Below are 57427 nucleotides of genomic sequence, written 5' to 3' on the forward strand. Positions count from 1 at the left end.
GCGCGAGCAGGCGGCCAAGAAGAACCTCAAGTATTGACGCCCGACATGGGGTGAAAAAGCGAGCGGCCGCCCGTTAAGGACGGCCGCTCGTTATTGGGTGGCACAGCCTTTCCAGGCTGTGACTCCGGGCTGTGACTCCAGGCTGTGACGGCACAGGCTCGAAAGCCTGTGCCACTTAATTCATCAGAACACTCTGCGGACCAGCAGCCCGGCAACGCCAGCCGCCGCCAGCAGCGCCACGGCCAGGGCGGGAGTCTTCCAATTCGCCGAGGCCGCCGTGACCGGCTCGATCTTGAAGCTGTCGATGCGGGTCATGTCGGCGCCCCAACCCTTATTGGGGTCGATGTTCATCAGGACGAGCTGGCCCTTCTTGAGGGCGACCTTCTCGAACTTGAACTCGCGCGACTCGGGCCCGACGGTGTCGCCGATCGGCTCGGTCTTGCCGACGACCTTGACCGGCTTGATCTGCGCTGCGTCATTTTCGGCGACGCTGATCACGACCGTAATCCCGTCGATCATGGCGTTAGCCATCTTGGTGACCTGCATGTCCGTCACCTTGCCGCTGATGGTGTACAGCCCGTCGGCGGGCACCTTGTACGTCACGCCCACGCCGGCGGCATTGGTCTTTTCGGTGTACGGATGAGCGATGATCTGCTTGGCCTTGGTGTCGCCCCAGACGCCTTCAAAGCGGCCATCCCAGTCGCTGTGATAGATCCAGCCTTCGGTGGCGTCTTTGTTGGGCAGGTAGGCCCCGATGGGTCCGCGAACTTTGCCCTGGTGGCCTCTGCGGGCCTTGGGATCGCGAATCCCGTTGGCTCGCTGGTCGGCGCTGAGGTTCGCCGTCGCCAGATCCAGGCGGCGGTACTCCTTGGCCTGGACCAATTCGAACCAGAAGCCCCACGTGTCATCCACGGTGTTGCCCTTGCCGTCGGGACCGTCGCCCTTGACGTCGCGCACGGCGTCAACCGTCAGTTCCGCCGCCGGCGCCACCGAAACCGCCAGAAACGCCCACACCATCACCACCGCACATCCGATCATCACTGTCCGCATTTCGTTCTCCTTCGTCGTTATTCGCGGCATCTGCCGCAGTACCTGTAACCCTTCTCTTGTGGCGATGGGTGCAGAAAGCCGCCGCCCTGAAGCAGTAATTATAGATCGCCCCGGCGAGACTTGCGCCACCGTCTGGCCGCGGTGCCGACGACCACCAGAGCCGCCGTTGGCATGTAAAGATACAACGCCTCGCTGACCACCACGGCCTTGCCCCAGTCTGTCATTTGTCCGCCGTCAAAGAACTCGCGCAGGCCCCCAGGGGAAATGACAATCGGTTGCCAACTCATCCAATAGCGCGTGGAATCTAACGGACTCAGCAGCGCCACCCCGTGCCCCGCCGGACCGCCGTACCCGTGCGTCATCGCATCCAGCACGCCGTGCGAGCAGGCCAGAAATGCGAACAAGCCCCAGATGGCCCACCATCTGCCCCGCCGCGCCGAAAGCTCGCGAAAGCCGAGCGGCATCATCGTCGTCGCCACCACCAACGCAAAGAAGAAGGAGTGGAAGAAGCCACGGTGCCCGAAGAAACTCTCGTACGGAATCTTCCAGGCCACCCCGATCACATCCAGGTCCGCCAGCCCCGAACAGATGATTGCCCCGGCGAGCACCTGCTTCGATCTGCAGCCGAACAGCCCCTGCGCAACACCCAGACCCACCAGGCTATGTCCAATGAGCGACGGCATGGCCGCCAGTATACCGATCGCGGCTCTTGCATTTCCAGGTTCAGTGGAGTATTCCATGCACGTCAGCGCACGCCCCGGTGCATTAACCAAGGATGTCATGATGGAACCCAAGGGAATCGAACGCCTCACCGTCCGTATCTTCAGCGACAGCAAATCGGCCAGCAAGGCCGTCGCCGCACGCGTCGCGCGGGTCATCTCCAGCCGCAACGCCCGCGGGCAGACGACCGTGCTGGGCCTGGCCACCGGGCATACGCCCGTCAACGTCTATCGCGAGTTGATCCGCCTGCACCGGCAAGAGGGCCTGGATTTCTCCAGCGTCGTCACGTTCAACCTCGACGAATACTGGCCCATCCCGCACGACGCCCTGCAGAGCTACCACCGCTGGATGCACGAGAACCTGCTCGACCACGTCAACATCAAGCCCGAGAACATCCACATCCCCTCGGGCGAAGTGGCCGAGGACCAACTCGACGATTTCTGCCACCAGTACGAACAGGCCATCATCGCCGCCGGTGGAATCGACTTCCAGATCCTCGGCATCGGACGCAGCGGGCACATCGGCTTCAATGAGCCCGGCAGCCACAGCGACAGCCGCACCCGACGAATCCACCTCGACGCCATCACCCGCAAAGACGCCGCCGGCGATTTCTTCGGCGAAGAACACGTGCCCCAGTTCGCCATCACCATGGGCGTCGGAAGCATTCTCGAAGCCCGCGAGATCGCCATGCTGGCCTTTGGCGAACACAAGGCCCCGATGATCCGCCGCGCGATCGAGGAAGAGGTCTCCATCGACGTGGCCGCCAGCTTCCTGCAGGAGCACCCCGCCTCCGTGGTCTACATCGACCAGGCGGCGGCCGCCGATTTGACCCGCGTCGCCACGCCCTGGAAGCTGGGCCACTGCGAGTGGAACAGCCAGCTCACCCACCGCGCGGTGGTCTGGTTGGCGCAGAAACTCGACAAGCCGATCCTGCGCCTGGTGGAAGAGGACTACGCCGAGAACGGATTGGCCGAGCTCGTCCGCAGCGGCGGCGGCGCGTACAAGATCAACCTCGAGGTCTTCCGCCACCTGATGGCCACTATCACCGGCTGGCCCGGCGGCAAGAATCGCAAGCGCCGCGTGCTGATCCTCAGCCCCCACCCCGACGACGACGTGATCTCCATGGGCGGTACGATGGCCCGGTTCGTCGAGCAGGGCCACGAGGTTCACACCGCGTACATGGTCAGCGGATATCTGAGCGTGTTCGATCACGACGTGGCGCGCTACGCGGAGTTCGTGGCCGGCTTCAACAGGATCTTCGGCCTCACGCCCGAGCAGACCGGCGTCATCGAGGAGCACATCGAGCAGTTCCTGCGCCGCAAGAAACCCGGGCAGGTCGACAGCCCCGAGATCCAGCAGATCAAGGGGCTCATCCGCCAGGGCGAAGCCATCGACGCCGCACGCTTCTGCGGACTCGTCGATGACAACATCCATTTCCTCAACATGCCCTTCTACAATACCGGACGCGTGCAGAAGCTCGAGGTCGCGCCCGAGGACATCGCGGCCGTCGAGACCGTGCTCGAACAGGTCCGCCCCGACATGGTTTTCGCGGCAGGGGACTTGTCCGACCCGCACGGAACGCACCGCCTGTGCCTCGACGCGGCGATGGAGGCGCTGGCCCGCCACAAGGCCGCCGGCAAGGGCGACCCGGAGATCTGGCTTTATCGCGGTGCGTGGCAGGAGTGGGCGATCGACCAGATCGACATGGCCGTGCCGCTGTCGCCCGACGAGCTGCGCCATAAGCGATTCACGATCTTCCGCCACCAGAGCCAGAAAGACCGCGCGATGTTCCCGGGCCCCTACGACAGCCGCGAGTTCTGGCAGCGCGCCGAAGAGCGCAACATGACCACGGCCAAGACGTACGACGCCCTGGGCCTGCCCGAGTACCACGCCATCGAAGCCTTCGCCCGCCACCCCGCCCGACAACCCGCCCAGCGCTGCGTGGAAGAGTAGCAAGTTCGGAGTTCGAAGTTCGGAGTTCGGAGTTCGCAGTTCGAAGTGGGGCGTGCAGGCCTGCCTGCCGGCGTGCAGGTTCTCGCCGAAGGCAAGGTTCTGCACGCGGGGCGCAGGTGGCAACGGGTGCTGTAACCCTAAATTTCATCCCTTGGGGAGTTTTGGCCCCGGAGGGGCCTCCGTGCTTAGCCCAGGGCGCAGGGCGAGCGAAGCACGCCCAAGCCCTGGGAAGGATGCGCAAATTCAACGAGCCCCGGAGGGGCGGCCGTGACGATAGCGGACAATTACGCCCGCCAACCCGCCCATCGCTGCGTGGAGGAGTAGCCCCGCGGCCGGGGCTGGAGCCTCTTCGAGGCTCATTGTCAGCATCTTCGTCGTGGCTCTTCTCAGTGATCTTTGTGTGCTTTGTGGCAAGGTCTTGCTGTTCCCCCATTCGTGTCATTGTCCATGCCCAAGTCCATGATGGGGCCTTTTCTGTCCGTTCCGACGGATATCTTACACGCGCGGTGGGCATGGCCAGATACTATTCCCACCCGCAAGGCCCGTCAACACGGCCGCCGGTTTGGTTTCTTGTTGCTCATTTCCTTCTGATCTTGAGAGCGACTTCAATCTTCTTTAACGGCTCCGACTTTTCCGCCAAAGAAACGTTCAGCCAGCGAATGAAATGGAGTCTCATCCGCAGACTGGCGGTCAAACACAGCCAGAGGTTCCTTGGAGAGGATCACCAAGACTCGTGCTGCAAGTTCGGCCAGAAGAGCATTAGGTTGCCCAGATTCGGAGGACGCGCCGATCTCGTACATTTGTTTTTTGTATCCTTCAAATGCATATGAGGCGGCTTCTTTGAAGGCATAAACCTCCTGAAGCCTTATCGTATGGCCGTAATTTCTGGCACAAAACCATGCAAGCCAGACCCATGGAGCGGCAAATGGCAGTTTCCGGAGGAATCCCACCCAGATGTGGGCTTCTGTATCGACCGGGAAATAGATAAACGCGAAAATAATTGATCCAGCAAGAAGAATAATACTTGCCCAGAAACCAATCAGCCACCCCCGTATAGAGTGATTCAGTTTAGCCCCTCTCTGGGCGAATGCCGTCGCAAGTCCTGCCGAGGTGGCTTGAGGAAGCAGATGATCAATACGTTTCTGATCGACCTCAGCCTGTTTTACTAGTTGGTCAAGCTTGGTCTGGGTTTCACCAAGGTGGCTCTGTAGTGCAGCAACATCATCAGCAAACGCACGAACCACTCTTGAGTTAGCGGCTGCGGACTCGGATTCTCCTGATACGGCCTTTGCTATTTCTTCTATTTCATCACTTTGTTTCTCTATTTGCTCTGAGGTCGACTCAATCTTCTTCTTCAGTACTTCGACTGCTTCCGACACCGCCTCGGTCTTTTCCAATATCTGTTCAGCACCGCTCAGCCGGGCAGTGTTTTCCTCCAAGAGGTCGTTACTTCTTTGAACCATGGAAATTGCTTCCGCTAGATCTCCGCTCAAACCCAAAGCTACTTCCTTGCCATTCTTCGCGCCCACCAACGTCAAAGGGTAGAGCGACAGGAACGCTTGATTAAGGTTGTTTATGAAGGTTGGCAGTACATCGTATCGACCAGCCACGATATTGCGAAGATTAGATAGGAGGTTTGCCATAGAACTGGCCAACAAAGCTCGTGCAATCTTTACTCTTACCGACGTCGTTTTCGATTCGGTGATTCTATTGCCCCAAATGACAACCGAAGTCACGGCATCATCGACATCGTCGAAAGCAAGATCTCTCAAATGTGAAGAAAAAAGAGACGGGTTACTCTTGCATTGCGAAGATACCTTGTCCCAAAGCGTGCTCAGCTCGGCGAATTGTGGGAGCATAGTTGACACCCTTTCTATCAGATGTACTCCTGAGTACATACCATATAGTTGGCGTCTCGTGTGTTCAAAGGAAAACCTGAAATCAGTTGCCTTGGCTGGTCCTGCCCGTGCGTCTTATTGGCCACGGTGGGTCTCGCCAAGAACTCGCAGAAGAGTCTTTCGAGACCCGATTTGGCATTCCCAAATCCGGATCACCTTCCAAGCCTTCATTCTTAAGACACGTGTCACTCGACGATCTCGACGAGCATTCTCGGAAACCTTTGCCTCCCAAAAAGCCTTATTGCTTTTTGGGGCTCGTCGACATTTAGGGCATCCATGCCAGAAACAACCATCGACAAAAATGGCAACCTTTATCTTTGGCCAACAGAAATCAGGTGTGCCCAGGATCGGGTAATGACGGCGCCAGCCAACGAGTTTGTGCTGTCTGAGCAGCGAGACAAGCTTCATTTCAGTTGAAAGGTTGCCTCTTGAACGCACCGCCCGCATCATGCGGGACCGCGTCGCCTTGTCGTACTTGTCGGGCACGCTGCCATGATACCGGGTTGCGATGCCGGGAGCAAATCGCTACACTCCCGCCTTGGGCAAGGTCGCCGCGCGATTTTTTCAAGAAATGACTTGAGGCCGCCCCAAAGCATGTTAGCATTGTGTTTGGATGCAGGCAAAGGAGTCGGGCCGATGAAATCGATTGAGCTGTTTGCCGGAGCGGGCGGGTTGGCCATCGGTTCCGCGAAAGCGGGGTTCAAGCATGAAGCCGTTCTAGACTGGGATCACGATGCTTGCGAGACGCTCAGAAGGAACGTAAAGAACAGGATACGATACGCCCGCGACTGGGAAGTCATCGAGGGAGATGTCAAAGAATATGACTTCAGGCAACACAAGCAATCCGTCGAGTTTATCTTTGGCGGTCCTCCATGCCAGCCTTTCTCACTGGGCGGAAAGCACCGCGGCAGCGAAGACTCGCGCAATATGTTCCCCGAGGCGGTTCGTGCGGTACGAGAGATTTGCCCACGAGCGTTCGTGTTCGAAAATGTAAAAGGCTTCCTGCGTCGAGGATTCAGCAACTATTTTCATTACATCCTCAACCAACTGCGGTTTCCAACGGTAGCTAGGCGCGGCGATGAGGAGTGGACAGATCATCAGGCCCGTCTGGAAAGCATATATGCGGCGAACAACTTCCGCGACCTCCACTACAAGGTCATGCCCAAGCTGCTGAACGCTGCTGACTATGGGGTTCCTCAACGCCGCGAACGGGTTTTTATTGTGGGGGTACGTTCCGATGTCCATGCCGAGTTCTCATTCCCGGACCCGACGCACGAGGAAGACGCGTTGCTGTATGACAAATGGGTCACCGGGGACTACTGGGAACGCCACGCCGTTCCCATACGGCAACGAGAGTTGTTCCCGCGACGGCTCCAGCAGAAGATCGAGATGCTCAGGGGTCTTTGGTCACCAATGATGCTGAAGCCTTGGCGAACGGTTCGTGACGCTATCGCTGATTTACCCGCACTCGCAGTGGGTGAAGAGTCCAAGGCAATTCCGAATCACTACCTGAACCCCGGAGCGAAAATGTATGATGGGCATAATGGTAGCCCACTTGATGAGCCGGCCAAGACGCTGAAGGCGGGCGACCACGGGGTTCCTGGTGGAGAAAATACTCTCAGGCTTCCCGATAATTCGATCAGATACTTCTCAGTTCGTGAGTGTGCGCGACTGCAGACTTTCCCCGACAACTGGATATTCCAAGGCTCGTGGACTGAATGCATGAGGCAGCTTGGCAATGCCGTGCCAGTGGTGCTAGGGCAGATTGTCGCCAAAAGACTGGCACAGGTCGTTTTGGCGGCAGCCATCAAGCAAGACCAGGCTATCTAGAGTCTGGCGGCCACGGGGGGATGAGTTTTCAAGTGCTGCAGGATCCTCGATTTGATCTGCTCAGCAGAAGCCGCATTCGGAACAGTGCTTTTCGTCCAGGCCCATTTTCGCCCGGGATGCAAGGTGTCCCATGGCGATCTCGTGTTCTTTCTGGTTTCAGAACTGTCCCCGTGTTTTCCGAACCCAAAACAGATACCTACTTCGTTGTTCCAGATGGGCTGAAAGTTCTCGATGAGGTAAGTCTCCGCCGTGTTCTGCCAAGCGCTCTTGACGACGAGGTATCGGCAATCGAAATCTTCCACTCGCAGATTGCTCGCGGCAGCGATACTTCTCTGATGGTCCCGGAGTCGATTAGACAATCGTTCACCTTGGTCGACTACGGAGTCCGCTCCGTGTTCAGCAGGGTCAGCCTTGCCGACATAGATAGGCGTCTCTGTTCCAGAAAGAGCCGTATAAACATCAAACTCGCCGTTGTAGTAAATTGCGTATACACCAGACCCATAGAAACGTGTGAGCTTGCTTAAAGGAAGCCGGGGTTGAGCCAATAACGTGGTGGCTATAAGCTTGCCCATCATTTGCGGGTCTGACGGGTCCAGGACAGAATCTGGCAAGCGGACCGGATCCATCGCGACAGCCAGCTTCTGCAGCCTTCCCACCAGAACTGTGATCGTCTCCCGAAGCTCCGTTCGCGTCGGCCCCAGCACTGTCGGATTATCAGGCAAGCTTTCGGGGATGGCGTTTAGGAGTTCCTTCATCAAACGAAGAACTTCCTTCGGGCGGAACGCGTGTACTCCAGATTTCTTCTCGGGTCGAGTTGCCATGCGGAGGATTCTATATAAGTGACGGCCGCAGTGCTAGCATCTTCTCATAGACGGAGAAGGCACTTAGGCGATTGTTGGCCCGCTGCGCGCTGCTTCTCGTGCCCGAAGCCTCGGCGAAGTGGCACAGCCTTTCCAGGCTGTGAATCACAGGCTGGAAAGCCTGTGCCACCGGATATTCGGATGGGCACTAACAAGACTTTTGTTCGCGGCGGAACTTGCATGTGCGGTTGTTCGGGGGCTCATTCATCCGTCCACTCGGCAGCCCGCGCTTCATCTGGTCGGGGAAGAAGCCGCGCGGGGCGAGCCCCGCCGCTAATGACAGAGCGCAACGGGAATCTGGCTATTCTGGGACGATTATTATTGTTGCCGTAATGCGAAGCCCTTATCACACTGACCATCGGCAATAGTAATTGCTTACCTTCCCCGCAAGTAGCTGTGAAAAGTACAACAAAGTGCAAGGAAGTGGAAGCGCCGGCCGATCCGGTTTCAGTCGGTCTCGACGACCTCGGCCGCTAACTCAACAGCCGCTTCAGGTCGGCGGTGGCTTTTTTGCGGATGCCCTGGCCTTTGCCGGTGGAGTGTTCCTTTTCCAGGCGGCGGATGAGGCGGTCGATCTGGTCGGCCTGGACGGGCAGCTCGACGCTGCGGCCTTCGTAGCCGGCCAGGTACATCGCGTTGGACAGTTCCAGTTCGTTAAGGGCCTCTTCGCCGGTGATGTACATCGGCGTGCCTTTGAGGATGTGCTTGGCGAAGGCCTCGACCATCATGATGTGCCGCCCGCCTTCGTCTTTGGGCAGGGTCACTTCGGACCACTCGATGCCCTGCTCGGCCCCGCCGGCGCCGGCCTGCGTCGAGCCCATGATGTGCTTGGAGACCGGCACCGCCAGCTTGCCCAGCTTGAGCTTGCCGCCTTCGCAGACGAGCGTGCCCTTGTCGCCGCAGACCATGAACTGCTCGTAGCCGGGTTCCTCGGCCGTGGTGGCGTAGATGTAGCCGACCTTGCCCTTGCCGTAGTCGAGCAGGAAATTGGCGGTGTCTTCGACTTCGATCTTGTGAGCGCGGGTGCTGAGCAGGCCCAGGACGCGCTTGGGCATTCCGGCGATCCAGGCGAACAGGTCCAGGTGGTGCGGGGCCTGGTTGATCAGCACCCCGCCGCCCTCGCCGTCCCACGTGCCGCGCCACGCCCCGCTGTCGTAGTACGCCTGAGTGCGGAACCAGTTGCTGCAGACGAGCTGGGCGCGGAAGACCTCGCCCACCACGCCGCGGCTGACCAGCTCGTTCATCTTGATCATGATGCTGCGGCTGCGGTGGTGCAGCACGCAGCCCAGGGCCTTGCGGAGCTTCTTGCACTCGGCGACCATCGCCCGGGCCGGTCCGATCGTCGAGGCCATGGGCTTTTCGCACAGCACGTGCAGACCCGCGCGGGCGGCGCGGATCGTCAGCGGCGCGTGCCAGTAGTGCGGCACGGCGATGATCGCCGCGTCGATGAGCCCCGAGTCGAACATCGCCTGGGCGTCAAGGAAGTGCGGCACCTTGCACTGGCGGCCGAACGCCTCGGCCTTTTCGGGGACGATGTCGCACACGGCAGCCAGGCTGATCGCGCGGTTCTTGCTGGCGGCGATCTGCACGGCGTGACCCGAACCCATGTTGCCCAGACCCACGACGCCGAAACGGACTTTGTTCATTGCAGATTCTCCAGTAAGGACCGTGACTGTATGAGATGGGAACTGCTATTTCAAGCCGGTTGGTTATCAGCGAATACGTAATCAGTAATCAGTAATCGGTAATCGGTAATCGGTAATCGGTAATCGGTAATCAGTGCTGAGGGATGAGGGATGACTGGTTACGGATTACTGGTTACTGATTACTTCTTTTTGTATCATGGCGTTTATGCAACGCATCCGCGTCAAGATCGAAGGGCTGCGGGACCCCAAGACCGCCCTGCGCGTCGCGCAGATGGGCGCCGACGCGATTGGCCTGGTGTTCGCGCCGTCGCCGCGGTGGGTTTCGCCCGAGCAGGCGCGGGCGGTCGTCGAGGTCCTGCCGCCCTGGGTGGCCACTATCGGCGTGTTCGTCGACGCCGACGCCGATACCATTAATCGCGTGGTCGACCGCACGGGCATCGGATACGTGCAACTTCACGGCGACGAGGCGCCCGATCTGGTCGATAGAATCAACCGCCCCTGCATCAAGGCCTTCCGCGTGAAAGACCCAAACTGGCTCACGGAAGTCCGCACGTGGGTAGCCGCCCTCAACGGCCCCTCGCGCCTGGCGGCGGTGCTGCTGGACGCTTACGCGCCCGACGCCCGTGGCGGCACGGGCAGGCGGTTCAACTGGGACCTGGTGGCCGACGCCCGCACGTCCGGGGCGATGGCCGGGCTGGACCCGATCATCCTGGCTGGCGGACTGGACGCCACCTGCGTGGGCGACGCGATCGAGCTGGTGGCCCCGTGGGCGGTGGATGTGGCCTCGGGCGTCGAGAGCGCCCCGGGCGTGAAGGACCTGGGCAAGGTCGAGAAGTTCATCCGCGCGACGCGCGAAGGCGACGAGCTGCGCAGCGAGTTCTGGATGTAGTATTTTCGTTAGCGGCGGGGCTTGCCCTGCGCGGTTTCTTCCCGCTTCGCCCAGTCAGGGAAACAACCGCGTCGAGCAAGCTCGATCGCTAACGCTGTACGCGCCGGGAATGGTTTTGTTCCGAAAGGTTGCACTATGAACATCGCATCACTGCTGCTGGGCGTATTGATGATCTGCTCGCTGGTTGTGGCTCAGGACGAGTCGGCAGCGCCGCCGGCTTCGCAACCGGCCTCTCAACCGGCCAGCGATGCTGCCGCCACCGACGCCACGTCGCGCCAGGTGGCGTACTTCCTGCAGGCGCTGCAGAACCCGCGCATCACGCATCGAGAGGATATCGCCGCCGCCCTGGGCGAGATCGGACCCGACGCCGCCGCGGCGATCCCAGCCCTGACCGAAGCCGCCGCCAACACCGACTGGCATATGCGCCAGGCGGCCGTGACGGCCTTGGGCAAGATCGACCCGACCGCCCAGCAGGTTGGCCCGACCCTGACCGGCGCCCTGGGCGACAAAGAAATCTGGGTTCGCCTCGCCGCGGCCCAGGCCTTGTGCCAGAGCGGCCAGGCGGCTGTCGGTCTGCCCGCCCTGACCGAGGCGCTGGGTAATGAGAGCCCGTTCGTGCGTCTGCGGGCGGTTCAGGCCCTGGGCGAGATCGGTCCGCCGGCCAAACCGGTTCTGCCCACGCTGGAGCCGATGAAACATCTGGACAAGGATCGCCAGATCCGCCAGAGCGTCGAGTGGGCCCTCCAGCGCATCAACGCAACCCGCTGACGCGGAAAGTCGCTGCGGGATCAAATTAGCCGCTGAGGTCGCAGAGGGAAGAAATTGTTTTGTCTTTTCACATCCTCAGCGTCCTCAGCGACCTCTGCGGCGTGATCATGGCGGCCCACGAGAAATAATCCGCAATCCCCAATCCGAAATCCGCAATGGGTTGTCCCCAAGAGAAAGCCCCCTTGGCAGTTCCATCTGCGCAAGGGGGCCTTCCGGGCCAGTCGCTGCCGGGGCAACTAGGCCAAAGCGTTCAGGCGGCGCTGTCGCAGGAACACGGCGACCGAGCCGATGCCGATCAACAGGAGGGTGGACGGTTCGGGAATCTCCCCTCCTCCGATCGTCAAGGCGCCGGGCACCAGCACGTGATTGCCGATGGAACCGTCTGCCGCGGGCTCCGAGGGGTCGCTGTCGCCGAAGCCCGAGTTCCACACCGTGTTGAACATTCCGCCGGAGTTGGCGCCGCGGGCGTAGACGTCGCCCCAGACCGGGGCGAATGTGCTGTCAAACTCCACGGCCAGTTCCAGTCCGCCCGCACGGGCGAACTTGATGCCGTAGACGGACTGGGGCAGATAGGGTGTGGCAATCGCCCCGTAGTCGAAGTTGTCGACCTTGACGCGGGCGAAGGTCCCGGCCGTGGCTGTCGGGTTGACGATGTTCTCTTTCGAGAGCATTCCCGAGGCCTCCAGGATCAGGTATTTGATGTTGGACTGCGAGACGTTGATTGAATAGGCGTAGTGCCAGGTCGCGTCGGCATTCTGGCTGACGGCCCAGGTCACGGTGGGAACGCTCCACTGCGCGTCGGTCGCAGGGGTATCGACGGCCACCACCCACTGGCCGGTGCCGCTAAGCCCGCCATCGGCGCCGCTGAGGCTGCCGGTGTACATGACGGCGCCGTGCGCCGCAGAAGCAACCAACGCCACCGCACAAACACACGCAACGCTCAGGATGTTATGACGAATGTTAATAGGACACCTTCCTTTTCCGGATAGAGATTCGAGGAATGATTGACCGACGGTCACCGCTGCTGCTATAAGTTTATGATTGCGGCGACTAACATCAACTACTCTGCATTGACAGATCGTCCTTCCTCATCACTTAGATTGCCTCGCACACCCCGGACACCGTCCTTTCCCTGCAATGGACAGAGTTAAAACCTTTCGTTCTTTTCGTTTGGATCAGGCAGGCGCCTCCTTTCAAGAGGATGCCTCTCTTTTCCGTCTCTTCTCGCTTGGGGGCTTGTGCCCTTGTTCTCTCTCCGCATTCAGGCCCGGATGGGGCAACCTGGATGAATATCATCAAAGGTCGGCGGCCTGAAACTTAGAATCTCCAGCGTGACTCTACCCCGATTCTCTTTCGCTTGGCAGACCAGTACAGCTTGTTGATGGCGGGCAGGAACATCTCTTGAGCCTCGCTTTCGCCAGATCTCGTAGGCTTTGAAGCCATATTATTAGAGTGCGATATAAGAAAGTAAACAACAAACTTGATATTTTCTACAAAAATAATGTAAATGACAAAACTGCTTCCTAGCACGATGTGCCGCAAATTGCGATGCGGGGGGCTCCCTATGCAATGCGGCGGCAGCAGCCGCCGCTGTGGAAGGTTCGAAATGCCTGCACGTTGCTGGCCAGTGAAAAACTCTAGAAGCGGCGGCTAAGGCCGCCGCCCTCCACATGCGTAAAGCGGCTCCGGGAACGCCTGCAGACCATGATCGCCAGCGCCCCTGCCGCCAGCAGCGACAGCGTCGCCGGTTCGGGAATCGGATCAGTTCCGAACGTGTCCGGCACCAGCAGATGCTGTTCGAGTGATCCATTTGCCGGCGGACCAAGCGGGTCGGCGGCCGTCAGGCCGGAGTTCCATACCGTATTGAACACGCCGCCGGCCTTGCCGTCCTTGGCATAGGCGTCGCCCCAGACGGGCCTGCGAAAGCTGGTGAAGCCGACCGTCAGCGTCAGCCCCTCCGTGTCGTCGAACTTGATGCCATAGATCGGCTCCGGGAGGTTTGGATTCGAGCCACCGGGGTTGAACAGGCCCACCTCGATGTTTCCAAACGTCCCCTCTGCGGCAAAGGGCGCCTTGAGATCGGACTGTTGAAAGGTCGGCGAGGCCTCAATGATCCAGTGACTGATCGAACCGCGGTAGACGCTCAGGCTGTAGAGATAATCCCATGATCCGTCGGGGTTCTCACTCACCGTCCAATCCAGCGCCGGGCCGAACCAGCCAGGCCGGCCGTTGCTGTCGACCCACAGTCCCGTGCCTTCAAGACCTCCATCGGCCCAAGTCAGGCTGCCGCTATAGATGATGGCCGCCCCGGCTGGGGAACAAAACGACAGAACTGCTGCAACTCCAATGACCACTGTGACCGTGATGTTCTTTTGACTGTTAATGATGCACCTTGTTTTGAGCAACTTGGTGTTCCTTTCTGACGCGGCGGGTTGCTCCCCCGCCTCGTCTGCGCATTTTAGGCATGGGCCCGAGCATGTGGACCGGTTTTGTCCTATATTCCGTCAGGAACATTCCTAAAAACCAGTGCCCTTGGTCCCTTGACTCCGCCCGGCTTGGAGGGTACAACAGGCCGCTTCAAACGGTCCTGACACACGGAGCATACAATGGCACAACAACTGAAGATTTATTACGACAAAGATGGTTCTCTGGACGCCCTAAAGGGCAAAACCGTGGCCGTGGTTGGTTTTGGCAGCCAGGGACACGCCCACTCCCAGAACCTGCGCGACAGCGGCATCAAGGTCGTGGTGGCCGAATTGGCCGGCACGAACAATTACCGCTTGGCCAAGGAAGCGGGCTTCGAGCCGATCTCGGCTGAAGAGGCGACCAAGGTCGGCGACCTGATCGTCATTACGCTGCCCGACGAAGTCCAGGCGATCGTGTACGAGAAGGCGATCAAGCCCAATCTCAAGCCCGGCAAGGCGCTGGGGTTCTGCCACGGGTTCAACATCCGCTACGGTTGCATCCAGGCCCCCGAGGGCGTGGACGTTATCATGATCGCCCCCAAGGGTCCCGGCCACACCGTGCGAAGCTGCTACGTCGAAGGTTCGGGCGTGCCCTGCCTGATCGCCATCGAGAAGAACGCCACGGGCAAGGCCTTTCAGACGGCGCTGGCGTGGGGCATCGGCGTCGGCGGCGGGCGCGCGGGAATCATCGAGACCACCTTCACCGAAGAGACCGAGACCGACCTCTTCGGCGAACAGACCGTGCTCTGCGGCGGGCTGACCAGCCTGGTCAAGGCCGGCTTTGAAACGCTCACCGAGGCGGGATATCAGCCCGGCATCGCGTACTTCGAAGTGCTGCACGAGCTGCTGCTGATCATCAAGCTGATGGCCGAGGGCGGCATGAGCTACATGCGATACAGCATCTCCAACACCGCTGAGTGGGGCGACCTGCACGTGGGTCCGCAGATCGTCGACGCCCGCGTGAAGGAGAACATGAAGAAGGCGCTCAAGGCCATCCAGGACGGCAGCTTCGCCAAGGAATGGCTGGCCGAGTGCAAGGCGGGCAAGCCCAACTTCAAGCGGATGTACGAGGCGGACAAGAATCACCCGATCGAAGTGGTCGGTCGCGAGCTTCGCAAGATGTTCAGTTGGATGGAAGCCAAGGAAGCCCCCGAGGAGTGAGGCTGATTTTGCCACCGATCAAAGCCCATGGGCGGCCCCAATCTTTGGCGCGGCTGCCTGTGGGCTTTGTATTTTCAGGACATGGGAACGGGGAACCGGGAACCGGGAATCAGGACCAAGGGAAAGACGGCTTTGCCCGGTTCCTGGTTCCCGACTCCCGGTTCCCACCCTGACGCCGGCTACGCCATGTGGAACGTGCTCGACATCCTGGGCCCGGTGTTTCTGATCATCGCCCTGGGCGCCGCCCTGCGAAAGAGCGGTTTCATGTCCGGCGAGATGCTTATCCAGGCCAACCGCCTGGTGTACTGGGTGGGCCTGCCGATCGTCTTGTTCCAGGGCATCGCCAAGCGGTCGTTCTCCGCTGAGGCGGCCGGCCCGCTCCTGGTCGGCGCCGGCGGCATGCTCGCCTGTGCCGCCGCGGCGATGGTGCTGGCGATCGCCATGCGCATGGACCGGCGAATGCTCGGTTCGTTCGTACACGTCGCGTTCCGCGGAAACCTGGCGTACGTGGGGCTGGCCGTGATCGCCAGCGCCTTTCCCCGAACCGCCGCCGGCGAGAACCCCGTCGCGGGCACGGCCGCTCTGGTCATGAGCGCCCTGATGCTCTTCTACAACGTGCTGGCAGTGATCGTGCTGTCGGCGGGGCGGCACAAGAACATGGGCGCCACGCTCAAGCACATGCTCGTGCAGATCGCCATCAACCCGCTGATCCTGGCGTGCGTGGCCGGGGCGATAGTGGCGCTGGTGCATGAACACGCCGGCCTGGCCGTTCCGCGCGTCATCGACAAGACTCTGACCAGCACGGGGGTCTTCGCCTCGCCGCTGGCGCTGCTGTGCGTCGGCGGGGCTCTGGTCTCGACGCCCCTTCGCGGACGCATCATTCCGGCCACCCTGGCCGCGGGCATCAAGGTCGGCGTCGGAACAGCCGTCGGAGTGCTGTTGGCCGGCGCGCTGGGCCTCAACGCCGATCAGCGAGCGGTGGCGCTGATCTTCCTGGCCTGCCCGACAGCCGTGGCGACGTATGTGTTGACCGAACAGCTTGACGGCGACGGTCCGCTCTCGGCGGCGGGAATCGTCATCAGCACGCTGATGTCGGCAGTGTCACTGGCGATTGTCGTCGCGATGATATAGGCGCGTTGGAAGAAAGAAACAACCGACGACGAGGACGAGGACGACGACGAGGACGATCTGTATTTGTCGCCGCTAATCGCTTGAGAATAGTTGGACTAACTTGGTCAGCATCGAAACGATTCGCAACAGCATCATCTTTCCTTCTTTAACCCGCCCGAGTGGACAACATCGGATTGCTACCAAAGAATCCAGGCACGCGGAGCATTCGGTAGCAGAACCGCGGGCATCGTCGAAGAACTTTGATCGAGTCTGCTTCTGACGCTTGCCATTACCCTCGGCCGTGTTGAGCAAGATAGATAGACTGGCTCGGTCAATATGGTCTTTAATGTGCCGGCCGCGGTACCTGTTCTTCTTGTCCAATTCGTCAATCAGATCCTGAGTCCAGGCACAATAGCGCAGGGCCAACTGATACACATCCAGCTTCTCGTGATCGAGTTTCACGTCCAGATTCGGAATATGCTCAGCGCTTGTTGTCATCATCGCTGCCCACAATCACGTCGTTTTCGTCCTCGTCGTCGTCGTCGTCCTCGTCGTCGGTTTTGTCTTCGCCAAGGCCTACGGTCCTTTCTTGAGCTCCTGATAGAAGAAGTCCTCGGCCTCTTTGAACCGTTGCATCGCTTTGGCGACGGTTTCGCGCACCTGTTTGACTTGCGGGTCGTCGGCCGGGGCGCCTTTGGGGTGCTGTTTGAGCAGGGCGGCGAGCTTGGCGGCGGCCTGGTCGAGTTCGCCGGCGCCGGCGGCGAAGGCGCGGGCGGCGTCATAGAAGTTCTGCCGGGCCAGTTCGTCCTTGTCGGGCTTATGGAAGAGCCGCCAGGGATTGCGGCGGACTTCCTCGCCGGCGATCTTCAGGCTCGTCGACATGCGGGCGAGATTGTCGACGATCTCGTTGACGTTGTCTGAATTGGAATCGACGATCTTGCGCGTCTGCCCCGAGACCGCCGTGAAGTCGCCCGTGATCTTCGTCAGGTCTTCCGAAGCCTTGCGGACCGACGTCAGGATCGCGCCGAGGTCCTTCTTGGACAGCGCCTCGATCGAGGCCGTCATCTGCGCCAGCGAGGCGGCGGCGTCATGAATGTTGGCCATGGTCGATCCCTTCTTCTTGGGATCGGTCTCGGGAAGAATGTTGGTGGTGATGCGCGTGAGGTCCGTGGCGGCGCTGTTGATGTGCGTGACGGCGTCCTTGGTCTGTCCCATGACGCTCTGCTTATCGGCCGGGTCGAGTTCGCGCTGCAGCGAGTGGGCGATCTTTCGCACGTCGGCGGTGGCGGCCTCGATGTTGCTCATGGCCTTATCGAGCAGCCCCTTGACCTCGACGGGATGATTGGCGTCGGCCAGGGGAGCCGCGTCGCTGCCGCGGTCGGTGATGACCAGCGGCGGCTGACCGACCAGCACGGTGGGCACCATGGCCGTTCCGTCGGCATGTACCATGCGGTCCTTGTTCCACACGTCGACGAAATAGAGCGTTCGCTTCTGCTCGGGGTGGTACTCGATGCGCGAGACGGTCCCGATGGTCTCGTCGTTGATCTTGGCCTGGCTGCCGACGATCAGCCCGACGCTGCCGGCCGAGACGTCGGCGTAGAACACCGACTGCCCCGCCGGCTCGACGAACATGCTGCCGGCGCCGAGCCACATCAGGATGCCCACCAGCGCCGCCATCGCCGCCAACACAAACAGCCCGGCGATCAGTTCATTATGTTTCTTGGCTGGCATTACGCTCTCCTCGGTCTCACGCGCCGCCCAGACGCAGGATGTCTTGTTCGTATTCCTCGCCCATCCGCCGGTCCGTGATGGGGCCTTGATGGTCCCCGCGGAGGAACTGGCGGATCAGGTCGTTATCGTGCTCGCCGTTGGGCCTGGCGTCGCGGATCGCCTCGAACTCGCCCCGCGTGCCGACCTTGAGCATGCGGCCGTTGTCGAGCAGCGCCATGCGGTCGGCGACCCTGAAGGCCGAGTCCATCTCATGCGTGACGACGACGCTGGTGACGCCCAGTTTCTGCGCCAGGTCCATCATCAAGTGGTCGATCTCGGCGCTGGTGACCGGGTCGAGCCCGGCGGAGGGTTCGTCGTAGAACAGAATTTCCGGGTCCAAAGCGATGGCCCGCGCCAGACCGGCGCGCTTCTTCATGCCCCCCGAAAGCTGCGAGGGCATCAGGTCGACCGCCTTGCGCAGGCCCACCAGCTCGAGCTTGATGTGAACCATGATCTCGATGGTTTCCTCGTCGAGGTCGGTGTGCTCGCGCAGGGGCAGGGCCACGTTCTCGCCGATGGTCATCGAGTTCAGCAGGGCCCCGGACTGAAACAGGATCCCGAACCGCAGACGCAGGGCGTCCATCTGCTCCTCGCCCAGTTGCGCCACGTGGCTGCCGAATAGCTCGACGCGCCCGCTGTCGGGCGTGGCCGAACCGATGATGTTCCGCAGCAGCGTGCTCTTGCCGCAACCGGAAGGCCCCATGACGACCATCGTCTCGCCGGCGAAAACCTCCAGGTTCACCCCGCGCAGCACCGTGCGGCTGCCGAAGCTGCAAACCAGGCCGCTGATCCGGATCAGCGGCGGCGGGCTGTCGTGAGGGGCCGGTTCCATTAGCTCATCCATTGCGGATTTCGGATTGCGGATTATCTACGGCGCAACTTACCGGGTGCCATGGCGGTCGTTTTATAGCCGCCATGTCCCCGACCGCACCGGGCATGGCGGCTGAGGAACGGCCGCCATGGCACCCAAGGACCTAATCCGCAATCCGAAATCAAAAATCCAAATCACCATCCGTACATATAAAAGACCATCGTGAACACGCACGCCGAGCCGATGATCGCCACGATCGACTTGACGACGGTGTTCGTCGTCGCGCGCCCGACGCCCTCGGCGCCGCCGCTGACCTTGAGCCCTTCGTAGCAGGCGATCAGGCTGATCAGCAGGCCGAAAACCGCCGCCATGATCAGCCCGGCCCAGAGGTCGTGGTACTGCAGCGTGTCGTGCATCGTCTTCCAGTAGGTGGCATAGGCGGCCGAAGGCAGCACCAGTCGGGCGGCGGCGTATCCGCCCAGGGCGATCATGATGTCGGCCATGATCGTCAGCAGCACCATCGCCACGAACGTCGCGAGGATGCGCGGGACGACCAGGAACCGGATCGGGTTGAGCGCCATCGCGCGGAGGGCCTCGATCTCCTCCGAGACCACCATGGTGCCCAGTTCGGCGGCGATGGACGCCCCGCCGAACCCGCTGATGACCACGCCGGTGATGATGGGGCCCAGGAAGCGGAACCCCGCCACGCCGATCACGCTGGCGATCTTGTCCAGTTGCCCCCACGGTTGCAGCGGCGGGGCCATCTGCAGCGACAGGATCACCCCGATGAACCCCTGCACCAGCAGCACGATGGGAATGCTCCGGGCCCCCACGCGCACCAGTTGACCCGCCGCGGCGCCGTAGCTGAAGGGCTGCTTGGCCGACACCAGCCCGCGCGCCATCGCCACGGCGCTTTCCAGCAGCAACAACGCCATGCCGCCGGCGTAACTGAACCCCGCCAGCACGGCGGCGCCGAGCGATCGCACCGGGTTCTTTCCTGCCGCTGGGGCCATTACGTCGCCAAGGCCTCCTTCACGCCGGGATAGATCTCAAAGACCCGGTCCAGCCGCGTGATCTCGAAAAGGCTCTGCACCCGCTTCTGAAGCCCCGCCAGGCGCACCGGAACCGAAACCTTGCGGCTGCGGCCCAGCAGCTTGACCAGTGATGCGATGCCCGAGGAGTCCATGTGCGGCACGCTGGAAAGGTCCACCACGATGCTTTCGGGCTTGTCCTTGAGCAGGTCCAGCAGGGAGTTCTGGAACTCGCTGCTGCACGAGAGGTCGATCTCCCCTTTGACCGCCACCACGGCGGCCCGCCCTTGCCACCGCACGTCGGCGACGGTCTGTTTTTGCGCGTCCTTCTTCATGAGTTCCCTCCGTTGCCCCCAAGGCGTTTGAGCATGGTCAACACGGTTCCCCCTCCTTCGGCCTTTTCGTAGTCGATCCGGTCCATGTACTGGTGGATGATATGTACACCCAGGCCGCCGGGGCGCACGTCATCAAGGTCCCGAGAGCGAATTCTAGCAGGGGCGACATGCCGTCCCCGGTCTCGCAGGCGAAGTTGCAGCGCCGGCGGCAGACCGTCGCTCAGCAGCGGCATCAGCTCGATCTCGATCAGCCCGTCGGCTCGCCCCCCGTAGGCGTGCTTGATAATGTTGGCCAGCGCCTCGTCCAGGCTCAGGGCGATCTGCCCGGTCGTCTGCTCGTCGATTTTCATCGCCTTGCAGAAGCGCTCGACCGCCGCCCGCGCCACCGGCACGTGCGCCGGCACGGACAGGATCGTCAGGCGAATGGGCTTGTTGGGCGGTATCTTCATCGCCGTCCCGCCGCCGGTTGCGTCAGGGGCGCACGGCTTGGCCCGCCGGGTTGCCCCGCTAACCATTGTCGCCAGCGGGCAACGGCCGCCGCCCGCTGCGGCGCCGGTTCATACACCTCGTATCCGTGCGTCTGACCGGTGATGTCGCGAAGCGCCATGATCGCGAAAAGCCGGATGTCCATCTGGCTGTCGCTGAGGCGGTCGATCAGGAAAGGCACCGCCGCCGGGTTCTTCGTCTTGCCCGCCTCGCGGATGGCCTCGATGCGCACCTGCGGGTCGTCGCTCTGGAACCGAGCCGCCAGGTCTTCCTGAGGGGGCGTGCAGCCTTCGCTGAAGGCCGCCAGCAGCGACGACAGCAGAAGCACTGCGACATTCGATAGGTTCATTCTCATCGGCCGATCCCGTGCCGTAAGAATCCGGCAGTCCGGATGATTATAGGCGATCCGCCCGCCGCTGCAATGACCTGATTGACTCTGCCGCTTGCGGCTTAGCAGTTGTTCGGCCGAGAAACTGCCAAGCCGCAAGCGGCGGCGGAGATATCTCTACAGATCTGCGCCACGAGGGCAGGTCTTCTTGAAGCGGCTGACGGTCTGGTGCGCCAGGCGGGTCGGTTCGGGCAGACGGAAGCGGCTGGCGCGGAGCGTCCAGCGGATCGCCTGCTCCAGCGTGATGCGATGACCGACGGAGATGTAGAGCGGGTTGACGCCGTCGCGGGTGCGCAAGGCCACGCCGACCTTGTTGCCGTCGAAGATCAGTTGCGCGCGGTTGCCCCGCTTGAGGCCGCTCTTGCGATGCTCGCCGCAGAGGCGGCTCTTGGCCACGCCGATGGTCGGCAGATCCAGCAGCAGCCCGACGTGGCTGGCCAGCCCCAGCCCTCGCGGATGGGCAATCCCCTGCCCGTCGCACATCAACAGATCCGGCCGCTGCGGCAACTTCTCGATGGCCGCGATCACGGCAGGAGCCTCGCGAAAACTCAACAGCCCCGGCACGTACGGAAACGTACACGCCCGGACCTCCACAGCCGACGCCAGCGGCGACAGCGTCCGAGCGTCGCACAGCACCGCCACGGCCGCGATCTTTCTGCCATCATCCAGAAATGCGCAATCCGTCCCGGCGATGGTTCGCACAGGGGCGGCCAGCGGCTCGGCGATCACCCGCCGCGCCAGGCGGCGCTGCAGGGCGATGGCTTGCCGGGGCGAGATATTCCAGCGGTGAAAAGACATTTCTATTTAAGACGAACCTGCCGGCCCAGATGTTTTCAGATTGAACTCCCTGCACGATCGCCGCCAAAGGGCAAGAGCCGCGCCGGCAGTTCAGGATTTGAGTTTGAACGTGTCGACGTCGCGGAAGGCGTGGGGCAGGTTGAAGACATCGCTGAAATCTTCCAGGCTGTCCTCGGCGGTCTTCTTCATGAACTGATGCTCGATGAGCAGATAGACCATGCGACCGAAATCGAGGGTCGACTTGATGTTCCACCGCCCCAGCACCAGCGGGGCCAGCATGCCCCATCGCTGGGCGGCCAGGTCGCGCAGCGCCTCGCACATCTGCCGCCCGGTAACGTGGTGCTGCCCCTGCGAGCCGCTTGTTCCGCCATGAACTTTCTCGACGGCCTGTTCGAGCCCTTCGTGCAGAAAGCGAAAGGCTTCGAGCGGGTATCGCCCGTCGGCGAGGATCACGTCGTCCATCGACTTTTTTGGCTCGTCGCTCATTGCTTTCGCGGAAACAGCGGTTGGAAGGCGCCGACTTTCACGTCATCGCCCAGCAGGCCCCAGCGCCCCTGCTCGGCCAGCGTGCCCGCCGCCGGGGCGGCGCCCAACTGCACCAGCCCTGCCGCGGCGGCCTCGGGCATGACCGGCTGGAGGTACAGCAGGATGATCCGGACCGCCTCGGCGCACGACCGCAGGATCGCCGCCAGGGTCTCGCGCCGCGAGGGGTCCTTGGCCAGCTTAAAGGGCTCGGTCACCTCGATGAACCGGTTGGTCGCGGACACGATCGCCTGAATCTTATCCATATACGCGTGGAAGGCGCAGGCTTCCATGAGCCCCTCGGCGGAGGCGGTCATCGCCTCGGCGGCCGCGACGATATCGCCGGCCTCTGCCGGGGGCGTCGCGGGCGGGGGCACCTGGCCGGCGAAATACTTGGCGATCATGTTGACCGTCCGGGACAGCAGGTTGCCCACGCCGTTGGCCAGTTCGGTATTGTACCTTTCGCGGAACTGCTCGAGCGAAAAATCTCCGTCTGCCCCGAAGCCCACCGCCCGCAGCAGGTAATAGCGGTAGACGTCGCGCGAGTACTCGCCGCAGAGGCGGGCGATCTCGTCGCGCGAGATGAAATTGCCCAGCGTCTTGGACATCTTCTGCCCTTCGCTGGTCCACCACCCGTGGGCAAAAACGGATTTGGGCAGCTCAATGTCCAGCGCCATCAGCACGCACGGCCAATACACCGCGTGGAACCACAGGATGTCCTTGCCGATCAGGTGTACGTCGCACGGCCAGAATCGCCCGTTGCGACCGTCGTAGTCGTCGCCGATTTCCGGCAGGCCCAGGGCGGTGTAGTAATTGCTCAGCGCGTCGATCCAGACGTAGACGACGTGCGAGGGGTCGTTGGGCATGTCGATGCCCCAGGGCAGCTTGGCCTTGGATCGCGAGACGCACAGGTCCTCGACGCCCTGGCGCAGCTTGCTGAGCACCTCGTTGCGGCGCGAGTCGGGCTGCACGAACGTCGGATTGGCCTCGATGTGCTCGATCAGCTTGGGCACCCACTTGCCCAGGCGGAAGAAATAGTTCGTCTCGCTGTAGCGCACCAGCGGTTTGCCGTTGATGGCGCTCTTGTACTGGTTGTCGCGGGCGGTCGATTCGGTGACGAACTCCTCCTGCCCTTCGTCGTACCAGCCCTCGTACTTGCCCGGGTAGATCTCGTCCTGGGCGACGAGGCGCGAGATCAGCTCCTGCACGCGCTTCTCGTGGCGCGGCTCGCTGGTGCGGATGAAGTCGTCGTTGGAGATGTTCAGGTCCTGCCAGAGCTGGCGGAACCCGACCACCACCTGGTCGCTCAGCTCGGCGGGGGTCATGTTCTTCTCGGCCGCGGCCTTGACGATCTTGATGCCGTGTTCGTCGGTGCCGGTGAGAAAGAACACGTCGCGTCCCTGGCTGCGGAAGAACCGCGCCAGGACGTCGGCGGCGATAGTCGTGTACGAGTGCCCGATGTGGGGCACGTCGTTGACGTAGTAGATCGGCGTGGTGACGTAGTAGGTCTTGCTCATGGTGACTTGATCGTCGCTAAAGTTCGCCGGAAATCAAGGACAAACAGTCCGTTGCCGCTTGCTTACGTGAGGCGCCGGAGAACCGGCGCCTCACGCGGCAAGGCGGCTGCACTCACTCAATATCTATTTCCAGTTTCCAATTTGCGATTTCCAATTCGCGTCCGGTTTCGCGGCGGTCTTCCAGCGGGAAATTGCAGATCAGAAATTGGCGATGTCGTTATGCCGGCTGCAATTCTTTTCTGCGTTTTTCCAGTTGCCCCTTGAGGCGGTCGAGGACGGCCGAGTGCATCTGGCTGACGCGGCTTTCGGACAGATCGAGGGTCTGCCCGATCTCTTTCATCGTCATCTCTTCGTAGTAGTACAGGACGATGATGAGGCGTTCGGCGCGGCTGAGTCCTCGGGTCAGGAGGTCTTTGATATCCTTGCCCTGGGCGACGTGGAGCGGGTCGTCGCTGCGCTTGTCTTCCAGGACGTCGATCTCGCGCACGTCCTTGCTCGAGTCGGTCTCGAACCACTTGCGGCTGAGCGAAACCTGCCCGACCGTCGCGGCGTCGCGCTTGACCTTGTCGAACTCGCTCATCGAGAGCTTCATGCGCTTGGCCAGTTCAGAGCTGGTGGGCGCGCGACCGAGCGTGGCCTCGAGCTCGCGCGTGGCGAGATTGAGCTTGTGCGCGCGGCTGCGAACCAGGCGCGGGACCCAGTCCATCGACCGCAGTTCGTCGAGAATGGCTCCGCGGATGCGCGGGCTGCAGTACGTCTCGAACTTGACGCCTCGCGCCGGATCGAATGCCGACAGCGCATCCATGAGCCCGAAGATGCCCGCCGAGATCAGGTCGTCGACGTCTACCTCCTCGGGCAACTTGGTGTAGACGCGCTCGGCGGTGTACTTCACCAGCGGCAGGTAATACTCCAGCAACTGGTTGCGCGATTCCTCATCAGAAGTTTTTCTGAATTGCTTCCACCAGTGCTCGAGTTGCTCTGGAGACAACTTCTTCCGTGTTACTGCCGGCATGATAGGCTCCTTCCATCAATGCCCAGGCCGTCCTTGGCCATGCGACTGCTGATGGTATCAGTGCGATGCACGATCATCAAGTCCCTCGATGACATTATCTTAGGAAAATATGACATTTTTTTCGCTGTGCGGAATACCTTACCCATATTGTTTAGACTGTGCATATTATATATGTTGTCCATCTTACGTCAAGCGGTTTTTTACAAAATTTTCACGACTCGTCGTCTCGACGGTCCGCAATGCACCCTTGCTGTCGTCATGGCACACGTGTGTCTCATTTGAGCCACCCCGCCACGCGGCGGAAGAAACCTTCGCGCCCCACGTCTTCCAGGCGCGTGCTGCACAGCGCCCGCGCCACGTCGGCCAAGCAGCGGCTGGCAGCACACTGCGGGTACGCCAGGACGAGCGGTTGTCGCTGCCGCACGGCCTGGGACATCTTCAGATCACTGACGACGTAGCCGCCCTCAGCGACATGCACGTCGAGAAACTGTTTGGCCACGGCGGCGATTCGCGAGCAGGTGGCGTGCCCTTCGGCCGCGTTCCGCGCCTGGTTGGTCACCACCGTCATGGCGCACGCCGCGTTGGCGCGCGTGAGAACTTTGATCAGCGCGTAGGCGTCAGTGACGGCCGTGGGCTCGGGCGTGGTGACGACGACGGCCGTGTCGGCGGCGGCGGCGAAGCTCAGCACCTCCGGTCCGATCCCGGCGCCGCAGTCGATGACGACGACGTCGTTGTCGGCTTCGAGGGCGGAGAGTTCCTCGATGAGTCTGGCGCGGTCGAATGCGCTCAGGTCGGCCAGGCGCGGCAGGCCGCTGGCGCCGGGGACGAACTGCAGCCCGCAGGGCAGATTCATGACCACGTCGGCGAGATGTCCGGCGCCTTCGATGACGCGGGAGAGGTCGCAGGCGGCCTCGACGTCGAGCATGATGTCGAGGTTCGCCAGCGCCAGGTCGGCGTCGACCAGGGCGACGCGGTGGCCGGCGGCGGAGATCAGGATCGCCAGGTTGGCGGCGATGCAGCTCTTGCCCACGCCGCCCTTGCCGCTGGCGACGGCGATGGTGTGCGTGCGGCGCTGCTGCATCAGCGAGCGCAGGCGCTGGGCTTGATCGACCTGCTCGCTCATGAGAGCACCTCGCCCAGGATCATCTGCGCCAGGCGGTCGGCCTTGGCCGGGGCAATGTCGTCGGGCACTTCCTGGCCGAACGTCGTGTAGCTCAGCGGGGCCTTGCTGGCCTCGACCATGTTGAGCACCAGGCCGTACGTGACGGCCTCGTCGAGCTTGGTCAGCGTGAGGCGGTTGGCGCCGATCTGGGCGAACTTCTCCACGGCCCGGCGCGTGGCGGCCTGGTTGCCGGTGGCCGAGGCGACCAGGTGTACCTCGTCGGCCTCGGCGGCGTCCAGAAAGCTGCGCAGCTGCCCCAGGCGGAGCTGGTCGCCGGGGCTGCGACCGGTAGTGTCGATGAGGATGACGTCGGCGGCCGTGGCGGCCTTGATGGTCCGGCGCATTTCCGTTGGGCTCAGGACCGCCTGGATGGGCACCTCGATGATGTCGGCGTAAGTTTTGAGCTGATCGACAGCCGCAATGCGGTAGGTGTCGATCGTGATCAGCGAGACGCTCTTGTGCTGGGCGATTTTAAAGTTGGCGGCGAGCTTGGCGATGGTGGTGGTCTTGCCCACGCCGGTAGGGCCGACAAAGGCGATGACTCTCGGGCCGGCGGCGCTCTCGGCAGGCGGGGCGGTGCGGATGCGCGCGGCGATTCGCTTTCGCAGTTCGGTGCGGACGGCGGATTCATCCTGCATCTGCTGTCCGGTCAGGTCGCGGGCGGTCTGGTCGATCAGTTCCGCGGCCAGCGCCGCCTCGACATCCTGCGCCAGCAGGTGGTCGTGCAATTTCTGCAGCACCAGCGGGCGTTGCGCCGCCGCCGACGCGGGGCGGCGGGCGAGTTGCTCGACGAGGATCTTGATCTCGGCGATCTGCCCTTCGAGCGGACCGGCCGGGGCGGGGGCGTCGCTGGCGTACACGCCGGTCAGGGGCGCCAGGTCTCCGCTGTGCGGAGCGGCGGTGATTTCCCACGCCCGGCGCGAGCCGATGCCCATCCATCCGCCGATGCGGCAGCGGCGCGTCCGCAGGATCACCGCGTCGCGCCCCAGGTCGCCTTTGACAGCCGCCAGAGCCTCGGCCATCGTCGCTGCTTTATAATTCTTCGCGTTCATAATTATCTTCCGTGATCGTCACCGGCTGCACCTGCACGCCGGACACTTCGTCGTATCCCAGAACCACCGCCGCGGGGACCGCCGTCGCCACCGCGCCGGCCAGGGCCTTGCGCAGCATTGGTCGGCACAGCACCACCGGACGGTGCCCCCCCACTCGCAACCGGCTCGCGCCAGCCGAAACCGCCTGGGCGAGAGTCTCGGCCAAAGCCGGCGAGAGCACCCCGCCGCCGCGCCCGAGTTCCTGGGCGGCGGCTTGCTCGGTTTTCTCGTCCAGGCACAGGCACCACAGCGCGCCGTCGGCGGCGCAGTACTGTTGCGACAGCGCCGGGCCCAGTTGGCGACGGATGTAATCGCACGCTTCTTCGATGGGCTCCTCGACCGGTCGCTCGGCCAGGGCTTCGAGGATCGTCTCCAGGTCGCGTACCGAAACGCCCTGGCCCAGCAGATGCTGCAGGGCCTTGTGAATGCGGGCCAGCGGCAGCCTGGCCAGCGTTTCTTTGACCAGCGCCTCGGCGCTGCCGCGGAGGGACTCGACGGTGGCCGCCACCTGCTGACGCGTCAGCAGCGAGGCGGCGTGGATGCGGATCATCTGCCCCAGGTGCGTCATGAGGACGTCGACCGGCTCGATAACCGTGTAGTTGAGCGCCTCGGCCGCGGCGGCCTGGTCGGGCGCGATCCACACCGCCGCCGTGCCGAATGCCGGCTCGATCGTCTGACGCCCCAGCAGTTGGCCGCTCGTCGCCCCTGCCGCCACCGCCAGAAATTGCCCCGGATACAGCATTCCGCCGGCGACGCGGGCGCCGCGGATCTTGACGACGTACTCGTGCGCCCGCAGGCGCATGTCGTCGCGGATGCGAATGGCCGGAACGATCAGCCCCAGCTCCAGCGCCACGTCGCGCCGCAGGGTAGCCAGGCGGTCCAGCAGGTCGCCGTCGCGGCTCTTGTCCGCCAGCGACAGCAGGGCGAAGCCCAGGTCCAGTTCCATCGCCTCGACGGCCAGGAGACCTTTGAGCTCCTTCTCGTCGGCGGCGGGTTTGGAAACGGTGGAGATGCCCGAGGCGCCGGCGATGGGCAGCACCCGCCGGCGCGACAGCAGCAGCGCCAGACCCGCGCACCCGGCCCCCATCAGCAGCAGCGGCACCTTCGGCAGACGCGTCAGCATCAGCGCCGCCAGGAACCCTGCCGTCACCGCCAGGGCAATCGGGCGGGCGATCAACTGTCCGATCACCTGCTCGGCAAAGTTCGTGCGGTCCATGCTCCGCGAGACGATCAGCGCCGCCGCGACGCTGACCAGCAGCGCCGAGATCTGCGCGACCAGTCCGTCGCCAATGGTCAACCGCGTGAACAAATCCAGCGTCTGCTCCCATCCCCAGGAGTACTGGACCATGCCCACGTACAGCCCGCCGCCGATGTTGACCAGCACGATGACCACCGCCGCCACCGCGTCGCCGCGGACGAACTTGGACGCGCCGTCCATCGCGCCGTAGAAGTCGGCCTCGCGGGCGATCTTGCGCCGCCTCTGGTGGGCCTGGGCCTCGTCGATGGTGCCGGCGTTGACGTCGGCATCGATGGCCATCTGCTTTCCGGGCATGGCGTCGAGTACGAACCGGGCGGCCACTTCGCTGATGCGGGCGGCGCCCTTGGTGATCACCACGAACTGCACCACCGCGATAATCGCAAACAAAATCACGCCCACCGCCAGGCTGCCGCTGGTGACGAACTGGCTGAACGACCAGACCACGTGCCCGGCCGCCATGCGGGCGGTCTCGATATCCGCCCCGCCGGCCCCGGCGGTCAGGATCAGCCGCGTCGTGGCGATGTTGAGCACCAGTCGCAGCAGCGTGGCCCCCAGCAGCACCGACGGGAACACGCTGAACTCCAGCGGGCTATGCACGGAGATCGCCGTCATCAGGATGATCGCCGAGAGGGCGATGTTGGCCGAGAGCAGCACGTCCATCAGCAGCGGCGGCAGCGGCACCAGCAGCACCAGCACCATCATGGCGGCGCCGCCGGGCAGCAGCAGCCCGCGATATCGCGCCAGCACCCGCGCCGCGCCGTTCATGGTGTCGTTCAAGTCAGCCATTGCCGCCCTCCCTCACCCGTCGCAGCGACGCCCATCCGCGGCGCTTGCTCATTTCCTTGCGGCGGGCCAGGCGGATCTGTGGATCGCCTTCCATCTTCCGCATGTCGTCGAGGTACTCGCGCCGCGTCATCTTGAGATCCTGGCGGAATTGCCATCGCTGATAGAACAGGTCCACCACCGCCAGCGCCAGCAGCGCCGCCGAGGCGCGCATGGCGATCTTCAGGACCGTCGAGCCGCCCCACGAGGCAATCTCGTCGGTGCTGCCGCCCGGCGGCAGAGCACCCCCCGCGCCCGCCGAGAATAGCGCCGCCCCGGCCATCACGCCGGCGGCTGTGGTCTTGGCCAGACCCAATCCCAGGCGCACGATCGACCGGCGGCCGAATAGCCCGCGCAGACCTTTCATCACGCCCAGGCGCGACAGGTCGAGCTTGAGCGGTTCGCTCGTCATCAGCGGCCCGACCTGCCCCATCCCCGCCCCCACCGCCAGCAGCGCTGCGGCCACGCACAACGCCCCGCCCAACCACAGCACCTCGCCAAGGGCGGGTATCTCCATCGCCGCAGCCGCACTGGGGGCGCCGGCGCCCGCCGAGTGCAGGCACGCGGCGAACATCTCCTTCAGCGCGCCGGTGAGCGGGCCCGCCAGCGCCATCAGCAACATCAAGCTGCCAAAGACGACCACGGCGGAGGAAAGGTCCGCGCTGCGCGCAACCTGTCCGCGCCGCCGGGCCTCCTGCAGCCGCAGGGGCGTCGGCATCTCAGTCCGGGATGTCGTGTCGTCGCTCATTCAAATATCCTGGATGGTTGGATGAATGGATGGTTGATAGTTGCTGCATCCATTCATCCATTCATCCACTCATCCGTTCCTTCCTCACCCGCCGGCGGCGAGCTGCGCGGCTTTGGCGCCGAGCATGTCCGCGCCGCGTTCGATCATGGGCAGCATCAGCGCCAGCCCTCCGGCCAGGGCCACCAGGCCCACCAGCGCCTGGGCGGGCAGGCCGACGGTCAGGAGGTTCAGTTGGGGCATGGTGCGGCCGAGCACGGCCAGCACCGCGCCGATCACCAGCAGCGTCACCACGACCGGGGCGGCGATCTTGATGGCCATGACGAACGACGCCGCCAGGACCGAGAGGGCGATGGTCAGCATTCCCTGCCCGCTGCCGATAGCACCCGGCGCGACGGCGGTGAACGTGCCCATCACCCCGCTGAGCAGCCCGCGGTGTCCGCCGACGGCCAGGAACACCACCACGCCCAGCAGGTACATCAGGCGCGTCAGCGGGTCGCTGCCGCCCTCGCCGGCCTCGGCGTCGGGGTAATACACCTGCCCCAGCGTCAGACCCATCTGTTGGCCGATCAGCGCGGCGGCCACTTCGACTCCCGCCAGCAGCATTCGGGCCGCCAGGCCGATCACCGACCCGATCAGTGCCTCGACGGCCAGGGCGACCAGCCCCGCGCCAAGCGAGGCGGGCATGGCCAGCGGCGCGGCGATCTGCGCCGCGGCGCCCACGGCCAAGGCCACGCACAGCAGGTATCGCAGGCGGGCCGGAAGCACGGAACTGCTGAAGACCGGCGCGATCACGAACAACCCGCCGATGCGGGCCATCAGCAGCGCCAGCGTCCAGCCCCAGATTGTGTACTGCGACAAATCCATCATCCCGTCCCGAACATCACTTTGGCGAAATCGATCAACCGCGTCAGCATCCAGTGCCCGGCCAGTGCGGCCGTCACCGCCACGGCGATCAGCTTGGGCACGAAGGTCAACGCCTGGTCCTGGATCTGCGTGGCGGCCTGCAGCAGGCTCACCACCAGGGCGATCACCAGCGTGGCCACGAGCATGGGCGCGCCGACGACCAGCGTCACCTTCAGGGCCTCGCGGGCCAGATCCATTGCATGGGCGGCGTCCATCGTTTTCCTTACGCGAAACTTTGCATCAGCGTGCCGACGACCAGGTGCCATCCGTCGGCCAGCACAAACAGCAGCAGCTTGAACGGGATCGAGACCATCACCGGCGGCATCATCAGCATGCCCATCGACGTCAGCACCGACGCCACCAGCAGGTCGACCACCAGGAACGGCAGGTACACGCGAAAGCCGATCCAGAAGGCGGTCTTGAGCTCGCTGACGACAAACGCGGCGATCACCGCCGGCGTCGGCACGTCCTTCCACGTCAGCTTGCCCACCCGCGAGGCCTCGGCCTGTTTGGCGTCCAGGAACAGCACCACGTCGTTCTGGCTGCGGGCGGCCTCGATCTGGCGGATCATGAACGTCCGCACCGGCGCCGCGCCGGCGGCCAGGGCGGCCTCGCCCTGCGCCCTGCCGGCCAGGTACGGTTCGATGCCATCGCGATAGACCGCCGAGTACACCGGCGCCATGACCACCACCGTCATCAGCAGCGACAGACCGAAGAGCACCTGGTTGGGCGGCAGTTGGTTGGTCGCCAGCGCCTGTCGCAGCAGCCCCAGCACCACGACGATCCGCGTAAAGCAGGTCATCAGGATCGCCACGGCCGGAGCGACCGACAGCACCGTCACCAGGGCGACCCACTTGAGGGCGTTGCCCGCATCCTGCGGGCTCGACAGGCTCGGGAGGGTAACGCCGCTGGCGGGTGCGGTCGCTGCGTGCGGCGTCGCGGGCGGCGCGGCAGGCGCCGACTGCGGCGCAAACAGCGCCCCGGCCAGCACCACCACCGCCAGAATGTTCGTCTTTAAGGTCATTTCGATTCAGCGGGTTTTTCTGCCACCGTCTGCGTCGTCGCGGTTCCCAGCAGCGCCGCCACTTCATCCGGGTCTGTCACTTCCGACAGCGTGGTCATCTGCTCGGGCCCAATGCCCACCAGCACCAGGCGGCGGCCCATGCGAACCAGGATCACCTGGTGGCGGTACGTCACGCCGCGGCGGCCGACGATCTCGATGACCGCGCCGCCGCGCCCGCCGACCCTGGGCCCACCCATGCGTTTCATGACCGAGCGAATGATCAGGATCAGCGCGATCACCACCGCCAGCGCCCCTGCCGTCCGCAGCAGGTCCCACTCCGTCGCCGGGGCGGCGCTGTTGCCGATAGGACGGTCCTCGATCGACTGCAGCGGGCGGGTGGAAACGTCGGCTGTCGCCGGGGCGCTCTGGGCGACTGCGGGAGCGACCACGGCAAGAAGGATGATCGCTGCAGCGACGATCAGGGACATGGCGGCTGAGAAACGGCCGTCATGGCACCCCGCCGGTAGCACGGGCATCTTGCCCGTGAGTCGCATGGGCGTCTCGCCCATGCCCCGTGTCGCGGACGTCCCGTCCGCGCGTGTCGCGGGCGTCTCGCCCGCGTCTTGTTGTTTCTCTGATCTCTTCATGTCGTTCTCACGCCGTCTATCCGCACGCCCAGGCGGTCTTGCACGCTCACCAGCGACCCGACGGCCATCGGCTGCCCTTCGCAGCAGATCTCGACCGCTCCCGTCGCGGCGGTATCGAGCGTGATGATCGATCCTTCCGCCAGGCGCCGCAGCGCGGCGGCATCGGTCCACGCCCCGCCCAGGTCGATGCGCATAGCCGTTTGCGATTCAAGCGTCTTCATGGCAGCGTCTCCCCGGCCGGTCGCCGGGCCGCGTAGGCTTCGTCATCCGCGGCCGCGGCTATCGCCGCGTCGCGCAGGCGTTGCTGCCTGCGGCGGCGGTCAGCCAGCGCCCGGGCGGTCCGCACCAGCAGGACGGCGTCGAGAAGCTTCTTGCGGCTGCGGACCAGCGAGCTCTCGCCGCTGCGGGCCTGCTGTTGCAGCGCGCCCGTTTGGGCACGAATCTCGCTTACGCTGGCGCGGTATCCCGCCGGCACGCCTGCGCCGGCGCCGGACAGCAGGCTTCGCCGCGCTGCGGCGTCCTGTTCTTCCAGCGAGGCATCGAGATCCGTCAGCCGGTTCCGCAGGCACGTCAGGTCGCGGTACGCGCGCGCCAGGACCGCGGCGGCCTCGTCTTGCCCCCGGCGGCGAAACCGCACCAGCATGTCAGCACACTGCGTGCGTCGGTCGATCATCGCGGTACGTTCCTGTTTCTTGCGGCTGGCCGGCGAAGACCAGTTGCTGCAGTTCAGCCGTCGTCTGGGCAAAATCGCATTGCTCACCCACGCCCTGGCGCAGGAAGGCGTCGATCTCATCCTGCGCGGCGATCGCCTCGTCAAAATGCGGATTCGCCCCGGCCTGGTAGACGCCCAGGTTGAGCAGTTCCTCGACCTCGCGGTACAGCCCGACCATCCGCCGCACGCGGGCGGCGGCGGACTGATGTTCTGCTGAAGCCACCTCGCCCATCACGCGCGAGACGCTGGTGACGATGTCGATAGCGGGCCAGTGCCCGCGATTGGCCAGCGTTCGCGTCAGGTGGATGTGCCCGTCAGCCACGGCGCGGACGGCGTCGGCCAGCGGGTCGCCGGCGTCGCCTTCTTCGGCCAACACGGTGTAGAAACCGGTGATGGATCCGGCGGCGGTGCGTCCGCAGCGCTCCATCAGTTGCGGCAGGAGGTTGAAGACGCTGGGCGTGTATCCGCGCACGGTGGCGGGTTCGCCGGCGGCCAGCCCGATCTGCCGCTGGGCGGCGGCCAGGCGCGTCAGCGAGTCCATCACCAGCAGCACGTTGGCGCCGCGGTCACGGAAGTACTCGGCCACCGCCGTGGCGACGGCGCCGGCTTGCACGCGCAGCAGCGGCGGTTCGTCGCTGGTCGATGCCACCACCACGCAGTGCTTCAGGGCGTCGGAGCCCAATTCCTTGTCGACGAACTCGCGCACCTCGCGGCCGCGCTCGCCGATCAGCGCCACCACCGTCACGTCTGCGACGGCGCGCCGGGCGATCATGCCCAACAGCACGCTCTTGCCCACGCCGCTGCCTGAGATAATGCCCATGCGCTGGCCCTGGCCGACGGTGAGCATCGCGTCGATGGCTCGCACGCCGGTGGGCAGCGGCGCGTCGATGCCCCGCCGCGACAGCGGGGCGATGGGCAGCGGCCACAGGCTCTGCGGCATGGCCGCGGCCGGAGCGGCTCTGCCGTCGATGCAGCGCCCCAGACCGTCGAGCACGCGACCAAGCAGGCCTTCGCACACGCCAACGGTCTGCTCAGCGAAGGTGCAATGCACCAGGTCGCCGCGGCGGATCCCCGTCATGGCGCCAGCCGGCATCACCAGCGTGCTGCGCCCGTCGAAGCCGATCACCCGCGCCTCGAGTCCTCCGCCGGCGCAGGCGATCCGGCAGCCGGCGCCCAGCGGCACGGCGAAGTCCGCCACGCTGACCGTCAGCCCGCGCACCGCCTCCACGCGACCGGTGACGTCCACCGGCTCGATGCGGTCCAGGGCTTCGGATTGTCGTTCAAATATCTGCATGCACTTTCGAATCCGCGGCCGCGATGTACTGGCCGGTCATGTTCTGTTGAGGCTCGACAGCGCGACCGAGCAGCGCTTGGGCGACTCGCCGCAGTTGCGTTTCGATGGTCGCGTCGACCGCCCCGCAGCGCGTCAGCACGCGGGCGCCGCCGGCGGCGATGGACTCGTCGCCCTGGAGCCTGACTCGCCCGGCGCGGCCGAGCTCGCGCCACAGGCGCAGTGCTTCCTGCTCCAACGCAGGCAGTTGCGCGGGATTGACGCACACGATGATTTCGTCGCCGTCGCTGGAGCGTTCCATCGCCCGTCGAAGGTTGACCAGCGCCGCGCCGATGTCGACAGCCGCCACCTCGCCCACGATTCGCCGCGCCAGCTCGATAGCGAACAGCAGCAGTTGCTCCTGGCGGTCCTGCAGGGTCTGCGTCTTGGCCGCGACCAATTCGTCCACGATCTTGCCCGCCGCCTGGGCCAGGGCGGACATTCGCAACTGGCTCTTCTGGGCGGCTTGGCGCAGGCCGTGGGCGTATCCTTCGGTCTGCCCTCGCTGGAAACCCTGCTCGTAGGCGCTGCGGTTGTAGTTGGTCTGTGCCGACTCGAGCTGGGCCTGGGCGGCGACGACAATCCGCTGGGCCTCTGCCCGGGCCTGGTCGAGAATCTGCTTGCCCTGGGCCTCGAAGTCCGGCAGGGACAGTTCGGGCGCATCGCCGGCGTCGCAGGCGGCGGCGCGGATGATCCAGGCTGTCTTGGAGGCGCTCATGTGGCGGCGGCCTCCTGTGCTTCGTCGGTCGTGGTGCCGCAGCGGCGCACCGCGCGGGCGACGTGGTCCTGGGCGGCTTCCACTTCGCTGAGGCGCACCGGCGGCAGGGTGTCCATCTGGCGGCGCAGGTCCCGCGTCGCGCGGCTGCCCAGGCAGTGGAAGATCTTCGAGCGAACGACCTGACCTGCCGTGCGCAGCGCTACGGCCAGCACCTGCGGATCGAGCGTCGCCAGGGCGTCGCGGAGTTCGTCGTCGCCGACGAGTCCGAGGTCTTCAAAGGCCAGCAGGTCGCGGCGGATGTTGCGCGCCAGTTGCGGCTGCGATGAGGCGACCAGTTGCATCACCGCCCCGCCGGAGGCGCCGTCGGCGTGAGTAAGGATCTCACGGATGACGGCCTGGCCTTGCCCCTGCGGCGTGTGCAGGGCGTTGAGGCGGTCGGTCAGCGTGGCCAGCACGTCCTGCACGGTGCGTTCGTCGACTGCCGGCGGACGCGCCAGGTGCATCACCACCTGTCGGGCGACGGGCCCGTCGAGCGCCGCCAGGACGGCCGCCGCCCGCCGCGGACTCATGCGCGACAGCACGATGGCGATGGTCTGCGTCTGCTCCGAGGCCAGAACCCACAGCAGATCGTCGTCGGCCAGACGCTCCAGACGGCGAATGGCGCCGTCGTCGGCCGAACCATGCTCTGCGGGCGATGGGGGCTGTTCGCTCGCGCTGGCTGCTTTGGGGCGGCGCCGTCGGCGGCGCAGCACGGCCACGGCGCAGCCGGCGCCGGCCAACACGAGCGCCGCCGAGGCGGCGATGGCCCAGGCGCCGCGACGCGGCTGAGAGTGGCCGACAAACGCCGCGGCGAGCGCTTCGTCCGACAAGGCGTCAGTGTAGGAATCAACCATGACGGCCCGGGCGTCGGCGCCGATGATGCGTGCCGCGGCCGCGGCGATGCGGGCGAGTTCGTCGCGCGTGACCTGCTGGAGATCGAGATTGCGTGTGCGGGCGATGGTCTCAAAGTAGCTCCGCGGCGCCAGCAGCGACGCGGCGGTGCATGACTCGCCCTCGGGCGCCACCTGAACCGTGACGGTCAGACCGGGGACATAGGTCAAGGCCCCGGCGATGCGCTGCTGCCAGTAGTCGCTCACGCGGGCGCGATTGGCCAGGCGGTCTTCCTGCATGAGCGTCTCGTCGCCGGCCGCGTAGCTGCGCCCGCGCTGGTCGATGATTCGGACGGCGGCGCGATCGAGCCCGGCGATGCTTCCGGACAACAGGTCGGCGATGGCGTTGACGAGCTGCGCTGTCATGCGCGACTGGGCCCGCATGCGCAGATTGACCGCCGCGGTGGCCGAGACGGACGGCTGACCGATCTTACCCGGCTGGGCGGGCTCGAAGAGAACCTCCGCAAACTCGACGTCGGGGAACTGCCCGATCAGGCGTGCGAGCCGGTCGGCCTTGGCGGCCGCCGCTCGCTGGGCGCGCTGCGACTCCGAGAGCCAGATGTCTTCCTGGGCGGTGGCGGCCTGGGCGGCCAGGTCCTGCGGGGTCAGCGAGGCGTCGATGAGAATTTTCCGCGCCGCGGCGAGCGAGTCGGGATGCACGAGCAACCGCCCGCCGACGATCTGACACTCGATGCCCCCTCCGGCAAGCATGCCCGCGGCGTTCTTGACGTGCTCGGCTGGCAGAGGCTGGGCGAAGACGGCTTTGCGTTGCGGGGCGGCGTCGCTGGCCATCAGCCAGATGCCCCCCGCCACGGCCAGCACCGCCAGCGCAGCGGCAGCGCCCTGCCAGATGCGTCCGGTGACCGACGCCTGGGCCTTGAGCCTCAACCAGAGCTTGTGAAACACCTTCACTGGGCGGTCCTCCATGACCGCTGTACTGGGTGGCACAGCCTTTCAAGGCTGTGATCGTCACAGGCTGGAAAGCCTGTGCCACCGCTCGATCATCCTTGACAGAGCGTTACGTCGCCGGCGATGTCGAAAGCCGCTGGCGAATCTGCCCGAGCTTCATGCCCTGGGCTTTCAACTTTTCAATCGAATCCAACCGCTCGAACGCCGACTCGTCATAGAGCCGGTGCCCGCCGCGGGTCCAGCCGCATTCCTGCAGCAGCCCCATGGCGGTGTAGTTGTGAATCGTCTGACGGCTGGCGCCGAGATAGTCCGCCAGTTCGCTGATGCGATACACCTTGGGCGGCCGCCGCCGTCCGTCGCACCGCGTCGCAGTCACCGCGCCGGCGTCAGAGGCCGCGTCGCCCGAGGAGCTACCGGCAGGCGTCTGCGGATTTGTGTCTATCGCATCCATAAAAGTCTCAAGTGCCAACCTCGCGTCGACCGGCTACCGCTTTTTACGCTTTGCAAAATGTATAGTGGCCGCGGTGAAGCAGCAACCCAAAAATCTTTAGAAAATCTGAAAAAATGTTCCCGGCGACTTGCCTCCTGCCGGTGCGCCCCGATTTGGCGGGGGGATATTAGCCGCTGAGGTCGCAGGGGACGCTGAGGTGAGAGACAGAAATGGAATGATGGAATATTGGAATATTGGAATATTGGAATGTTGGGGTACCGAACCCATCCGGAAGCCGTGTGGCATGGCGACGCGTTGTTCAGCGGGTCGCCGTGGACGTGCGCCAACCCTTCATGGCGACCTACGAAGAACAGAAACGTGTGTCGCCATGCCACCCGCCGGTTATTCCATCATTCCATCATTCCTTGCCGGTTTTCCTCAGCGTCCTCAGCGACCTCAGCGGCTAAGTCACCCCTGCCGAAAGAAAAACGCGATGTCGCCATGGCGGCCGTTTTCTCGGTACAATGTTGCCCATGCACTGCCTTCGTTTGACCATCGTGATTGCCTTCGCCGCGGCGGCGGGTCTGGGCGGATGCCGAAAGGCGCCCTCCCCCCCTTCCGCTCCAACGGCCGTGTCACGCCCGGCGGCGTCAAATCCGCAGCCTGCCCGGCCCGTGTCGGGCAACAGGGGCGGAAAGCCGCCGGCAGCGTTGCAGGCCAAGAGGGTCTCAGGTCCGTCCCCTGCTACCGCCCCCGCTACGCGGGGGGTGCAAGCGGCACGGATTTCAGCGGGCAAGCAGGAGTATCTGCCCCTGCCCAAGGCGGCCACGACCCGGGCCGCATCGGGTCCCAGCGTCGATCTTGATATTGCCGAGGGTGACGCGGCACTGGCGGCAGGAAACTTGCGCGGGGCCGAAGCGGCGTTCCGGCGAATGCTCGAGCGCCATCCCGACGACTATGACGCCCTGTGCGGCCTGGCGACGACGCTGACGGCAGGGGGCGACAATCTGCCGGCGATGTTGACGTACCGGCGCATTGTGGCCCTGCGCGAGAACGACCGCACGGCGAGGTTTAACCTGGCGGTGGCGCTGTCGCGTCTGGAGCGTTTCGACGAAGCCCGGCAGGAGTTCCTCCTCCTGCTGCGGCAGAACGCCGACGACGTGCGGGCTCGCTACAACCTGGGGATGATCCTGGCGGCCCAGGGCAAGCTCGACGAGGCCCGCCATCATCTTCAGGGCGTCGTCAGCCGCACCGACTCGCTTCCGTCAGCGTATGCGATCCTCGGCCAGGTGCTGACCGATCTGGGCGACAGCGAGGGCGCGATGGAGGCCTACGGCAAGGCCGCCTCGCTCCAAGGCGACGACATCGACACCTGGAAGAACTACGCCGTCGCCGCCCAGGCCGCCGGCAGCTACGGGCGGGCGATCATGGCCGCGTCGCGCGTGACGAGGCTGAACTCCTCCGACCCCGCCGCCTGGGCGTACCTGGGCGACCTGCACATGACCGTGTACCAATCGACGCAGAAAGAACACTTTCTGATCCAGGCCCGCCAGGCGTGGACGCGGTCGCTATCGCTCAACAGCGACCAGCAAAACGTGCGGGCAAAACTGCAAGCCGCCCCGCGACCCAAGGAGCCGTAACCTCATGCTTGATCTGAAAACTTTCGCCAAGACCGTCCGCATCAGCGATGGCGCCTGGGGCACCGAGCTTCAGAACGCCAGTCTCGAAGCCGGCGCCTCGCCCGAACTGCTGAACGTCGAGAACCCCGCCGCCGTCGCGGCGGTCGCACGCGCCTACGTGCAGGCCGGCTCTGACGTCATCCTCACCAATACCTTCGGCGCCAACCGCTTCATCCTGGCCGGACACGGTCTGGGCGAGCGCACCGGCGAACTGGCCCGCGCGGGCGCGGAGATCAGCCGCCGCGAAGCCGGCGCCCGCGTCAAGGTCTTCGCCTCGATGGGACCCACCGGCAAGATCGTCATGATGCAAGAGGCGCCCGAGGCCGACATCTCGGCGGCCTTCGCCGAAGCGGCCGTTGCGCTGGCCGAGGGCGGCGTCGACGCGATCCTGCTCGAGAGTTTCGCCCAACTCGACGAGATGGCCCTGGCCCTTCGCGCCGTGCGCGGGGCGGTGGACCTGCCCGTGGTGGCGTCGATGACCTTCGCCTCCGGCCCCGACGGAACCTCCACGATGATGGGCAATTCACCGGGCGATCTGGCCGCGCTGGCCGCCGAGTGCGGCGCCGCGGCCGTTGGCGCCAATTGCGGCGCCGGTCCGGAAGGATTTCTCAAGGTCGCCCGGCTCTTTCGCGCAGCCGGCGACCTGCCGATTTGGATCAAGCCCAACGCCGGACTGCCCCAGCGCGGACCCGATGGCAAGACCTTCTTCCCGATGAATCCTCAGGATTTCGCAGCCGCCGCCGCGGGGCTGATCGAAGCGGGCGCCAATTTCCTGGGCGGCTGCTGCGGAACCACCCCGCGGCACATAGCGGCGGTGAGAAAAGTGGTGAGTTGTGAGTTGTGAGTTTTTCACTCACCACCCACCACTCACCACTCACCACTGGTCTCTTTCACTCACCACTCACCACTGGTCTTCTTGTCCAGCGGCCAGATCGGGCGCTTGAGGTGCTTGAAGGGCAGGCGGTCGAGGCGCAGGTCGGTGAAGCCCGGGCTCAGGGCCATCAGTCCCAGCGGGGCGTTGTCGCGCACGTCGGGCCAGAGATAGCCCTGCTTGACAACCGCGATCTTCTTCTTGAAGACGTCCACGCCCATCTTCTCAAAGTACCAGACCATCACGAACGGCCAGCGATCGCTCTGCAGCACGACCTCGACGCCGCCGATCTCCACCAGCGCCCGCGGACCCGAGGCGCCGCTGTCGGTCACCAGGCGGATAATCTTCGCGCGGGTCGCCAGGGGCTTGCAGAACGTGTCGTCCAGCTTGCCGCCGATCACCAGGGCGATCTCCTTGCCCTCGCCGGCCGCGAAGCATGCCTGCACTGCCGCCGGGTCTGTGATCCCGCCGACGATGGCGTCTTTGACGCCCAGGGCGATCAGACGCTGGAGGATGATGGTGCTGTCGCCGCCGCCGCCGGCGGTGGGATTGTCGCCGCTGTCGGAGATGAAGACCGGCGCCTGCGGCGCCGCCAGGGCTGCCGCAATCGTCTCGTCCACATCCGCCACCGGCACGTCCGGACCGAACTGCTCGCGGCGCGACCAGATCTCCCGCGCCAGGCCCGCCGCCTCGCGCTTCACGGCCGCCGCGTCCGTGCCGCTGACGAGCACGCTGACGCCCGTGTCAGGGCTGTCGGTCCAGGCACAGCCGATGAGGATCGACGAGGTCAGGATTCCGGGCACCCGGTCGATTTCCTCCAGCCGCGCATATAGCGACCGGGCCGGTTCGACTTCCGTCACCGCCCACTCGCCCGCCAGCAGCAGCGGCAGCTTGATCAGTTCGGTCACCGGGCGCACGTTCTGGCCAAGGCAGTGCTGCATCAGATCCACGGCACGCTGGGTCGTTTCTGCGCAGTCTCGATGGGGGGCGGTGCGATACGCAGTGAGGAAGTCGCAGGCATGTACGAACCGCGGCGAAAGGTTACCGTGAAGGTCCAGCGTGCCGCAGATGAAGACCTCATCGCCGGTTACGGCACGGATGCGGTGCAGCAGTTCGCCTTCGCCGTCGCCGATCTCTTCCACCTCCATCGCCCCGTGAAGCCCCAGGAACAGCGCGTCCAGCGGCATGGCGGCGGCGATCTTCTCGACCATCTCGCCGGCGATGCGATCGAACGCGTCGCGCGTGATGCGCCCAGACGGGCCCGCCGAGGCGAACATCAACTGCTTCACGTCGTGGCCGTCGGCCAGAATCTGCCGCCAGGCGGCATCTTTAACCTCGCCTCCCCGGGCAACGCCGAAGTCTTCGTACCGCGTCGGCATCGTCGAGAAGGTATTGGTCTCATGAGACCAGCCCGCCGTGGCTATTCGCATAGTAAGCTCCGGAGTCGACTGCGGTAGCATGGGCACCTGCCTGCCGGCAGGCAGGTCTTGCCCATGAGTAGCACGGGCGTCTCGCCCGTGCAAACCGGGACATGGCCGAGACGGCCATGCTACTCACGGGCGGGACGCCCGTGCTACGGGGTCATTCTATCCGTGGTCGCCCGCAATGCAAAGCTTCGATGAAAACCGGTAAAAATTGGGCGACCCTGTGCCTCTTCCGCCGTGTTGAATAGGGCTTGAACGAGACCTGGCCCGTTCCACCGTCGGGACGTTGGCTTGAGGTCGAGAAACCCTGTTGAGCTATTGGGAAAGATCACATGCAGAGAAACAGACGCTATCCGCTTATCGTTCTGGTTGCAGCTTTGGGTCTGGTCGCTACCGGCTGCGAGCAGCAGTCCGCCAAGATCGACGCCGGCGACGCCAAGGCGCCCGTTGATACGCCCGCTGTGGTTGTCAAACCGGCGCCTGCCGAAAAGCCCGCTCCCGCCGTCAAGAACGGCGCTGCGGCCAAACGCCCGGCGCAGGCGGTTCTGCCCGAACCGGTCGATAAGGCCGTCCGGACGCTCTATGCCAAGGCCCCCTACCACAAGATCGAAACCGCCCAGTGCGAAGGCCTCGACGTCTACACGGTACACGTGGCGCGGATGGCCACCAAGGTCGTCGTCACCGCCGACGGCGCGATCCTCATGGTCGGCCGCCAGCTTCCGCTCAAGGACCTGCCCAAGGACGTGGCCGAGACCATCACCAAGACCTACGGCGCTTCGACGCTGAAGATCACCAAGGACGACGTTCGCGCCGAGATCACCAAGAGCGGCGAGACGGCCTCGGTCGTCAAGGTCGAGCCCATCCGCACGTTCTATGAAGTACAGGTCATTCGCGCCGACGATGCCAAGAACCACAAAGGCTACATGCGCGTGGATGACAAGGGCAAGATAATGAAGTAATGGGACTGGTTGACCGGTTGACTGGTTGTCGCAATGCACAGCGGGCGGCGAATCTTCGAGACTCGCCGCCCGCTTTGTTTGAACTCAAGGCGTCAATGCGGCGTTAGTTCCGCTTGCGTCGCAGCAGGACAGCCAGGCCGCCGACAACCACCATGGCCATCGTTGCCGGCTCGGGAACGTCACCGACTTGCGCCCGGAGGTGGTAGGTCACGTTTCCTGCCGACGTGACGAACACCAGGTCGGTCGTCTTGAGACCGGTGGTGAACGCCCCGCCAAACCCGATGCTGTATTGGGCGCTTTGGCCGCCGGCAAGCGAAATTGGAATGTCTCCGACGAGGGTGAAGAACCCGCCGTCGGCCGTCGTTGGGTAGGCCGACGTAATACTCAACAGGCTCGCGGCGACGCCGTTATTCCCGATTGTGACCAGCCGGTCGTCACCGGCCTGCCCCACGTCGAGGGTGCCGAAATCGATCGTGTACTCGGTCGCGGGATTGGCAAACAGAACCGGCTCCTCTGCCCACTGATACACTGTGACATTGTCCATCAGAAGTTGGGTGTTGAGTGTGCGGGTCGTTTCCTCGAACCCAATCTGCAGAGTCTGGCCCAAATTTATGCTGTCTGTGCTGACTACAGTTCGCCATGTCCTGTTACCGTTGACTATGTCCCCGGCGGTATCCCAATCAGGAGGGAGAATCTTCGAGGGATCGCTCAGCGGATCAGACGTGTAGGTATTAGTGTTATCCCAATAGAGCGTAACCTTTGTCCATCCGGAACTGGAAAGTTGATCAGACTTCGGTTCTCCCAGGTTGGTCTTGGTAATCCATCCGGTATTGCTGTTCATGAACCCGGCGTAGAATTTATAGCTATACCCTGTATTGCTGAGATAAAACTCGATCTTGTACAGCCTGCTCTCAACGACATACCCCCCCCAAGGATCGTGTATCACCCGGCCCAAGGTATTCGTAATCCCGCCTGAACTGGAAAAGAGCACCGCATCGTTTGTCATGCCGGCGACCCTCTTGATTGAGGGAGTACCTGACGTAGTTGTTGTTGCTACCTGCCATCCATTTGAAAACAGGAGGTGGTTGTCAAGAGTGCCGTTGCCGCTTGGGCTGGAGTAGGAGGTCCCCAGACCTGCGTTCGAAAAGTCCCCGTTGGTCAGGTTCATGTCGACCCAAGCACCGGCACCGGCCGAACTGCAGGCAAAGGCGACGACGGCAACTGCGGTCACAGAGAACGTGAGATGGCGCATTTCTCCTTCTCCTTCCAAACAATCACGTGAACCACTATGCTTCTTGTTCGCCCGGACGGTCCTCTACACCGGCCGGACGCCTCTTCTCAATCTGCACCGGAAAGTATACCGCGCTACGTCATTTTCTCCAAGCAAAAACCAACAAAAGCAGCATTAACCGGGCAAGAAATGTAACTTATGCCTGCACAAAGGCATAGCAGCCTTCATCGAACGCTTGCGACGAAACTTCTGTCGCCGGCTCTACTTCGGCGACAACGCCACGGTTGTCTGGAAATTGTACGGGCACCCGCAGCCGCTGGAGGCCTCGGGCATCAGCAGCAATCCGCATGCCGCCACCATATTCACGTAGCAGCCTGGGCGCACGCCCACGAACTTGTGGAAATCCGCCGTGCTCGTCGTGTCCACCAAGCCCGGATTTCCCGCGCGGTAGAACAGCATATTCTCCGACGCCGAGACCGTGCCGCAGCCGCCGAAACCCGCGCCCCACTTCCACGGTTCGCTGCCGGTCGAACGTTTCTCCCCGCTGCGAAGGTCGTAGGCGAACGGCTCGTCATAAACCCATTTGCCGGTGATGACAGGCGCTCGCAGGAACGCGCTGCAGTGGTGCATCGGCTGGTTGCCCGTCACCGACCAGAGCTTCTTGATCCCGCCGTCGTCGGCGCTGAAGGCCGTCATGCCCGTCATGCTCGCCGCCAGCAGGATTCCCCGCCCCAGGCGAAGCTGCTGGTAGTCGGACAGAGCTTCCTCCCACTGGAATCGTTCCTTTCCGTCAGCCAGATTGAGAACCTTGATCTTGCCCTTGAGCGGCGCCTCGGGCGTTGCCACCGGCGGGGGCGGGCGGCGACCGCGGCGGCTCTTGGCGGCCGCCACTTCCGGAACGCTGACGCGGTCGATGAGGTAGACCTTGTCGGAGCCCAGGGCGATGGCGTTATGCGGGACGACGTCCGCGGCCGAGTAGACCCACTTGACCGCACCGGTCTTCTTGTCGACGCCGAAGATGTACTTGGATTCCTTGGCCAGGCCGATGATCCCCAGCACCTGACCGACCATCGGACCGGTGTAGTCGTCGCCCTCGCTGGCGTAGTCCCAGCCGTGCGCGAGGGTCTTTGGCGAATCGTTCCATGCCACCACCGACCCGACGATCGTATCGCCCTGACTGGCCATGTAGCCCCAGATCAGGTGTTCGGCCGGACCGGCCTTGTCCAGCGCAAGGTGGCGGTTGACAGGGTCGATCGCCTGACCATTGACGGTCATCAGCGCCCGCGCGTTGGCCAGGCGGTAGCTGGCCGTGTTGGCGAACTTGTACGTGCGCTTGTTGACGCTTTTGCCGTCATCGCTGGAATTGAGGATGGCGCCGAAGGTAAAGTCCGTCGGCTTCTCGCCCGTGAGTTTGATCACATCGTTCCAGGCGATCTTGACGCGGGTGGTGCCGGGCAGAGCCGTGGCGGTGACCGCCGGAGCTTTGGCCAGCGGTCCGGACGCGACGCGCGGCTTCGGGTCTTCCGCCGATGCCGGCACAACGATCAGGTGGAAGGCGCCACTTCCATAGAGCCCGTGGCGCTTCTGGGCGGATCGCATGTCGAAGAACAACTCCCAGGCGTCGCCGCGCACGGGCAGGCTTTCAGACTGGGCGTTGGTCACTTTCGTGTCGGGGGCTGTGAGCGTCAGTTCCAGACCGTCGGCGGCAGCGGCGATCTGCACGCTGGCGCCGCCGTCGAGCTCGATCTTTTGCGAAGCCGCAAGCGGAAAGACCGGTTGAGCGGCGGGGATGTGGTAGGTGTTCTTGATCGCCCCGGTGTCGGCGTCGAGGCGCAGGCAGAGGTCGGCGGTGGTGATGTAGACGCTGTCGTCATCGGCGACCATGTTGCCGCCCCAGATGTCCACCACGCGCCGCTGCACCGCCGGCAGCTCGCGCGTCCAGAGCTCGCGGCCGTTGTAGGCGTCGGCGGCGATGATGCTGTGCTGTCCGAGAATGAACATGCGCCCGTTGCTGGTGACCGGGGCCGTGCCGCGCAGGTGGCGGTTCATGATGCGGGCGGGACCGGGCTTGCCGAACCACAGCACCTGCAGAGGCCACTTGACGTTGGCGTCGCCGCTGGAGGCGCTGTTGCCGGCGTCGGCGTACTGGTGGTTCCACTCCGTCGCGCCGGGCAGCTTGCCGCGCACGGCCTTCTGGATGCCCCCGGCCAGCGGGCTTCGCGCCAGCGGGTCGCCCTCGATCCACTGCCCCGTGACGGCCGGCAGGGCGTACGCCGCCCCGCCGTAAGGCCTCAGCACCCGCCCCACCGCCGCGGGTTTGAAGCCGCCCTGTTGAACGACCACGAGATTGGCAAAGTAATCGCCATAGGGAAGATCGCCGGCGGGAACATGATGCACCGCCACGCGCGTGCCGTACAGACCGGCGGCCGAGAGCTTCTCACGAGCGGCGGCGACCTTCTTTTCATCCGGCTCGGCGCAATAGATCATGAGCTTGGACTGATACGCCAATTCAACGGCCAGACTGCCATCGCCGGCGCCGATGAGCAGGCAGTAACCGCTGGTAAGTCTGGAGTCTTTGAGTATCTGCCCGGCCACCGGATCGGCCATGCCCGTCGCCGGTTCCCTCAGGGCCGGCTTTTGTGCCTGACCCGCGCCGCCGGCGCCGAAGCAGTAGATCTTCCCGGCGGTGGTGCTGACGATGAGCTTTCCGTCGGCCACGGCCAGACCGCGGGCCTCGCCCTCGACCGGCGCGCTCCAGTGTACCTTGCCATCCTGGGCGGACAGCACGGTGACGATCTTGTCGCCGCCGGCGACGACCGCGTTGCCCGTCGCGATCAGGCACACGACGTCTTTGACCGGCGCCGACCACTTGGCCGCCAGGCCCGGAACCGCCAGGGCGCTGACTTCCGCATCGCCGCCGGCGTAGACCGCATCCGGCGCCACTGCCGCCACCGTCTTGCCTCGCAGCGAGCCCATCGGCTTGCTCATGTTGGGCGGCCAGATCGTCACCGACGCCGCCCGCGGGCGAAACGCCGGGCTGGCCATGCCGGGGAGGTTCTCGTTGCCCTTGTCGGGCCCCTGACCGGTGACGGCCGCATTGGCCCCCGACATGATCCACGCGAACGCGCCGATGCCTTTGAACGATCCGCCGTTGCGGTCGGTCATGCAGATCGGTCCGCGCCCGGCGGGAAAGATCAGGCTCATCGCCGTCGCGGCCATGTATCCCTGCGGCGTGAAGTCCGCGTTGGGCTGCGTCTTGGAGATCTCGCTGCCGTCGGAGGCCTTCAAAGCCACCAGCCACACGCCGTCCATCGGCCACATGCCTGCCGTGAAGTACACCGTGCCGTCGACGACCACCAACCCGCTGCGCAGCGGCCAGTGCCCGATCATCTGCTCGTTGCCGATAATGCGATGGTCAGCCGGTCCGCCGCGGACTTTCCAGATGCACTTGCCGTCGGCGGCCGACAGGCAATACACCATCCCGTCGTCGCCGGCGACATAGACCTTGCCCTCGACGACCTGCGGGGCGAATCGCACGGGGCCTTCGGTGTAGAACGTCCAGCGCGTCTTGCCGCCGGCCGTCTCGATGGCGCGGACTGTGTGCTCGCTGCTGGAGCCGACGTACATCACGCCGCCGGCGATCACCGGCTGGGCGGCGTAATCAAAATCCATCATCAGGCGCTCGCGCACCGGCTCGGGCCACGCCGGAGCGGGCGCGGCGCCGGCGTGCGTCCACTGAAGATTCAGTCCCGCCGGCAGAACGTCGGCCGTATAACCGCTGTGACCGACATCGCCGCGATACGCCGGCCAATCGGCGGCAGACAGCGGAATGGTTGCGGCCAATAGGAACCAGGAGGCGAGACACACGAGTCGAATACCGGCATGAAAACGCATTACAGCTCCTTTTGGAGTGCGGCAGCCTTAGCTGCCGCTTTCGGAGTTGTTCAGAAACTTCCAAAACGGGCAGTTACGGCTGACAGTCACTAGAGTATAACCCCTCTGGCCTGCCGCAAGGTTGACGATCTTTCGCTATTGCCCGCCGAGGCGGGTTAAGGTATACGGCCATTTGAGAAACTCCAAAAGCGGCAGCTAAGGCTGCCGCACTCCATAGAAGGAGACCGCCATGGACCCCCAATATCGCCACTTTGACGTGCATCCGAAGATCGTTCCTGCCGGCAAGGAATGCACCGTCACCGTCCGCCCGCTGTATCCGCACGCGGCGTTTCCCGTCGACTATAAGTGGGAAGTGATGGCCGTCTCGCGCGAGCGGGTCATCGACCGCACCAGCTATCAAAGCGTCGGCACGCGCCCGGCCGTCACGCTTCACGAAGACGGCTCGTTGAGCTTTCCCTTCCGCTTCGAGGGCGAGCAGGAGCACCGCTTCCGCATCCAGGGCGGCAAGGGCGAGCACACGATCGTCCGCGGCGACTTCAACGTCTACTCTCTCGATGCCGACCTCTACTCCCGCCGCCCGTACAAGGGCGACCTGCACCTGCACACCATCTACAGCGACGGCAAGTGCAGCCCGGCGTACATGGCCGCACGCTGCCGCGAGTTGGGGCTGGACTTCCTGGCCATCACCGACCACCACACCTACCAGGGCTCCGTCGAGGCCATCGCTGCTTATAAGGATGCGCCGGTCGACGTGCGGCTGTACGGCGGCGAAGAAGTCCACCCGCCGGGCAACTGGGTTCACATGGTCAACTTCGGCGGCTCGCAAAGCGTCAACGCACTGATCGGCCAGGACAAGGACGCGTACCTGAAAGCCGTGGCTGAAATTGAAAAGACGCTGCCCGACATGCAAGGCCTCGCCCGACATCAGTACGCCTCGTGCGTGTGGTGCTACCGGCAGATCCAGGCCGGCGGCGGGCTGGCCGTGCTGTGCCATCCGCACTGGAACTACTGGTTCGCCTACAGCGTCTCCGAGCCGGAGCTGGTGCGGCACTTTGCCGACTGGCCCTGCGACGCCCTGGAGCTCATCGGCGGGTACTCGCTCAAGGAAGTCGACTGCAACGTGCTGCAGGTGGCCCGCTGGCGCGACGCCTGCGTCAAGCACGGGCGCGACTTCCCCATCGTCGGCGCCTCCGACGCCCATTCGGCCGACGAGACCGACCACATCCTGGGCTGGTACTACACGATCGTCTTCTCGCCGACGCTCGAGCTGGCCGACCTGGTCGCCTCGATCAAGGCCGGGTATTCGGTAGCCGTCGAGGCGATCCCCGGCCAGACGCCTCGCGTTCACGGAACGTACCGCATGACCAAGTACGCGTACTTCGCACTGAACGAACTGTTCGGCCAGCACGACGAGTACTGCCGCGAGGAAGGCCGCCTGATGCGCGCCTACGCCGCCGGCGACCCCGCCGCCGCAGCCGCCCTGGCCGCGTTGCAAGGCCGCTGCGCCAAATGGCTGGAGGCCTGCCGTCAGTAGCACGGGCGTCTCGCCCGTGTGTGGCATGGGCGTCTCGCCCATGCTCTTGCCGTGTGGCATGGGCGTCCCGCCCATGCTCCCCGATCTGATTTCACGTTCAGAGACACGCACAACGGAGTTGTGCGTGGCACCCATCCGGGGAACGTGGCCGGAACATTTTCCGAACTTTTCCGAGATCGTTAATTGGCATCGCCCGATATACTATGGATGTCGTTTCAAAAGGAGCTGAGGAAATGAAAAGTCCAATCATTGCGTCCGCGGTCTGTCTGTCCCTGGTCCTGGTTCTTTGTTCGCCCGCTTTCTCGGGCACTATCCGTGACGACCGCAGCCAGAGTCAGTATCTCTCGCTGGGCGCCTCGTCGGCCTTCGCCAGCGTGGGAATGTTCGACTACTACAGCGGCTCCTCGCATTACCTCGCCTCGGGAACGCTGATTGCCAATAATTGGGTGCTGACGGCCGCCCACGTGACCTCCGGCGCCACCTCGATGAACTTCGTCATCGGCGGCACGACGTACACCTCCAGCAAGATCGTCACCAACCCCAACTGGACGGGCGACCTCTGGGCCGGATACGACCTGGGGCTGGTGCAGTTGGCTACGCCCGTCACGGGCGTTGCCCCGGCTGCGCGATATACCGGCAAGGGCGAAAAGGGGCAGATAGCGGTCTCGGCCGGATACGGCTTGACGGGCACGGGCCTGACCGGCGCCACAACGCTGGACTACCAGAAGCGGGCGGGAATGAACACGATCGACACCTTCTCCGGACAGCGGCTGATGCTGATGGATTTCGACAATCCGCACACCAGCGCCGATAACGTATACGGCTCGGCGGCCCCGGTGGACCTGGAATACCTCATCGCCCCCGGCGACAGCGGCGGCGGGCTGTTCATCAACGTCAAGGGCCAGTACCAACTCGCCGGCGTTCATTCATTCGGGGCCGCCTGGGACGGCAACGTCAACAGCGACTACGGCGACATTTCCGGCGACATCCGCGTCTCCCAGTTCAACACTTGGATCGACAGCGTCATCGGCGCCGCCACCGGCGGAGGCGGTAAAGGGGGCAAGGGTGGCAAGAGCCGTACCCTCAGCGTCTACGACACCCAGATTCCCGAACCGGCAACCATGGCATTGCTGACCCTGGGCGGCCTGGCGCTGCTGCGCCGCCGCGGAACCCGCGGCTGAGCCTCGAAGAGGCTCCAGGATGCTCAATCCGGCACATGGGTAACACTTTGTACCGGGCACATAGGTAACACTTTTATCCTTCCGCAGGATCGTCCTGGAGCGCGGCGGAAGGTTTTCAACCGTAGAACGTTTGAAACCCGCCGCCTCTGCGAGGCGGGTTGCTTTACTCAAATCCCTTTCCGGAGGCTTACGCCTCCGGCTGAATTCTGGCGTCCCTGCGGGACGCAGAAACTCTCTCGCCGCGACAAGAACTTGGACCGGCCCTCGCTTAGGGCGTGCTTGTATCAGCCGCGCCGAGCCTATAAGATCGTCGCAGTCCCCTAAGGAGACTCTCCGTGAGCCAAAAGCTCGTCAACGCCCTGATCGCCGAGATGGCCAAGATGCAGATCATCGACTGCCACGAGCATCTGCATCCGGAAAAGTCCCGCGTCGATTCGAAGGTCGACGCCTTCACCTTCTTCTCGCACTACACCAGCGGCGACATCCGCGTGGCCAACCTCATCGGCCCGCGCCAGCAGGATCTGCTCAACCACGACATCCCCCTGGCCAAACGCTGGGAGCTCTTCGAGCCGACCTGGAAGCAGATCCGCTACACCTCCTACTCCCGCGCCGCGCTGATCGCCCTGAAGAAGTTTTACAGCGCCGACGACTTCACGGCTGACAATGTCGAGAGCATCTCGGCGGCGATGAACGCGGCCAACACGCCGGGCATCTATCGCCGCGTGCTGCGCGACGCCTGCAACATCAAGACCTCACTGACGCAGTGCGGGCAGTGGGACTTCGGCGGCGACGAGTTGATGACGCCCGTCATGCCGCTGGTCTGGCCGGAGGTCGAGAGCTGGCGCTTCGTCAACCGCCCGCTGTGGGAGCCCGACACCAGCGTCGAGACGCTCGATCAGTACCTCGCGGCCAAGCGCCGCTACGTGGCCGACATGAAGAGCAAGGGCGTCGTCGGCCTCAAGACCGTCGCCCAGCCGTACAAGACGCCCAACCGGGCCGAGGCCTTGGCGGCGTTCGAGAGCCTCAAAAACGGCAGCGTCGAGCGCCTGCCGAACGTTAATCCGCTGCGCGACTACGTCGTCGAGCAGGTGATCGCCATGGCCGCCGAGGCCGACATGGTCGTCTGCGTTCACACGGGCTACTGGGGCGACTTCCGCGACCTGTCGCCCGCGCACATGATCCCGATTTTGCAGCGAAACCCCAACGCGCGGTTCGACATCTACCACGTCGGCTATCCGTATGTGCGCGAGGCGCTGATGCTGGGCAAAGGCTTCCATAATGTGTGGACCAACTTCTGCTGGACGCACATCATCAGCCAGAAGTTCGCCACCGACGCACTCGACGAGGCCGTCGACCTGCTGCCGGCCAACAAGCTGCTGGCCTTCGGCGGCGACTACGGCGGTATCGTCGAGAAAGTCTACGGCCACCTGGTGATGGCACGCGAAGACATAGCGACGGTGCTCGCGCGGCGCATCGAGAACGGACAGTTGAGCGAGTCGGCCGCCATCGACCTGGCCCGCCGCTGGTTCTGCGATAATCCGAAAGAACTCTACCGCCTGAAGAATTAATATGGAGTGCGGCAGCCCTAGCTGCCGCTTTGGAAGTTTTTTGCCACCGGAAGAAAAGCGGCAGCTAAGGCTGCCGCACTCCAAAGGAAGCGACCGCCAATGAAGCTTATACGATTCGCTCTGGCAGTATTCCCGACCGTGCTGCTTTGCAGTCCGGCGTTCTCCGACGACGCCCCGGCGCCCAAACCCAAGTCGAAGTTCGACCTGGTGGCCTCGGCCAAGCTCGCCGCGGGCATGCCCAAGGTCGTCAGCGGGCTGGTGACGCTCGACGGCAAGCCGCTGGCCAACGTGCGCGTGACGGATGGCATCCAGTTCGTCGCCACCGGGGCCGACGGGCGCTATTCCATCGAGATCAAACCCGACGCGAAGATCCCCTACCTGCCCGCCCGCACCGTCAATGTCTGCTGGCCCAGCGGCTGCTGGCCGGTACGCGACCCCAAGACCAAACAGTACCGCTGGTGGACGCGCCTGATGGACATCAAGGACGCCAGGAACGTCAACTTCGAGCTGGCCACGCAGGTCCAGACGCTGCCGGTGTGCATCGGATTCGGCACTGATCCGCACGACTCGATGCGGCGGCCGCACAACAGCGTCTACCCCGACGAGCTCGCCCGCGCGGGCAACCACGTCGCCTGGGCCGTCATGAATGGCGATCTGAGCTACATGACCGAGGAAGGCTGTCAGGCCGACTACGCCGACGTCAAGAAGTACACCGACGAGTTCCCCGTGCCGCTGATGCAGGTCATCGGCAACCACGACCTGGTGCCCTTCGCCGAGGGCGGCTACGACGCCCCGCACGAATTGGCCGGTCAGGGCGCCTTCACCAAGTACCTGGGCCCCACGCGGTGGTCGTTCGATTACGCGGGCATCCACTTCGTGGCGTTCAACTGGCCGATGGTCGACAAGGCCGGCGAGGACTGGCTCTGCGCCGACCTCGACAGCCTGCCCAAGGGCCAGCCCGCCTACCTGTTCATCCACATGTGGGACGCGTTCCTGGGACCCATCGTCCAGAAGCGCCCCGCCGTCAAGCTCGTGCTGGCCGGCCACTCCCACCGCAACATCTTCGCCGGCAAGGAAGGCGAAGCTGAGTTCTGGACCAAGATGAGCCTCTACACGCTGCTGTACGTGGAAAAGGACGACTTCGACATCGTCGACAACTGCGTCTACGAAGGCGCCCGCACCGCCTGGGACGGCTGGTGGAATCACCACGGCGGCAACTGCGCCCTGCATACCGAAAGCGCCGAAGAAGCCGCCGCCCAGCGTGGCAAGCACAGCGAGGCCGTCAGCGTCACGCTCGACTCCAAGACCCAGACCATCGAGCCCCCGGCGGGCAAGACCTACGACCTGCGCATCGGCGCCAAGCCCGCCGGAGCCAAGCCCGCCGCGCGCTGGGGCCTGCGCCTCACCGCCGCCGACGGCAAGACCTACGAGATCACCGCCAGCCCGCAGCGCAAGATGATCAACCTGCTCGGCCGCGAGACCTTCTTCGACCCCAAGCCCACGCCCGGCCTGGCCGGTAAAATCGACCCCAAGGAGCAGGAGTGGACGGAGTTCCGCATCTTCGTCCAGCCGGAAAAGGTCCGCGTGCTGGTCAACAGCCGCCTGCACTACCAGAAATACATCACCCCCGGCGAGCTGAAAAAGATCGAGTTCTTCGCCGAAGACGGCGCCGCCGAGTTCGGCCGAGTGGACGTCTGGCAGCGAACCTACCCCAAGGAATACAAGCCCCGCCCGATGGGAAATAGCGGGTAACGGGTGCCGTGGCGCGCAGGGCCGAAGGCCCGGAGAGCCACGAGTCCCCGGACCTCGACCTTGCGGTCGTGGCTGTCGGGCTGAAGCCCTCCCGCCACGGCACCCCTTGCTCTGACTGATAGCTGACAGCTTCTTCTCGTTCCTGTATGCTACCCCCTACGACCTAAGACCTACGACCTAAGACCTACGACCTAAGACCTAAGGAGCACCCAATGCAACGCGTCTGCTTCATCCTGCACGTTAAGAAAGACCGCCTGGAAGAGTACAAGAAAAAGCACGAGGCCGTGTGGCCGGAGATGCTGGCGGCCCTGAGCGAGACCGGCTGGCACAACTACTCGCTGTTCCTGCGCCCCGACGGGATGCTGATCGGCTACTGCGAGACGCCGGACTTCAAGAAGGCCGTCGAGGGCATGCAGACCAAGGAAGTCAACGCCCGCTGGCAGAAGATGATGGCCCCGTTCTTCGAAGACATCGGCACCGCCGCCGACACCAGCATGGCCCCGCTGACGGAAGTCTTCCACCTCGACTAGCCGGGTTATTAGCCGCTGAGGTCGCTGAGTACGCTGAGGCAGATTGAAGCAGAGACTTTCGTTGACCCAAGTCTTCCTCAGCGTCCTCTGCGACCTCAGCGGCTCTAAGTAACTCTTACAGCGTCACAACCTGGCCGCTGTTGAGCGAATCGATCGCGCCTTGGAGGACGATCTGGGCGGCCAGCCCGTCGGCGCCGCTGCCGTCGATGTCCTCGGGCTTGACGCCGTCTGACACCTGCTGCAGGAACGTGTTGATCCGGCAGGAGAACGTGTCGTCGAAGCCGCGATAGCCGCCGAAAACCGGGTTGGTGTAGACGGTCTTTTCCAGGCTGCCAGCCGGGTACAGCGTGGCCTGGCGCCACATGTCTTCCAGCAGGATTCGCCCGCCCGTGCCGGCCACCTCGCAGCGTTCCATCGGATGGCCGCGCTGGATGTCGTAGCTGCCCGTCAGAGTCCCGACCATCCCGTTGGCGAACTTCATGGTGAAGGTGGCCGTCGACCAGACGGTGCGGCCGGGAGCCTTGGTGGCGAAGCACTGCACGGCCACGATGTCGCCGCAGAAATGCCGCATCACGTCCACCGTGTGCGGGTGCAGCGCCTTGAGGTGGAAGTACGGCGAGCTCTCGGTCGGGTTGAGGATCCACATCGACATGTTGACGAACAGCATGTGCCCCAGCCGCCCCTCGTCCAGCCAGCGCTTCGCCACGCGGGCCGCCGGCGTGAAGCGGTGATTGAAGTCGATCCCGAAGCACTTGCCGGCCTTGCGGGCCGCGTCGACCATCTGCCTCGCCTGGCCGATGTCGTTGCTGATGGGCTTTTCGCACAGCACGTGACAGCCGGCGGCAAAGGCCTCCAGCGTCGGCTGGCAGTGGTCGCTGCCGTACTCGACGCCGCCGGTAGCGACGCTGACGACGTCGGGCTTCAAGGCCGACAGCATCGACGGGGCGTCATAGAAGCCCGGCACGCCCAGGCGCGCCGCGGCACGGTCGGCCCGCTCCTTGATGATATCGCACACGCCGACCAGTTCGGCCAGCGGCGAGGCCTTATGAATATCAGCGTGCATGTTGCCGATATGCCCCATACCAATCACAGCCACTCGCAACGTCTTCTGCGTACTCATGCGTCCAACATCCTTCTTCAGCCACCTGCCAGGCGGCGGCGTCACGCGCCCGCGCGCCGGTACTCTTCGGCAATGAGCGTTTTAACATCAGACAGGTACGCGTTCCACAATTCTCTGCCGCCGGCGGCCGTCGCCGGCGCGGCGGCGAAAGGTCTGTTCCCGGTGTACAGGTCCGCACCCAGGTCGCGGTCCAGACGAACCAGCGGACCGATCAACTCCAGCGAGAGGCTCGTCTCGCCGGTGTCGGCGTGGTCGATCTGGCAGGACGAACTCTTGCCGTAGTGATACGGGTCTGCCGCGATCACTCGCATCGGCAAGGCGCGGGCAGCCGTCAGCTCCGCCGCCACGGCAGGCACCGAGTCGCGCTGATGGCCGCCGCCGTGACCGTTGATCAGCACCAGCAGCTTGGCCGGCACGGACTTGAGGCCGACGATCACATTGCGCAGCGTCGTGCGGTACAGATCCTCGGGCATGTGGTACGTCGAGGCGTGGTCGTGACAGCCGCCCGTGTTCCACCAGAACGCCGGCAGCGCCACCCCGCCGATCTCGCGGCATAGGCGCACCGAAATCTCGATGGCGTGCAGCGTGTCGGTCCCCAGCGGCAGATGCTCGTTGTGCCACTCCAGCGACCCGATGGGCAGATAAAGGATCGCCTTCTGCTCCAGCCGCGCCAGCAACTCCGCCGGCGAAAGATACGGAAAGCGGCACTCGTCGGGCAATCTCGTCAAATGGCTCATCGTCTTTGTCCTCTTCCTCACGGTCGGCCAGAGACAGCATGAACCGCAGAGATCGCAAAGGCCGCAGAGAAAACGAAGGGGCTTGATCTTTGTATCAATTCACCTCTGCGTGCTCTGCGTTCTCCGCGGTGAAATTACTGAATCTAGCGGCGCAGGCGCATCAGGATCCGCAGCACGTACCACAGCAGCAAGGCCACCGAGGCGAACAACTCCAGCGCCGCGCCGACGTACTGGCTCGAGTCGTACTCGCGCAGGATCTTCGACGTGTCGTACAGGATCGACGCCGACGCCAGCACGATCATTCCGCCCGAGAACGCCAGGCCCAGATCGAACCCGAAGATCGCCCCGCAGACGATCAGCCCCATCGCGATGATTCCCCCGACAACCAGGAACGATCGCAGGAAACTGAAGTCTTTGCCGCTGAGCACCGCCACGGCCGTCAGCGCGGCGAACAAGGCCCCCGTCAGCGCTGCCGCCTGATACAGAATCGCATCCGAGCCCGTCATCACCAAGGCGATGGCGATCAGCGGGACGAAGATCACCGCCTCGGCCGCCACGTACAGCGCCAGGCCCAGGTACTGTGCGCCCAGCGACCGGCTGCCAGCCGCGAACGAGCGGGCAATCCACCCCACCAGCACGAACCCGCCCAGGATCATCAGCCAGGCGAAGCGCCCGCTGGCGGCGAACTCCAGCATCGCCTCGGGCAACGCCGTCTGGAACAGCAGGATCTCCAGCAACAGAAACGCCCCCAGCGCCCCGGCCAGGTGGCCGTAAGTACGCCGGATAAACAGCGCCCGATCATCCACCGCCGGCGCCGCCGGCCGCCGCACTGGCATGCCAAATCCTTGTGTCATGGTTGTTCTCCCAGTTAGACCGTCAGGCATTCACGACTTGCCACAGAGATCACAAAGGGCACAAAGGTATGCCGCTTTTGATGAGATCTCTTCGTCTACTTCGTGTTCTCTGTGATCTCTGTGGCAATCTGTTCTTAACGCTAGAAAATGCTATCCCCCGCCCGCAATATAGGCAAGAATAACTGCACAAAGCGATCAAGTGCTTATTGCGGGATGATCAATGGAACTGGTGATCTTCATCGGGATGCAGGGCAGCGGCAAGTCGACGTTCTTCCGCGAGCGGTTTTTCGACACGCACGTGCGCATCAACCTCGACATGCTCCGCACGCGACACCGCGAGAATATCCTCTTCGAAGCCTGCCTGGCGGCCAAGCAGCCGATGGTGATCGACAACACCAATCCCAACCCCGC

55 protein-coding genes (2 of these 55 only partly in view) are annotated in these 57427 nt (G+C 64.0%); 16 read left to right on the forward strand and 39 right to left on the reverse strand.

The genetic code is table 11. From position 1 onward, the window contains the following. Positions 1–37, forward strand: the 3' portion of a protein-coding gene (locus ABFD92_09560; GenBank protein ID MEN6504773.1) for a vWA domain-containing protein. The gene continues 1091 nt to the left of window position 1, outside the view; the window shows 37 of its 1128 coding nt (coding positions 1092–1128); its start codon lies off the left edge, out of view; the stop codon is at positions 35–37. 146 nt (positions 38–183) lie between these two features. On the opposite strand, the gene ABFD92_09565 is transcribed toward ABFD92_09560, so the two are convergent. Beyond that, positions 184–1050, reverse strand: coding sequence for a hypothetical protein (locus tag ABFD92_09565; GenBank protein ID MEN6504774.1), 867 nt, complete (start codon positions 1048–1050; stop codon positions 184–186). Positions 1051–1148: 98 nt separating this feature from the next. Next, positions 1149–1790 (reverse strand): metal-dependent hydrolase, encoded by a 642-nt coding sequence (locus ABFD92_09570; protein ID MEN6504775.1) that lies wholly within the window; start codon positions 1788–1790, stop codon positions 1149–1151. 43 nt (positions 1791–1833) lie between these two features. Here ABFD92_09570 and nagB point away from each other — a divergent pair, with 43 nt between their 5' ends. After that, positions 1834–3723: a glucosamine-6-phosphate deaminase gene (gene nagB, locus ABFD92_09575; protein ID MEN6504776.1), complete on the forward strand. Its 1890-nt coding sequence runs from the start codon at positions 1834–1836 to the stop codon at positions 3721–3723. Positions 3724–4328: 605 nt separating this feature from the next. Here the strand turns inward: nagB and ABFD92_09580 are convergent. Continuing rightward, positions 4329–5582, reverse strand: a complete 1254-nt coding sequence (locus ABFD92_09580) for a hypothetical protein (GenBank protein ID MEN6504777.1) — start codon at positions 5580–5582, stop codon at positions 4329–4331. Between the two features lie 114 nt (positions 5583–5696). Continuing rightward, positions 5697–6107, reverse strand: coding sequence for a very short patch repair endonuclease (locus ABFD92_09585; protein MEN6504778.1), 411 nt, complete (start codon positions 6105–6107; stop codon positions 5697–5699). Positions 6108–6257: 150 nt separating this feature from the next. On the opposite strand from ABFD92_09585, the gene ABFD92_09590 reads away from it, so the two are divergent. Next, the gene (locus ABFD92_09590) at positions 6258–7451 is read left to right on the forward strand and encodes a DNA cytosine methyltransferase (protein MEN6504779.1); all 1194 of its coding nucleotides are present in this window, start codon (positions 6258–6260) and stop codon (positions 7449–7451) included. On the opposite strand, the gene ABFD92_09595 is transcribed toward ABFD92_09590, so the two are convergent. After that, the gene (locus ABFD92_09595) at positions 7448–8272 is read right to left on the reverse strand and encodes an Eco29kI family restriction endonuclease (protein ID MEN6504780.1); all 825 of its coding nucleotides are present in this window, start codon (positions 8270–8272) and stop codon (positions 7448–7450) included. The genes ABFD92_09590 and ABFD92_09595 overlap by 4 nt on opposite strands. 512 nt (positions 8273–8784) lie before the next feature. Continuing rightward, positions 8785–9957: a Gfo/Idh/MocA family oxidoreductase gene (locus ABFD92_09600; protein ID MEN6504781.1), complete on the reverse strand. Its 1173-nt coding sequence runs from the start codon at positions 9955–9957 to the stop codon at positions 8785–8787. Positions 9958–10162: 205 nt separating this feature from the next. Between ABFD92_09600 and ABFD92_09605 the strand changes: the two genes are divergently transcribed. Both ABFD92_09605 and ABFD92_09610 read left to right on the forward strand, forming a co-directional pair. Continuing rightward, positions 10163–10846, forward strand: a complete 684-nt coding sequence (locus tag ABFD92_09605; GenBank protein ID MEN6504782.1) for a phosphoribosylanthranilate isomerase — start codon at positions 10163–10165, stop codon at positions 10844–10846. A gap of 135 nt (positions 10847–10981) precedes the next feature. After that, complete coding sequence (locus ABFD92_09610) at positions 10982–11614, forward strand: HEAT repeat domain-containing protein (protein MEN6504783.1); 633 nt, start codon at positions 10982–10984, stop codon at positions 11612–11614. Between the two features lie 236 nt (positions 11615–11850). Here the strand turns inward: ABFD92_09610 and ABFD92_09615 are convergent, their stop codons facing one another. Both ABFD92_09615 and ABFD92_09620 read right to left on the reverse strand, forming a co-directional pair. Beyond that, complete coding sequence (locus tag ABFD92_09615; protein MEN6504784.1) at positions 11851–12498, reverse strand: PEP-CTERM sorting domain-containing protein; 648 nt, start codon at positions 12496–12498, stop codon at positions 11851–11853. Positions 12499–13251: 753 nt separating this feature from the next. After that, positions 13252–14019 (reverse strand): PEP-CTERM sorting domain-containing protein, encoded by a 768-nt coding sequence (locus tag ABFD92_09620; GenBank protein ID MEN6504785.1) that lies wholly within the window; start codon positions 14017–14019, stop codon positions 13252–13254. A gap of 213 nt (positions 14020–14232) precedes the next feature. On the opposite strand from ABFD92_09620, the gene ilvC reads away from it, so the two are divergent. Both ilvC and ABFD92_09630 read left to right on the forward strand, forming a co-directional pair. Further along, positions 14233–15240 (forward strand): ketol-acid reductoisomerase, encoded by a 1008-nt coding sequence (gene ilvC, locus ABFD92_09625; GenBank protein MEN6504786.1) that lies wholly within the window; start codon positions 14233–14235, stop codon positions 15238–15240. A 132-nt stretch (positions 15241–15372) separates the two neighbouring features. After that, on the forward strand, positions 15373–16371 hold the full coding sequence (locus ABFD92_09630; protein MEN6504787.1) for an AEC family transporter: 999 nt from the start codon (positions 15373–15375) through the stop codon (positions 16369–16371). 72 nt (positions 16372–16443) lie between these two features. On the opposite strand, the gene ABFD92_09635 is transcribed toward ABFD92_09630, so the two are convergent. From ABFD92_09635 to ABFD92_09755, 25 genes are all read right to left on the reverse strand, one after another. Next, a complete protein-coding gene (locus ABFD92_09635) occupies positions 16444–16851 on the reverse strand; it encodes a four helix bundle protein (protein MEN6504788.1) in 408 nt (135 codons plus the stop codon). 75 nt (positions 16852–16926) lie between these two features. Next, positions 16927–18081: a hypothetical protein gene (locus ABFD92_09640; GenBank protein ID MEN6504789.1), complete on the reverse strand. Its 1155-nt coding sequence runs from the start codon at positions 18079–18081 to the stop codon at positions 16927–16929. Between the two features lie 16 nt (positions 18082–18097). Beyond that, positions 18098–18952: an ABC transporter ATP-binding protein gene (locus ABFD92_09645; protein ID MEN6504790.1), complete on the reverse strand. Its 855-nt coding sequence runs from the start codon at positions 18950–18952 to the stop codon at positions 18098–18100. A 173-nt stretch (positions 18953–19125) separates the two neighbouring features. After that, positions 19126–19944 carry an ABC transporter permease gene (locus ABFD92_09650; protein ID MEN6504791.1) on the reverse strand — a complete coding sequence of 273 codons (819 nt, stop codon included), beginning with the start codon at positions 19942–19944 and terminating at the stop codon, positions 19126–19128. Then, positions 19944–20297, reverse strand: a complete 354-nt coding sequence (locus ABFD92_09655; GenBank protein MEN6504792.1) for an STAS domain-containing protein — start codon at positions 20295–20297, stop codon at positions 19944–19946. The genes ABFD92_09650 and ABFD92_09655 overlap by 1 nt, the downstream gene beginning before the upstream one ends. Beyond that, on the reverse strand, positions 20294–20746 hold the full coding sequence (locus tag ABFD92_09660; protein ID MEN6504793.1) for an ATP-binding protein: 453 nt from the start codon (positions 20744–20746) through the stop codon (positions 20294–20296). The genes ABFD92_09655 and ABFD92_09660 overlap by 4 nt, the downstream gene beginning before the upstream one ends. Continuing rightward, entirely contained in the window at positions 20743–21138 is a 396-nt protein-coding gene (locus ABFD92_09665) for a HEAT repeat domain-containing protein (GenBank protein MEN6504794.1), read from the reverse strand. The genes ABFD92_09660 and ABFD92_09665 overlap by 4 nt, the downstream gene beginning before the upstream one ends. Before the next feature lie 150 nt (positions 21139–21288). Further along, positions 21289–21969, reverse strand: coding sequence for a deoxyribonuclease V (nfi, locus tag ABFD92_09670; GenBank protein MEN6504795.1), 681 nt, complete (start codon positions 21967–21969; stop codon positions 21289–21291). Between the two features lie 90 nt (positions 21970–22059). After that, positions 22060–22455 carry a Minf_1886 family protein gene (locus ABFD92_09675; GenBank protein ID MEN6504796.1) on the reverse strand — a complete coding sequence of 132 codons (396 nt, stop codon included), beginning with the start codon at positions 22453–22455 and terminating at the stop codon, positions 22060–22062. Then, positions 22452–24008: a methionine--tRNA ligase gene (gene metG / locus ABFD92_09680; GenBank protein ID MEN6504797.1), complete on the reverse strand. Its 1557-nt coding sequence runs from the start codon at positions 24006–24008 to the stop codon at positions 22452–22454. Before metG ends, ABFD92_09675 begins: the two co-directional genes overlap by 4 nt. Positions 24009–24225: 217 nt before the next feature. After that, positions 24226–25020 carry a FliA/WhiG family RNA polymerase sigma factor gene (locus tag ABFD92_09685; GenBank protein MEN6504798.1) on the reverse strand — a complete coding sequence of 265 codons (795 nt, stop codon included), beginning with the start codon at positions 25018–25020 and terminating at the stop codon, positions 24226–24228. A 274-nt stretch (positions 25021–25294) separates the two neighbouring features. Continuing rightward, positions 25295–26143 carry a P-loop NTPase gene (locus ABFD92_09690; protein ID MEN6504799.1) on the reverse strand — a complete coding sequence of 283 codons (849 nt, stop codon included), beginning with the start codon at positions 26141–26143 and terminating at the stop codon, positions 25295–25297. Further along, positions 26140–27234 carry a GTPase gene (locus ABFD92_09695; protein ID MEN6504800.1) on the reverse strand — a complete coding sequence of 365 codons (1095 nt, stop codon included), beginning with the start codon at positions 27232–27234 and terminating at the stop codon, positions 26140–26142. Before ABFD92_09695 ends, ABFD92_09690 begins: the two co-directional genes overlap by 4 nt. Next, complete coding sequence (locus ABFD92_09700; GenBank protein ID MEN6504801.1) at positions 27215–29317, reverse strand: flagellar biosynthesis protein FlhA; 2103 nt, start codon at positions 29315–29317, stop codon at positions 27215–27217. Before ABFD92_09700 ends, ABFD92_09695 begins: the two co-directional genes overlap by 20 nt. After that, the gene (locus ABFD92_09705; protein ID MEN6504802.1) at positions 29310–30101 is read right to left on the reverse strand and encodes an EscU/YscU/HrcU family type III secretion system export apparatus switch protein; all 792 of its coding nucleotides are present in this window, start codon (positions 30099–30101) and stop codon (positions 29310–29312) included. Before ABFD92_09705 ends, ABFD92_09700 begins: the two co-directional genes overlap by 8 nt. 84 nt (positions 30102–30185) lie before the next feature. Next, positions 30186–30959: a flagellar biosynthetic protein FliR gene (locus ABFD92_09710; protein MEN6504803.1), complete on the reverse strand. Its 774-nt coding sequence runs from the start codon at positions 30957–30959 to the stop codon at positions 30186–30188. Positions 30960–30964: 5 nt separating this feature from the next. After that, complete coding sequence (gene fliQ / locus ABFD92_09715; protein ID MEN6504804.1) at positions 30965–31219, reverse strand: flagellar biosynthesis protein FliQ; 255 nt, start codon at positions 31217–31219, stop codon at positions 30965–30967. A gap of 8 nt (positions 31220–31227) precedes the next feature. Then, a complete protein-coding gene (fliP, locus tag ABFD92_09720; GenBank protein MEN6504805.1) occupies positions 31228–32028 on the reverse strand; it encodes a flagellar type III secretion system pore protein FliP in 801 nt (266 codons plus the stop codon). Further along, entirely contained in the window at positions 32025–32654 is a 630-nt protein-coding gene (locus tag ABFD92_09725) for a flagellar biosynthetic protein FliO (protein MEN6504806.1), read from the reverse strand. Before ABFD92_09725 ends, fliP begins: the two co-directional genes overlap by 4 nt. Further along, on the reverse strand, positions 32651–32875 hold the full coding sequence (locus tag ABFD92_09730) for a FliM/FliN family flagellar motor switch protein (protein ID MEN6504807.1): 225 nt from the start codon (positions 32873–32875) through the stop codon (positions 32651–32653). The genes ABFD92_09725 and ABFD92_09730 overlap by 4 nt, the downstream gene beginning before the upstream one ends. Beyond that, positions 32872–33327, reverse strand: coding sequence for a hypothetical protein (locus tag ABFD92_09735; GenBank protein ID MEN6504808.1), 456 nt, complete (start codon positions 33325–33327; stop codon positions 32872–32874). The genes ABFD92_09730 and ABFD92_09735 overlap by 4 nt, the downstream gene beginning before the upstream one ends. After that, positions 33299–34660, reverse strand: a complete 1362-nt coding sequence (locus ABFD92_09740; protein MEN6504809.1) for a FliI/YscN family ATPase — start codon at positions 34658–34660, stop codon at positions 33299–33301. Before ABFD92_09740 ends, ABFD92_09735 begins: the two co-directional genes overlap by 29 nt. Further along, positions 34647–35414, reverse strand: coding sequence for a FliH/SctL family protein (locus tag ABFD92_09745; GenBank protein ID MEN6504810.1), 768 nt, complete (start codon positions 35412–35414; stop codon positions 34647–34649). Before ABFD92_09745 ends, ABFD92_09740 begins: the two co-directional genes overlap by 14 nt. Then, positions 35411–37255 carry a FliG C-terminal domain-containing protein gene (locus tag ABFD92_09750; protein ID MEN6504811.1) on the reverse strand — a complete coding sequence of 615 codons (1845 nt, stop codon included), beginning with the start codon at positions 37253–37255 and terminating at the stop codon, positions 35411–35413. The genes ABFD92_09745 and ABFD92_09750 overlap by 4 nt, the downstream gene beginning before the upstream one ends. Before the next feature lie 106 nt (positions 37256–37361). Then, complete coding sequence (locus ABFD92_09755; GenBank protein ID MEN6504812.1) at positions 37362–37703, reverse strand: MerR family transcriptional regulator; 342 nt, start codon at positions 37701–37703, stop codon at positions 37362–37364. A 746-nt stretch (positions 37704–38449) separates the two neighbouring features. Between ABFD92_09755 and ABFD92_09760 the strand changes: the two genes are divergently transcribed. Beyond that, complete coding sequence (locus tag ABFD92_09760; protein ID MEN6504813.1) at positions 38450–39322, forward strand: tetratricopeptide repeat protein; 873 nt, start codon at positions 38450–38452, stop codon at positions 39320–39322. Positions 39323–39326: 4 nt separating this feature from the next. Continuing rightward, positions 39327–40205, forward strand: coding sequence for a homocysteine S-methyltransferase family protein (locus ABFD92_09765; protein MEN6504814.1), 879 nt, complete (start codon positions 39327–39329; stop codon positions 40203–40205). A 50-nt stretch (positions 40206–40255) separates the two neighbouring features. Here ABFD92_09765 and ABFD92_09770 read toward each other — a convergent pair whose 3' ends face one another. After that, complete coding sequence (locus ABFD92_09770) at positions 40256–41662, reverse strand: M81 family metallopeptidase (GenBank protein MEN6504815.1); 1407 nt, start codon at positions 41660–41662, stop codon at positions 40256–40258. Positions 41663–41988: 326 nt separating this feature from the next. On the opposite strand from ABFD92_09770, the gene ABFD92_09775 reads away from it, so the two are divergent. Then, complete coding sequence (locus tag ABFD92_09775) at positions 41989–42615, forward strand: hypothetical protein (GenBank protein ID MEN6504816.1); 627 nt, start codon at positions 41989–41991, stop codon at positions 42613–42615. Between the two features lie 103 nt (positions 42616–42718). On the opposite strand, the gene ABFD92_09780 is transcribed toward ABFD92_09775, so the two are convergent. After that, complete coding sequence (locus ABFD92_09780) at positions 42719–43867, reverse strand: PEP-CTERM sorting domain-containing protein (protein ID MEN6504817.1); 1149 nt, start codon at positions 43865–43867, stop codon at positions 42719–42721. 240 nt (positions 43868–44107) lie between these two features. After that, positions 44108–47740 (reverse strand): PQQ-binding-like beta-propeller repeat protein, encoded by a 3633-nt coding sequence (locus ABFD92_09785; GenBank protein MEN6504818.1) that lies wholly within the window; start codon positions 47738–47740, stop codon positions 44108–44110. 229 nt (positions 47741–47969) lie between these two features. On the opposite strand from ABFD92_09785, the gene ABFD92_09790 reads away from it, so the two are divergent. From ABFD92_09790 to ABFD92_09810, 5 genes are all read left to right on the forward strand, one after another. After that, the gene (locus ABFD92_09790; protein ID MEN6504819.1) at positions 47970–49274 is read left to right on the forward strand and encodes a PHP domain-containing protein; all 1305 of its coding nucleotides are present in this window, start codon (positions 47970–47972) and stop codon (positions 49272–49274) included. A 233-nt stretch (positions 49275–49507) separates the two neighbouring features. Beyond that, complete coding sequence (locus ABFD92_09795; protein ID MEN6504820.1) at positions 49508–50455, forward strand: trypsin-like serine protease; 948 nt, start codon at positions 49508–49510, stop codon at positions 50453–50455. Positions 50456–50790: 335 nt separating this feature from the next. Further along, positions 50791–52023, forward strand: a complete 1233-nt coding sequence (locus ABFD92_09800) for an amidohydrolase family protein (GenBank protein MEN6504821.1) — start codon at positions 50791–50793, stop codon at positions 52021–52023. A gap of 99 nt (positions 52024–52122) precedes the next feature. Then, complete coding sequence (locus ABFD92_09805) at positions 52123–53775, forward strand: metallophosphoesterase N-terminal domain-containing protein (GenBank protein MEN6504822.1); 1653 nt, start codon at positions 52123–52125, stop codon at positions 53773–53775. Between the two features lie 212 nt (positions 53776–53987). Further along, positions 53988–54305 carry an L-rhamnose mutarotase gene (locus ABFD92_09810; protein MEN6504823.1) on the forward strand — a complete coding sequence of 106 codons (318 nt, stop codon included), beginning with the start codon at positions 53988–53990 and terminating at the stop codon, positions 54303–54305. Between the two features lie 115 nt (positions 54306–54420). Here ABFD92_09810 and ABFD92_09815 read toward each other — a convergent pair whose 3' ends face one another. The 3 genes from ABFD92_09815 to ABFD92_09825 all read right to left on the reverse strand — a co-directional run bounded on the left by ABFD92_09815 (position 54421) and on the right by ABFD92_09825 (position 57016). Then, the gene (locus tag ABFD92_09815; protein MEN6504824.1) at positions 54421–55425 is read right to left on the reverse strand and encodes a Gfo/Idh/MocA family oxidoreductase; all 1005 of its coding nucleotides are present in this window, start codon (positions 55423–55425) and stop codon (positions 54421–54423) included. A gap of 41 nt (positions 55426–55466) precedes the next feature. Beyond that, positions 55467–56162, reverse strand: coding sequence for a creatininase family protein (locus ABFD92_09820; GenBank protein ID MEN6504825.1), 696 nt, complete (start codon positions 56160–56162; stop codon positions 55467–55469). A gap of 143 nt (positions 56163–56305) precedes the next feature. Next, positions 56306–57016, reverse strand: a complete 711-nt coding sequence (locus ABFD92_09825) for a Bax inhibitor-1 family protein (GenBank protein MEN6504826.1) — start codon at positions 57014–57016, stop codon at positions 56306–56308. Between the two features lie 220 nt (positions 57017–57236). Here ABFD92_09825 and ABFD92_09830 point away from each other — a divergent pair, with 220 nt between their 5' ends. Further along, positions 57237–57427, forward strand: partial view of an ATP-binding protein gene (locus tag ABFD92_09830; protein MEN6504827.1) — the beginning only. 250 nt of this gene lie beyond the right edge of the window; only the first 191 of its 441 coding nucleotides appear in the window; it begins with the start codon at positions 57237–57239; its stop codon lies beyond the right edge, outside the window.

This window comes from Planctomycetaceae bacterium, assembly GCA_039680605.1.
GTDB lineage: Bacteria > Planctomycetota > Phycisphaerae > SM23-33 > SM23-33 > JAJFUU01.

Bases quoted from the DNA above. Each gene is read 5' to 3' on its own strand.
- ABFD92_09740 (MEN6504809.1), bottom strand. From the start codon at position 34,660: ATGCAGATATTTGAACGACAATCCGAAGCCCTGGACCGCATCGAGCCG.
- ABFD92_09595 (MEN6504780.1), bottom strand. From the start codon at position 8,272: ATGGCAACTCGACCCGAGAAGAAATCTGGAGTACACGCGTTCCGCCCG.
- ABFD92_09825 (MEN6504826.1), bottom strand. From the start codon at position 57,016: ATGACACAAGGATTTGGCATGCCAGTGCGGCGGCCGGCGGCGCCGGCG.
- ABFD92_09665 (MEN6504794.1), bottom strand. From the start codon at position 21,138: ATGAGAATGAACCTATCGAATGTCGCAGTGCTTCTGCTGTCGTCGCTG.
- ABFD92_09605 (MEN6504782.1), top strand. From the start codon at position 10,163: ATGCAACGCATCCGCGTCAAGATCGAAGGGCTGCGGGACCCCAAGACC.
- ABFD92_09685 (MEN6504798.1), bottom strand. From the start codon at position 25,020: ATGCCGGCAGTAACACGGAAGAAGTTGTCTCCAGAGCAACTCGAGCAC.
- ABFD92_09610 (MEN6504783.1), top strand. From the start codon at position 10,982: ATGAACATCGCATCACTGCTGCTGGGCGTATTGATGATCTGCTCGCTG.
- ABFD92_09785 (MEN6504818.1), bottom strand. From the start codon at position 47,740: ATGCGTTTTCATGCCGGTATTCGACTCGTGTGTCTCGCCTCCTGGTTC.
- ABFD92_09565 (MEN6504774.1), bottom strand. From the start codon at position 1,050: ATGCGGACAGTGATGATCGGATGTGCGGTGGTGATGGTGTGGGCGTTT.
- ABFD92_09755 (MEN6504812.1), bottom strand. From the start codon at position 37,703: ATGGATGCGATAGACACAAATCCGCAGACGCCTGCCGGTAGCTCCTCG.
- ABFD92_09655 (MEN6504792.1), bottom strand. From the start codon at position 20,297: ATGAAGAAGGACGCGCAAAAACAGACCGTCGCCGACGTGCGGTGGCAA.
- ABFD92_09725 (MEN6504806.1), bottom strand. From the start codon at position 32,654: ATGAAGAGATCAGAGAAACAACAAGACGCGGGCGAGACGCCCGCGACA.
- ABFD92_09660 (MEN6504793.1), bottom strand. From the start codon at position 20,746: ATGAAGATACCGCCCAACAAGCCCATTCGCCTGACGATCCTGTCCGTG.
- ABFD92_09645 (MEN6504790.1), bottom strand. From the start codon at position 18,952: ATGGAACCGGCCCCTCACGACAGCCCGCCGCCGCTGATCCGGATCAGC.
- ABFD92_09590 (MEN6504779.1), top strand. From the start codon at position 6,258: ATGAAATCGATTGAGCTGTTTGCCGGAGCGGGCGGGTTGGCCATCGGT.
- ABFD92_09775 (MEN6504816.1), top strand. From the start codon at position 41,989: ATGCAGAGAAACAGACGCTATCCGCTTATCGTTCTGGTTGCAGCTTTG.
- ABFD92_09695 (MEN6504800.1), bottom strand. From the start codon at position 27,234: ATGAACGCGAAGAATTATAAAGCAGCGACGATGGCCGAGGCTCTGGCG.
- ABFD92_09570 (MEN6504775.1), bottom strand. From the start codon at position 1,790: ATGGAATACTCCACTGAACCTGGAAATGCAAGAGCCGCGATCGGTATA.
- ABFD92_09705 (MEN6504802.1), bottom strand. From the start codon at position 30,101: ATGAGCGACGACACGACATCCCGGACTGAGATGCCGACGCCCCTGCGG.
- nagB (MEN6504776.1), top strand. From the start codon at position 1,834: ATGGAACCCAAGGGAATCGAACGCCTCACCGTCCGTATCTTCAGCGAC.
- ABFD92_09795 (MEN6504820.1), top strand. From the start codon at position 49,508: ATGAAAAGTCCAATCATTGCGTCCGCGGTCTGTCTGTCCCTGGTCCTG.
- ABFD92_09580 (MEN6504777.1), bottom strand. From the start codon at position 5,582: ATGCTCCCACAATTCGCCGAGCTGAGCACGCTTTGGGACAAGGTATCT.
- ABFD92_09615 (MEN6504784.1), bottom strand. From the start codon at position 12,498: ATGTACACCGGCAGCCTCAGCGGCGCCGATGGCGGGCTTAGCGGCACC.
- ABFD92_09650 (MEN6504791.1), bottom strand. From the start codon at position 19,944: ATGGCCCCAGCGGCAGGAAAGAACCCGGTGCGATCGCTCGGCGCCGCC.
- nfi (MEN6504795.1), bottom strand. From the start codon at position 21,969: ATGTCTTTTCACCGCTGGAATATCTCGCCCCGGCAAGCCATCGCCCTG.
- ABFD92_09810 (MEN6504823.1), top strand. From the start codon at position 53,988: ATGCAACGCGTCTGCTTCATCCTGCACGTTAAGAAAGACCGCCTGGAA.
- ABFD92_09600 (MEN6504781.1), bottom strand. From the start codon at position 9,957: ATGAACAAAGTCCGTTTCGGCGTCGTGGGTCTGGGCAACATGGGTTCG.
- ABFD92_09820 (MEN6504825.1), bottom strand. From the start codon at position 56,162: ATGAGCCATTTGACGAGATTGCCCGACGAGTGCCGCTTTCCGTATCTT.
- ABFD92_09735 (MEN6504808.1), bottom strand. From the start codon at position 33,327: ATGATCGACCGACGCACGCAGTGTGCTGACATGCTGGTGCGGTTTCGC.
- ABFD92_09815 (MEN6504824.1), bottom strand. From the start codon at position 55,425: ATGAGTACGCAGAAGACGTTGCGAGTGGCTGTGATTGGTATGGGGCAT.
- ABFD92_09790 (MEN6504819.1), top strand. From the start codon at position 47,970: ATGGACCCCCAATATCGCCACTTTGACGTGCATCCGAAGATCGTTCCT.
- fliP (MEN6504805.1), bottom strand. From the start codon at position 32,028: ATGACCTTAAAGACGAACATTCTGGCGGTGGTGGTGCTGGCCGGGGCG.
- ABFD92_09635 (MEN6504788.1), bottom strand. From the start codon at position 16,851: ATGATGACAACAAGCGCTGAGCATATTCCGAATCTGGACGTGAAACTC.
- fliQ (MEN6504804.1), bottom strand. From the start codon at position 31,219: ATGGACGCCGCCCATGCAATGGATCTGGCCCGCGAGGCCCTGAAGGTG.
- ABFD92_09805 (MEN6504822.1), top strand. From the start codon at position 52,123: ATGAAGCTTATACGATTCGCTCTGGCAGTATTCCCGACCGTGCTGCTT.
- metG (MEN6504797.1), bottom strand. From the start codon at position 24,008: ATGAGCAAGACCTACTACGTCACCACGCCGATCTACTACGTCAACGAC.
- ABFD92_09690 (MEN6504799.1), bottom strand. From the start codon at position 26,143: ATGAGCGAGCAGGTCGATCAAGCCCAGCGCCTGCGCTCGCTGATGCAG.
- ABFD92_09730 (MEN6504807.1), bottom strand. From the start codon at position 32,875: ATGAAGACGCTTGAATCGCAAACGGCTATGCGCATCGACCTGGGCGGG.
- ABFD92_09675 (MEN6504796.1), bottom strand. From the start codon at position 22,455: ATGAGCGACGAGCCAAAAAAGTCGATGGACGACGTGATCCTCGCCGAC.
- ABFD92_09765 (MEN6504814.1), top strand. From the start codon at position 39,327: ATGCTTGATCTGAAAACTTTCGCCAAGACCGTCCGCATCAGCGATGGC.
- ABFD92_09745 (MEN6504810.1), bottom strand. From the start codon at position 35,414: ATGAGCGCCTCCAAGACAGCCTGGATCATCCGCGCCGCCGCCTGCGAC.
- ABFD92_09780 (MEN6504817.1), bottom strand. From the start codon at position 43,867: ATGCGCCATCTCACGTTCTCTGTGACCGCAGTTGCCGTCGTCGCCTTT.
- ABFD92_09770 (MEN6504815.1), bottom strand. From the start codon at position 41,662: ATGCGAATAGCCACGGCGGGCTGGTCTCATGAGACCAATACCTTCTCG.
- ABFD92_09700 (MEN6504801.1), bottom strand. From the start codon at position 29,317: ATGGCTGACTTGAACGACACCATGAACGGCGCGGCGCGGGTGCTGGCG.
- ABFD92_09640 (MEN6504789.1), bottom strand. From the start codon at position 18,081: ATGCCAGCCAAGAAACATAATGAACTGATCGCCGGGCTGTTTGTGTTG.